Here is a 56303-nt window from a genome sequence, read left to right on the forward strand (position 1 = left end):
GCCGGAGACCGGGCGGTAGAGCAGCAGTTCGCCCAGGGCCCGCATGATGAAGAAGATGATCACGCCGGCGAGGGCGTACATCAGGATGAGGCTGGGGCCGGCCTTGGCGATGTTCGCGCCGGCTCCGAGGAAGAGCCCGACGCCGATCGCGCCGCCGATCGCGATCATCTGGACCTGACGGCTGCCGAGCCCGCGCTCGTACCCCTCCTCAGGGGTGGTGGTGACCTTCTCAGAGGTCATGTGTGGTGCGCCTTTCTCCATGCCGACCCGGGCCTTTCGTCGGCCTCGGATCGGGTCTCGATCCCCCCGGATGATGGAGTTGTCTGCCTGGCCGACGGTCGTCGGCTCGGTGGCGCACCCGGCCGAACGTGGGTGGTGTCGGCCGGGCGGTCGTGAAGATTTATCACGGCCGCAATATTGATCACAGGGGTGCGGTGTGGCGCATCACACAGGTAAAAGCGGACAAAGAGCGCCCGAATGCGGCAAAACCGGCCACAAAGGTGACGGGATCGTTATCCGGATTTGAGCGTCCTCTGAGCGAACGCCCCCCCGGGGGGCGAAACCGTACGAACTACGGCATCAGGGTCGTCACCAGGGTCTCCTGGAGCCCGCCGAGCCACAGGTACGCCATGACCATCGGCTTGCGCGGATCCTCGTCCGGGAGCCGGTAGAGCAGGTCGGTGTCGTCCTCGTCGCTGATCTCCAGCCGGGAACCGATCGCCAGCCGCAGGTCGTTGAGGGCGCCGAGCCACTGCCGGGACGCGTCGGGGGACAGTTTGAGCACCGCCCCGCCCTCGTCCACCGGGGCGAGCGCGTCGAGGCTGCGGATCACCCCGAGGGCGTTCTCCCGCTTGCCGGCGCGCAGGTCGTTCTCCGTGAACCGGCGGAACTCCGCGGAGTGCGCCCGCCGCTCCTCGGCCTCGGCCGACGAGGCCGGGACCTCCTCCGGGTCGCTGTAGGCGTCCGGGAAGAGCCGGCGCAGCACCGGGTCGGCGGGCGGCTCGCTCGGCCCCTGCGCGAACAGCTCGGCGAGCGGGTCGTCCGGGGCGTCGGCGCCGGGTCCGGGACCGATGAGCTCCAGGAGCTGGACGGCCAGCGACCGGATGATGGAGATCTCGACGTCGTCGAGGGCGACGGCCGCGCCGCCGCCGGGGAGCGGTTCGAAGTGTCCGGGCATCTGGGTGCGTTTACTTCCGGTCCTGCTGGAGGGTGGCCCACAGACCGTAGCCGTGCATCGCCTGCACGTCGCGCTCCATCTCCTCGCGGGTCCCGCTGGAGACGACCGCCCGGCCCTTGTGGTGGACGTCGAGCATGAGCTTGGTGGCCTTGTCCTTGCTGTAGCCGAAGTACGTCTGGAAGACGTACGTCACATAGCTCATGAGGTTGACCGGGTCGTTGTGCACGATGGTGACCCAGGGGACGTCGGGCTCGGGTACGGCGAAGACCTCCTCCGCCGACTCGGTGCGTTCGATCTCTACGGGCGCGGGTGACGTCACACAGCCCATGCTGCCACGGCCCGCATAAATCGTCACACCGACGAAAAGGGAGTACGATTCCTCGTCATGAACACAGCGGACCTTGGGCTGCCGGTGGACGTTCCCTCGACGGCGCTCTTCACGGACCAGTACGAGCTGACGATGCTGCGCGCCGCACTGAAGGCCGGTACGGCCGAACGGCGGAGCGTGTTCGAGGTCTTCACCCGCCGGTTGCCGGACGGGCGCCGCTACGGCGTGGTGGCCGGCACCGGCCGTGTCCTGGACGCGGTGGAGAACTTCCGCTTCGACTCCGGGGTCCTCGGCTTCCTGCGCGAACGGGACATCGTCGACGAGGAGACCCTGCGGTGGCTCGCCGACTACCGCTTCAGCGGGGACATCTGGGGCTACCCCGAGGGCGAGGTGTACTTCCCCGGCTCGCCCGTCATGCGCGTCGAGGGCAGCTTCGCCGAGTGCGTCCTGCTGGAGACCGTGATCCTGTCCATCCTCAACCACGACTCCGCCATCGCCGCCGCCGCCTCCCGGATGGCCTCCGCCGCCGGTGGCCGCCCGCTGATCGAGATGGGCGCCCGCCGCACCCACGAGCTGGCCGCGGTGGCCGCCGCCCGCGCCGCCTACGTCGGCGGCTTCGCGACCACCTCCGACCTGGCCGCCGGCTTCCGCTACGGCATCCCGACCGTCGGCACCTCCGCCCACGCCTTCACCCTGCTGCACGACCGTGAGCGCGACGCCTTCCAGGCCCAGGTCGACACCCTCGGCCGGGGCACGACCCTCCTGGTGGACACCTACGACGTCGCCGAGGCCGTCCGTACGGCGGTGGAGGTGGCCGGGCCCGAGCTGGGCGCGGTCCGCATCGACTCCGGCGACCTGCTGCTGGTGGCCCACCGGGTGCGCCAGCAGCTGGACGAGCTGGGCGCGACCGGCACGAAGATCGTCGTGACGTCCGACCTGGACGAGTACGCCATCGCCTCGCTGGCCGCCGCGCCGGTGGACGCGTACGGCGTCGGCACCCAGCTCGTGACCGGCTCCGGGCACCCGACCTCCTCCATGGTCTACAAGCTGGTCGCCCGCGCGGGGTCCGCCGACCCGAAGGCGCCGCTGCTGCCGGTCGCGAAGAAGTCCAGCGGCGGCAAGACGTCCATCGGGGGCCGCAAGTGGGCGGCGCGGCGGCTGGACGCGGAAGGGGTCGCGGAGGCCGAGGTCATCGGCACCGGGGCGGTCCCGGCCGAGCTGGCCGACCGGCAGCTGCTGGTGGAGCTGGTCAAGGGCGGCGAGGTGGTCGCCCGGGAGCCGCTGGACGTGGCCCGGGACCGCCACATCGCGGCCCGCGCGAATCTGCCGCTCTCCGCGATCCAGCTGTCCAGGGGGGAACCCGTCATTCCGACGGAGTACGTCCAAGGGCGCTCGGGTAGCTAGAGCGGGACCCCGTCCGCCCCTCGACGCCCCCTCCCGCGGAGGCCCGGAATTCTCTAGGCTCAGTTACTTCACTCTCAGTCGAAGGACACCCACCATGCGCCGCGCCTTGATCGTCGTAGACGTGCAGAACGACTTCTGCGAGGGGGGCAGCCTCGCGGTGGCCGGCGGTGCCGACGTGGCCGCCGCCATCACCGAGCTGATCGGCCAGGCGGCGGGCACCGGGTACCGGCATGTCGTGGCCACCCGCGACCACCACATCGCGCCCGGCGGCCACTTCGCGGACAACCCGGACTACGTCCGCTCCTGGCCCGCGCACTGCGTCGCGGGCACGGAGGGGGTGGGCTTCCACCCGAACTTCGCCCCGGCCGTCGCCTCCGGCGCGGTGGACGCCGTGTTCGACAAGGGTGCCTACGCGGCCGCGTACAGCGGCTTCGAGGGCAGGGACGAGAACGGCGTCCCCCTGGCCACCTGGCTGCGCGACCGGGAGATCACGGAGGTGGACGTGGTGGGCATCGCCACGGACCACTGCGTACGCGCCACCGCCCTGGACGCCGCGCGGGAGGGCTTCCGCACGCAGGTCCTCCTGGACCTGACGGCCGGAGTGGCGGGCGAGACCACCGAGCGGGCCCTGGAGCAGCTGCGGGAAGCGGGCGTGGAACTCACCGGCAAGCCCGTGGTGAGCGGCTAGGGCCCCTCGTCCGGATCATGCCGGGCTCGCCGGTCCCGGCACCGCCCGCCTCACCGCACCAGCGCCGGCCCGCGCAGCAGCGCCCGGATCGGGTGCCACAGCTCCGTGACCATGACACCGTTGTCGGCCGGTGCCGTGCGCCATATCAGGCCGTCGGGGTGGTGCAGGACCGCCGTGATCTCGTCCGGCGTCGGAGGCTCGGCGTTCCCCCGGAGGTAGATCGCCCGCAGGCCCAGGTTCCGGAGCCTGGTCAGGGCCCGGGCACGGTTCTGTGCGTGCACGAGAACCCGCACCCCGGCGGAGCCGTACGGCAGGTTCAGCGCCACCACCACCGTGCCGTTCGGCAGTTTGCAGAAGCCTCCAGCGGCCATGCGGTCACATCCCCGTTCCGGTCGGTGTCAATAAGCGGTCCACAGGACGCACCTAAACACGACCGGCGGCAACCCGCCAAGGGGTTGCCGCCGATACGTCTGTGACCTGCGGTGATGCGGACTACTTCACCGCGGGGCCGACCTTGAGCTGGATCGTGGAGCCGTCCTTGGCCTCCTTGACGATCGTGATCTTGGTGTTGGTGTCAGTGACCTTCACCCCGCCCGTCGGGTTCGACGGGTCGTAGTAGGTGCTGGCGTGGTCGTTGAAGGCCCGGACACCCTTCGAACCCTTGATCTTCAGCGCGACGTCGGCCTTGTGCAGCGTGATGCCGTCCGTGGCGTAGAGGCTGAACGGCGAGTCGTAGGCCTGGATGCGGTTGCGCAGCAGCGTGCCGTCGGTCCACTTCAGCGCCTTCGGGTGCGAGTCGATCGGCAGGATCAGACCGGAGCCCGGGTGGCCGTTCGCGGCGTTCGTGTTGTTGTCCGCCTGGGAGGTGTCCCACTTCCAGATCAGCAGGCCGTTCTGGTACGGGTAGTGCTCGACCCAGTCCGGGCGCGACGCGAAGCCGAAGTTGTACGGGCCCGTCTTCAGCGTCTTGTCGTACGACACGTACTGCCGGTTCTCGGCGATGTAGTACTGCTTGTAGTCCTTGGTGAAGGACGCGCCGATGCGGGAGAAGCCGTCCGCGGTCCAGCCGGCGTCCGCGGTCTCGGCGTCGTCCGAGAACAGCGGGGTGCCGTCGGCGGTCACGGCGATCTCGTCGGCGGTGAAGCCGTTCTCCGCGACACCGCCGTCGGTGGCGTAGCGGAAGCGCAGGTCGATCTTCTTGCCCGCGTAGGCGTCGAGGGGGAACACCAGCTTCTTGTGCGTCTGCGAGAAGCCGCTGAGCGCCGGCTTGCCGCTGGCGTCGACCGGCAGGGCCTGGCCGTCGGCCGTGCCGTCCAGGGCGGTCCAGTTGGCACCGCCGTCGGTCGAGACCTCGGTGTAGACGTAGTCGTAGCCGGCCTCGGTGGCCCACCAGCCGTCCAGGGTGAGGCTCGCCGAGGACTTGCCGGTCAGGTCCACGGAACGGGTCAGCGTGTTCTTCAGGTTGTTGCCGCTGCCGCTCCACCACTGGGTGGCGCCCTGCGCCGGCTCGGTGATGGTGGTGCTGACCGCCTTGTCCGGCAGGGTCACCACGAGGGCCTGCTTGTCCCAGGTGTTGTACTCGGCGACGCCCAGCTTGTGCGTGGACTGCTTGCCGGCCTTGGCGGTGTCGTAGTTCAGCCAGCCCAGCTGGAGCTTGTCCCAGGCGTTCATGTCGCCCGGCAGGTCGCCGATGGAGTCCTTGCCGGTGCCGAGCCAGGAACCGGACGACATCAGCGTCCAGAAACCGGTGGAGTTGTCGCCGCCGGCGGTGTCGTACTCGTCCGGCAGACCGAGGTCGTGGCCGTACTCGTGGGCGTAGACGCCGAGTCCGCCGTTCTCCGGCTGGATGGTGTAGTCGCCGACCCAGATGCCGGTGTCGCCGACCTGTGTGCCGCCGAGCTTGTTGTTCTGGGGGCCGGTGGCGCCGGCGTCGGTGCCGAAGGCGTACCAGCGGTGGGCCCAGATCGCGTCCGTGCCCTGGGCGCCGCCGCCCGCGGACTCGTCCTCACCGGCGTGCACGATCTGGAAGTGGTCGACGTACCCGTCCGGCTCGTTGAAGTTGCCGTCGCCGTCGTAGTCGTACCGGTCCCACTGGTCGTACTGGGCGAGGTCCTTCTTGATGTCGGCGTCGGTGCGGCCGGCCTTCTTCTGCTGGGCGACCCAGGCGTTCAGGCCGTCGCTGACGACGTTCCACACGCTCGGGCAGTTGGTGGAACCGCAGGCGTTGTTGCCGTAACGGGCCTCGTTGTAGGGGACCTTGACCCAGTCGGAGACCTCGCCGGAGACCGAGTAGCGGCCCGAGGACTGCTTCTCGTAGTACTTCTTCAGCGACTCGGTCTTCTTGCCGGTGCCGAAGTACAGGTCCTGGAAGTGCTTCTGGTTGTAGTCCTTCTGCCAGGCCGTCGAGTTGTCCTTCTTGCGGTCCGGCGCGGCGATCGTGTTGTGCAGCGGGCCCGCGGTGCCGCCGAACTTGGGGTCGGTCTTGTCGCCGAACTCCACCAGGATCGTGAAGATCTTGTCGGTCTTCTCGCGGCTCAGCTCGACGTACTTGCTCTTGCCCTTGCGGCTCTTGAGCTCGACGACCTTGGAGCCGTTGCGCTCCTTCGCGGTGGCCTTGCCCGATATGAGCTGGTTCAGGGCTTCCTTGCGCTGCGCCTCCTGGGTCTTGCTCAGGGGGCCGTCCAAGTCGTGCGTGCGCTGCTTCACCGGAGCCGGGTCGTGCCGGTTGGCGGCGGCGCTCTGGGCCTGGGTGCCCGCCTCCGCCACGGCGAAGGTGGCGAACGTGGCGGAGGCCGCCGCGAGCGTCACACCGATGGCGGCCGCTCTGAACGTCCAGGATCTGCTGGTCACTTGAGTTCCTCCCCCGCGCCGCGCGCACGGACAGAGGGTTCCGGGTTATGGAGGAATCCGTGCGCGCACGATCAACGCGTGTAGTCAAGTGACGACATTTGACTAGAGGTTTAGCTGAAAAAACAGACCTTGACTTGAGCAGGACAAGTGCACTATGCGGAGGTGGCGTTCGCTTTGCGAACGCGTGCCGTCCCCGCCAACGGGCGCAGGGGAACGCCCGTTTGGCCGGGACGGTGACTCCATGCGCCCCCTGTGCACCGGTACCGTGGGTTAGGTCACGCTTACCGGGCGTCCCGCTCGGGCATGCAGGCCAACAGAGTGGCACCCCCGACTTCCGAAGACTGCCGAGGACACGATTGCCATGCCTCGTCCGACCGCCGCACAGCTCGCCTACGGTTCCTGCACCGTGATCTTCTCGACGCTCGCCATGCTGCTGCTGTCCCAGACGAGTTCGGGTGTCGGGGTCGCCGTCATCGCCCTCGCGGCACTCGCGCTGGGCCTGCTGGTCGCCCTGACGGTCCCCGTCCCCGGAGTGCGCGCGGAGCGGGCGTCCGCCGAGCCCGTGGCGGAGGAGGAACGCGTACCCACGAGGCTGTGACCGCTCCCGGCAGGCGGCTCAACCGGTGCTGACCACCACCGTCTTGGCCGCCTTGTCGTGCAGGCCCTGTTTGTACGGCTTGTCGAAGAAGCTCCAGCCGCCCGAGATGGCCGTCCAGACGCAGGCGCAGCAGAAGGCGAACGGCACCCACAGCACCAGGGAGCGGATCAGCATGGTCTGCACCGAGGGCGTGGCGCCGTTCTCCAGGTTGGCCACCCGCAGGCCGAGCCACTTCTTGCCGAGGGTCTGCCCCGACCTGGTCATCATGAAGGTGTCGTACGCGATGTAGAGCACGGCCGCGATGACGGACTGGGCGAGGGACCTGCCGACCTCCGCGCGCTCGCTGTCGATGGTGTACGCGCTCACCCCGAACGCCCAGGTGAGCAGCAGCACGACGATGCCGACCAGGATCATGTCGATGATGCGCGCGAGGGTCCGCCTGCCGCTGTCGGCCAGCGGGGGCATGCCGGCGAGCGGGTCGGCGGGGTAGCCGCCGGGACCGTAGGGGCCGCCGCCCGGACCACCGCCGTAGGGGCCGCCGCCGTAAGGACCGCCCGCACCGCCGCCGGGCGGAGGGGGCTGGGCGCCGCCGTACGGGGCGCCGTACGGCGAGCCCGAGCCCTGGTCCGAGGGGGGCCGCTTCCTGAAGGGGTCGTCCTCGGGGGGCTGCTCTCCGGAGGGGGGCGGTTCGCTGCTCATGGCCCGAGTGGAACCCGAAGATCGCGGCTGCGCATCCGGCAGACGGCCGGACGGAGTACGCGCGCTCAGCCCGCCACGAAGGTGTGGGCCGCCTTGTCGTGCCAGCACTGGTGCCAGGGCCGGTCGAACAGGCACCACAGCACGCCCACGATCCCTACGGCCAGCAGGCCCGGCACGCTGAGGACCAGCCAGCGGCGCAGTGCCGCGCCGAACGCCGGGGGCTCGTGCGCCTCGATGTCCCGGACCTCGAGACCGCACAGCTTCTTGCCGAGGGTGCGGCCCCACCTGGCCGTGGGGAGCACCTCGTACAGGACACCGGTCAGGAGCAGGACGGCGAGGACGATGCCGAGGCTGGTACCGGTCGTGCCGTCGACCAGCCAGACCGTGACCTCGTGCCCGGAGAGCCGGGCCGCGTCGATCTTCCGCTGGACGTGGTCCACGGCCCGGACGCCGAGCGGGACCGCCGCGGCGGCCGTCACGGCGCCGATGACGACCAGGTCGATCAGCCGCGCGGCGAGCCGCTTGCCGAGTCCGGCGGGGCGGGCGGCGGCCTGCCGGCGCGCGGCGGCCTGGAAGAGGTCCTCCACCGGCGGCTTCCACGGCGCCACGGGCTGGTCGTCCCCGCCCCCGGCCAGCTGGTACACCTGCTGCGCCCAGGAGGTCTGCCCGCCACCGGGTCCGCTGGTCAGCGGGGTGGCGGGGGCACCGGCCTGACCGGGACCCGCCTGATGCGGCACCGACGGCGGCACGGGGGCGGGCGCGGGGACGGCCGGGGAAGGCCGGGGCGCGGGGGCCGGCTGCGGAACGGACGGCGCCTGCGGCACCTGGGCGCCCGGCGTCGGCTGCGGGACCGACGGCGCCTGCGGTCCCTGGGCCGCCGGGGGCGTCTGTGCGGCGGCGGCGCGGGCCGCGGCGGCCTTTCCGGCGCCGAAGCCGGAGTTCGCGGGCGCGCCGGGCGGGCCCTGCGCGCCGAAGCCGGCCGGGTCGCTGTCGGCGCCGGACGGGGCGGGCGGGACCGGGCGGAAGGTCATCGTGCCGTCGTCGGTGCGGTCGGCCGCCGCCGGGCCGGGGATCGGGCGGCGGAAGATGAAGGTGCCGGGGTCGTGCGGGTCGTCCTGCGCCGGCGGGATCGTCGCGGTGCCGTCGGTCCGGGCGGTGGCACGGCCGTCGGCGGCTTCGGCCGGCACCCGGGGGTCGGCACCCCAGGGTTCACCGGGGCGGCCCCACCGCGCGTCCGGCGCACCCTGCGCGGGCTGCCCGCCCTGCCGGTCCGGCCGGCCCGCGCCGCCCGGCTCCTCCCCGTCCGGCGGGTCCTCGTCGAAGAAGTGAGGGCCCGTCTCCTCCACGGAAGGGGCCGCCGGGCGGGCGCCGGGGGGCGGGACGAGCGGCTCACCGTTCTCCGGCGCCGGGCGGCTCGTGCCGGGCACCCAGGAGGAGCCGTTCCAGTACCGGACGTAGCCGGGGATGGACGGGTCCGGGTAGTAGCCCTCGCGGGGCCGGTCGTCACCTGGGGCCGGGGTTGGGGCGCTCATGTCCGTCGTCCCGTATCTGCTCGGGGGTGGGATGGGGGCCTCCACATCTATCAGACCCGGGCATCCCCCACCGCCAGTCCCGCCGGACCCACCCCTTTCCGGGCAACGCCGTACGAGGCTCCCCGGGGCCGGCGGAAAGAATTTCCCCCGACCCGCGTAATGGTCCAGCCCCTGCCCCCTCTCCCCCGGTACGGGCCCGTCCTGGCGGCCCCGACACGAAAGGAGACGCCGGTCATGCAGCACACCGTGGTGGAGCGCGAACTGGAGCTGAGGCTCGTCCTGTCGCCGGAGCGGAGCGTGCCGGTGCCGGCCCGGCTCGGCTACCGCTCCGACGACCCCTACGCCGTCCGCATCACCTTCCACATCGACTCGGCGTACCCCGTCGAGTGGACGTTCGCCCGTGACCTGCTGGTGGAGGGGGTGTTCCGGCCGTGCGGGCACGGGGACGTACGGGTGTGGCCGACGAAGGCGGACGGGCGCGGTGTCGTGCTGCTGGCGCTGAGTTCACCGGACGGCGACGCGCTGCTTCAGGCGCCGGCCCCGCAGGTGTCGGCCTGGCTGGAGCGGACGCTGCTGGCGGTGCCGCCGGGCGCGGAGGGCGGGCGGCTGGGCATCGACGACGCGCTCGACGACCTGCTCGCCCGGTGAGCGGCCCCCGGGGCGGGTCAGAAGAGCTTGCCCGGGTTGAGGATGCCCAGCGGGTCGAAGACCTGCTTCACCGCCCGCTGCATCTCCACCCCGACCGGGCCGATCTCCCGGGCCAGCCACTCCTTCTTCAGCACGCCGACGCCGTGTTCGCCGGTGATGGTGCCGCCCAGCTCCAGGCCGAGGGCCATGATCTCGTCGAACGACTCGCGGGCCCGGCGCGACTCCTCGGGGTCGCGGGCGTCGAAGCAGACGGTGGGGTGCGTGTTGCCGTCGCCGGCGTGCGCGCAGAGCCCGATCGTGAGGCCGTACGCGGCGGCGATCCGCTCCACGCCCTCCAGCATGGCGCCGAGCCGCGAGCGGGGCACGCACACGTCGTCGATCATCGTCGTGCCCTTCACCGCCTCCAGCGCGGTCAGCGAGAGCCGCCGGGCCTGCAACAGCATCTCGGACTCGGCGGCGTCCTCGGCCGGGACGACCTGTGTGGCGCCGGCGGCCTCGCACAGGGCGCCGACGGCGGCCAGGTCGGCGGCCGGGTCCGGGGTGTCGAACGCGGCCAGCAGCAGCGCCTCGGTGGTCTCGGGCAGCCCCATGTGGGCGAGGTCGTTGACCGCCTTGACGGTCGTACGGTCCATCAGTTCGAGGAGGGACGGCACGTGACCGCCCTCCATGATCCGGCAGACGGCGTCGCAGGCGTCCGCCGCGGAGGCGAACTCGGCGGCGAGCACGAGCTGCCGGGGCGGCTTGGGCCTCAGCGCGAGGACCGCCCGGACGACGATGCCGAGGGAGCCCTCGGAGCCGACGAAGAGCCGGGTCAGGTCGTAGCCCGCGACACCCTTCGCGGTGCGCCGGCCGGTGGACATCAGGCGGCCGTCGGCGAGGACGACGTCCAGGCCGAGGACGTACTCGGCGGTCACGCCGTACTTGACGCAGCACAGGCCGCCGGAGGCCGTGCCGATGTTGCCGCCGATGGTGCACATCTCCCAGCTGGAGGGGTCCGGCGGGTAGTACAGGCCGTGCTCCTCGACCGCGCGGGACAGGACCGCGTTGACCACGCCCGGTTCGACCACGGCGATCCGGTCGACGGGGCTGATCTCCAGGATGCGGTCCATCTTGGTGAGGGACAGCACGACACAGCCCTCGGTGGCGTTGGCGCCGCCGGACAGGCCGGTGCGGGCGCCTTGCGGGACGACGGGGACGCGCAGTTCGGTGGCCGTGCGCAGGACGTGCTGGACCTGCTCGACGGTGCGCGGCAGGACGACGACGGCGGGGCTGCCCGCCGGGCAGAAGCTCGCCATGTCGTGGGCGTAGGAGGCCGTGACGTCGGGGTCGGTGAGGACGGCCTCGGGCGGCAGGCCGGCCAGGAGCCGGTCGGTGAGGTTACCGGTGTGCTCGTCGCGGGGTGCTTCGATACGGCTCATGATCACAGCGTGTCACTCGCGGCCATCGGTGTGAACCCCGCCCGTGCCGCTCCGGGGCCACGCGGATGTGCTCGTCGTATTGACGCACAGTGAGCGCCATGGACAACCGACAGTGCGTGGGTACGTCCCCGGTCCCGGAGCCGCCGGCGCCGCGCCGGCGGGCGCTGCGGCGGGCGCTGGTGGCCTCGCTGGCGGGCGGTGTCGTGGCGGGCACGGTGCTGATGCTGCTGCCGCACGAACGGCGGCACGGGCCGGCCGCGCCGCCCGCCGCCGGTCCGCAGGCCCGGTCACGGGCGCAGGTGCCGGCGCTGACGACGGTGACCTACGGGGTGCCGGCCGCGCTGTCCGGGCTGACGGCGCTCATCGGCCGGCAGGAGCGGCTGGTGCGGGCGCAGCCGCAGGACGCCCGGGCGTGGGCGGTGCTGGGGTCGGCGTACGTGGAGCGGGGGCGGCGGGCGGGGGACGCGGCGGACTATCCGAAGGCCGAGCGGGCGCTGCGGTCCTCGCTGGAGGTGCGGGGCGGCCGGAACACCGAGGCGCTGGACGGCCTGGCCGCGCTGGCGCTGGCGCGCCGGGACTTCCCGGCGGCGAAGGACTACGGCGAGCAGGCGCTGAAGGCGGCGCCGAAGCGGTGGCAGGCGTATCCGCCGCTGATCGACGCGTACACCGGGCTCGGCGACTACGAGAAGGCCCGCTCCAGCCTGGACAAGCTGCTGGCGCTGCGCACCGACGCGGCGGCGCGGCCGGCCGTGATGGCGCGGGCCTCGGCGGTGTACCGGGACCGGGGGTGGCGCGAGGACGCGGTGGCCCAGCTGACGGACGCGGCGGCGGCCGCCCGCACCCCGGCGGAGCAGGCCGCGTGGCTGACCGGGCTGGGGCAGCTGGCGTGGGAGCGCGGGGACCTCGCGGACGCGCTGCGGCACTTCGAGGCCGCGCTGCGGCTCGATCCCGACCAGCGGGCGGCAGCGGTCGGGCGGGCGCGGACGCTGGCCGCGCTGGGGCGCACGCCGCAGGCGCTGGCCGCGTACCGGGCCGCCGTCGCCAGGCGGCCGGACCCGGCGGATCTGCTGGAACTGGGCGAGCTGTACGAGTCGCTGGGGCAGCCCGGGGTCGCCGAGGAGCAGTACACGCGGATGAAGGCGGCGGTGCGGCAGGCCGTGTCCGGCGGGGTGGACGAGGAACTGCTGATCGGGCGGTTCGAGGCCGACCACGGGGACCCGTGGGACGGCGTGGAGCGGTTGCGGGAGGAGTGGCGGCGGCAGCCGGGGATCGAGGTGGCCGACGCGCTGGGCTGGGCGCTGCACCGGGCCGGTGAGGACGAGGAGGCGCTGACCTACGCGACCACCGCGACGGACAAGGCGAAGGGGGGCGGGGTGCGCAGCGCGCTGTACGCGTTCCACCGGGGGGTGATCGAGGCGGAGCTGGAGCGGTACGGTCCCGCGCGGCGGCACCTGGAGGAGGCGCTGCGCATCAACCCGTACTTCTCGCCGCTGAAGGCGCCGATGGCGCGGGAGGCGCTGCGGGAGCTGGGCGACGTACCCGACGAGCCGCCGCCCAGCGAGTAGGGCCCGCCGTTACAGGTTGCCCCGCTTCTCCTGCTCGCGTTCGATCGCCTCGAACAGCGCCTTGAAGTTGCCCTTGCCGAAGCCCATGGAGCCGTGCCGCTCGATGAGCTCGAAGAACACGGTCGGACGGTCCTGGACCGGCTTGGTGAAGATCTGCAGCAGGTAGCCGTCCTCGTCGCGGTCGGCCAGGATCTTCAGCTCGCGCAGGGTCTCGACCGGCACCCGGGTGTCGCCGACCCACTCGCCGAGGGTGTCGTAGTAGGAGTCGGGGGTGTCGAGGAACTCGACACCGGCCGCCCGCATGGTGCGGACCGTCTGCACGATGTCGTTGGTGTTGAGCGCGATGTGCTGGACGCCGGCGCCGCCGTAGAACTCCAGGTACTCGTCGATCTGGGACTTCTTCTTGGCGATGGCGGGCTCGTTGATCGGGAACTTGACCTTGAGGGTGCCGTCGGCGACCACCTTCGACATCAGCGCGCTGTACTCGGTGGCGATGTCGTCGCCCACGAACTCCTTCATGTTCGTGAAGCCCATGACCTTGTTGTAGAAGGCCACCCACTCGTTCATCCGGCCGAGTTCGACGTTGCCGACGCAGTGGTCGACGGCCTGGAAGACGCGCTGGGCGGGCGGCTCGACGATCGGCCGGGCGGCGGTGTAGCCGGGCAGGTAGGGGCCGTCGTAGCCGGTGCGCTCGACCAGGGTGTGCCGGGTCTCGCCGTAGGTGGCGATGGCGGCGAGGACGACCGTGCCGTGCTCGTCCTTCAGCTCGTACGGCTCGGCGACGCTCCTCGCGCCCTGCTCGACGGCGTACGCGTACGCGGCGCGCGCGTCCGGAACCTCGATGGCCAGGTCGACGACGCCGTCGCCGTGCGCGGCCACGTGCTCGGCGAGGAAGTGGCCCCAGGCGCTGCTCGGCTTGATCACGGAGGTGAGGACGAAGCGGGCGGAGCCGCTCTCCAGCACGTAACTGGCGGTCTCGCGGCTGCCGTTCTCCGGTCCGGAGTAGGCGACCAGCCGCATGCCGAAGGCGGTGGAGTAGTAGTGCGCCGCCTGTTTGGCGTTGCCCACCGCGAAGACGACCGCGTCCATTCCCTTGACCGGGAAGGGATCGTCCTGCCGGGCGGCCGTACCGGGAGTGAGGTCTGTGGTCTGCGTCATAGCCGAAGGGTGGCTCCGCTCTGCAAGGTGCGCAATAGTTCGCGCTATCGCTGGGCAGTCTGCCCAGCGATACGGCCGTCTCGGCGGTCTTTCTGTACAGGATGACCATCTCTGGGGGTCCCGTGGCGATCGATCATCTGGACGGACGCATCATCGTGCTGCTGGCCCGGGAGCCGCGCATCGGGGTGCTGGAGATGTCCCGGCGGCTGGGCGTGGCGCGCGGGACCGTGCAGGCGCGGCTGGACCGCCTCCAGTCGAACGGGGTCATCCGGGGTTTCGGTCCCCAGGTGGATCCGGCGGCCCTCGGTTACCCGGTCACCGCGTTCGCCACCCTGCAGATCCGGCAGGGCCAGGGCGCCGACGTACGGGCGTACCTGGCGACCGTGCCGGAGGTGCTGGAGCTGCTGACCACCACCGGCAGCGGGGACATGCTGTGCCGGCTGGTGGCCCGCTCGAACGCCGATCTCCAGCGGGTGATCGACCGGGTCGTCGGGTTCGACGGCATCGTCCGGGCCTCCACGGCGATCGTCATGGAGAACCCCGTTCCGCTGCGGATCATCCCGCTGGTGGAGCAGGCGGCGGACATCGAACCGGCGTAGGCGGTCCCGAACCCGTGGATCAGCAGCTGGGAACTCGGCCCTTGCCCTTCTCCAGCGCCACCAGGGAGTCCACCGCGCCCTTGAGCGTGGTCACCGGGACCAGCCGCAGCCCCTTCGGCAGCTCCGACCTGGCGTCGGCGCACTCCGCCTTCGGCACCAGGAAGACGGTGGCGCCGTCGCGGCGCGCGGCCTGGGTCTTCAGGGCCACCCCGCCGACCGCGCCGACCCTGCCGGCCGCGTCGATCGTGCCCGTACCGGCGATGACGCGGCCCCCCGTGAGGTCGCCGCCGCTGCCGTCGCCGTCCAGCTTGTCGACGATCCCCAGCGAGAACAGCAGCCCCGCGCTGGGGCCGCCCACGTCGGCGAGCTTCAGCGTCACCTTCACCTGGCCGGCGCGGAGACCGAGGTACTTCAGCGCCGCCTGGGTCGCGGCGTCCTGGGACTGCCGCATCTGGGCCTCGTTGTGCCGCTCGATCTCCTTGACGGTGTCGCCGCTCGGGTAGACCGAGTCGCGCGGCAGCACCGCGCGGTCGGTGCGGAACCAGCTGTCGGCCACGTCGCCTAGCCCGACCCGGGCGTCCGGGCCGGTCGCCTCGATCGTGGTCATCCGCAGCTGCCCGCTGGTCCTGCGGGTCTCCGCCCCGGACACCGTGATCACCGGGGTGCCCTGGTTCCGCCCGAGCACGTTCGCCGTCATGCCGGGCTGCGCCACAGAGAACGGCAGCGGCGCGAACGCGGCCGTGGCGAGCAGGGCCACGACGGGCAGCGCGCAGACGGCGAGGGCCTGGGGGCGTGTGAGACGTGAGAGCACGAGCTCAATCTAACGCGACGACCAGGTACGCCTTCCGCCGCGTACGGCGTCCCGCCGGGCCTTGTGCGGGTTCCTCCGGGCGGGGTACGGGTTCCGCCGGGCCGTGGGCGGGTACCACCGGGCCGGGGGGAGTCGGTCCCGTCTGCGTGAGGGGCCCGCGCGTAGAGGTGCCCACCTGCGCACGCGTCCCGCCGCGACGCGTACGCGCCCCGCCGTGCCGCGCATGGGCTCCGCCGGGCCGGGTGCGGGTTCCGCCCGCCCGTGGGCGGGCACCGCCGGACCGGGTGGGACTTCCGTCTGCGTGAGGAGCCCGCGCGTGGAGGTGCCCACCTGCGTACGGGCCCGGTCACGACACGTACCGGTGCTGCCGTGCCACGCACGGGCCCCTTCGTGCCGGTGCCCCGCCGTGCCGCGGGCGGGTCCCGCATTGCCGCATCCGAGCCCCGCCGTGCCAAGCACGGGTCTCCACATGCCGGTACCGGTCCCGGCATGCCGGATACAGGCCCCGGGCATGCCACGTGCCGGTCCCCCATGCCGCGGACGGGCCCCGCCCTGCACGTGCCGGTCCCGCCGCGGCGCCCGCAGGGCCCCGTGCCGCACGCGGAGCCGCCGCGCGCCGGTGCGCTCAGGCGGTGTAGAGGTCCCGTCGCGCCCGTGTGAAGCGGCGCAGGGCGTCCGGGAGGGGTGTGACGCCTATGCCGGGGCCGTCCGGGACGGGCAGGTGGCCGTCGGCGCCGAGGACGAACGGTTCCGTGATGTCCTCCGCGAAGTAGCGGCTGGACGCCGAGGTGTCCCCGGGCAGGGTGAAGCCGGGCAGCGCGGCCAGGGCGAGGTTGGGCGCGCGGCCGATGCCGGTCTCCAGCATGCCGCCGCACCACGCCGGGACCCCGTGCGCGTGGGCCACGTCGTGGACCCGGCGGGCTTCCAGGTAGCCGCCGACCCGGGCGGGCTTGACGTTGACCACCCGGCAGGCGTCCAGGGCGATCGCGGACGCGGTGTCCCGGGCGTGGTGCAGGGACTCGTCCAGGCAGACCGGGGTGCGCAGCCGCTGCTGGAGCCGCGCGTGCGCGTACAGGTTGTCCTCCTCCAGCGGCTCCTCGATGAGCAGCAGCCCGAACGCGTCCAGCCGCCGCAGGTGCTCGGCGTCGGCGAGGGTGTAGGCGGTGTTGGCGTCGACCTGGAGCGGCAGGCCGTCGCCGAAGCGCTCGCGGACCGCGCGCACCGGCTCGACGTCCCAGCCGGGCTCGATCTTCAGCTTGATGCGGACGTACCCCTCGGCGAGGTAGCGCTCGACGTCGTCCAGCAGCTCGGGCACCGAGTCCTTGATGCCGACGGAGACCCCCGCGGGCACCCGGTCCCGCACCGCGCCCAGGTAGGTGGCGAGCGGCATGCCGTGACCGCGCAGCTCGGCGTCGAGCACGGCCGTCTCCAGGGCCGCCTTCGCCAGCTCGTGGCCCTTGGTCTTCGCCAGGGCGGGGGCCAGCGCGGCCGTGGTGAGCCGCGGGAGCGCGGCGGCGCGGGGCAGCAGGAAGTCGCGCAGCACGATCTCGGCGCCGGCGACGAACTCCGAGCAGTACAGCGGCTCGGGGTCGGCGGCGAACTCCGACCAGCCCTCGCCCGAGTCGGTGACCACGCGCAGCAGGAAGGTGTCCTTCGCCGTCATGGTCCCGAAGGAGGTACGGAACGGGGTGACCAGCGGGATCGCCACGTGGACGATCTCCACACGCTCCAGCTTCACGCGGCCTCCCGGGTCCCGGTCAGCGTGTACCAGCCGTCGCGGGACATCCCGGTGGCCCGGAACCCCTCCACGAAGGCCTCCAGGAGCACCTCGCGCACGGCGTGCCGCCAGCGCAGCGCCAGGGCGGGGTCGGCGGCACGCAGCGTGACGACGTCCTCGGGCACCCGGCACCAGACGTGCCGTCCGGCGCGCCGGACGAGCGGCCCGCCGTCGGGGGCGCTGCGCAGGACGGGCCCGTGCGGCTCGGTGTCGTACGGTGTTTCCCGCGCCGTCAGGTCCCAGGTGACCGTCAGCCGGTCGCTCTCGTCGCCGTCGTTCACGCCGTCGGACATGGGGCCGTAGAAGTCGACCAGGTACTCGGTGCCGACGGCACCGAGCTTCACCAGGTTGAAGCGGGCGTTGCGGCCGACCAGCGGGTCGAAGGTCCAGCGCATGGTGCGGGCGCCGAGGGCGAGCGCCCAGTCCCGCTGGGCCAGCTTCAGACGGTGCCCGAGACCGCGCTCGGCGGCGGCCACCAGCGAGTAGGTGCTCCGGTCCGGGCCGGGCACGGCGACGGACGCCCCGGCGAGCCGCTGCCCTTCGTGGGCGGCGTGCACGGCACCGCCGGCGTGCACCAGGCTGTGCAGGACCTCGGCCGGGTAGGGCGGGGCGGTGCGGGGCGTCCGCCAGACGTCGCTGAAGTGGTCGGCGACGGCCGCGAGCCCGGCGACGTCGTGGACGGTGCGGATGGTGGCTCCTCCTGTCATGGGTCGAGTCTCGAAGGCACCGGCGGCGCACGGGTTGTGCGGACGGCCAAGGCGTGCATACGTTCGTTGCACCATCCGCCAACCGGCAAGCTGAGGACGCCATGGACGCCTGCACCCTCGGCGACCTCCTGGACGTCGTCGGCACCCCCGCGCTGCGCCTGCACACCGCCCCCGCGGGTCTGACCGCACCGGTCACCGAGGCGGTGCTGTACGACGGCCGCACCCCGCTCCCCCGGCTGCCCGGCGCGCTGCTGCTGGCGGTCGGGGTGCCGGCGGCGGACGCGGGACCGCTGCTGCGGGCGGCGGCGGAGGCCGGGCTGACCGGTGTGGTGGTGCGCGGCGCGGACGGACCGGTGGCCGCGGCGCGGGAGCAGGGCGTGGCCCTGCTGTCGGTCGCCGAGGACGCGGCCTGGCACCGGGTCCACCTGCTGCTGGCGTCGGCCGTCGCCGCGCGGCCCGCCCTCCTCGCCGCCGACGCCGGGGCGGGCGACAGCGGGCTCGGCGATCTGTTCGCGCTGGCCGACGCCATCGCGACGGCGACGGGCGGGGCCACCGCCATCGAGGACCCGCGCCAGCGGATCCTCGCCTACTCCACGGTCCCCGGCCAGCCCGTGGACGAGGACCGCCGGCAGGGCATCCTCGGCCGGCAGGTGCCGGCCAGCGCCGAGAACACCGAGCAGTACCGGCGGCTGTTCGCCGCCGACCGGCCGGTGCGGCTGCCCGCGCTGACCGGTGCCGGCCTGCCCCGGCTGGCGATGCCGGTACGGGCCGGCGGGGAGACCCTCGGCTCGGTGTGGGTGGTCGACGGCGGCTCGCTCGCCCCGGACGCCGGGGACACCCTCGCCCAGGGCGCCTCCACCGCCGCACTGCTCCTGCTGCGCGCCCGGGCGGCCCGGGAGCTGGCCCGGCACCGGGGCGGCGACCTGCTGCGCCGGCTCCTGGACGGCACGGCGGACGACCCGGCGACGGCCGCCGCCCGCCTCGGCGTCGACGGCCCGGCCCGGGTGGCGGCCTTCGTCCTGGACTCCGCCGCGAGCGTCCCGGACGCCGAACGCACCGCGCTGCGCCTGCTGGACGTCGTGCGCCTGCAGTGCGAGGCCCGCTACGGCCGGCATGCGTGCGTGCTGCTGGACGGGGTGGTGTACGCGGTGCTGCCCGGGCCGGGCCAGCGGCACCGGGGGCTCGCCGAGGACATCGTGACGCGGGCCGGTCAGGCGCTGCGGGTGCCGGTGCGGGCGGCGCTCGGCGAGCTGGTGCCGGGCGCGGACGGGCTGCCGGACTCGCGGGCGGACGCCGACCTGGTGCTGCGGGTGCTGGACGCGGACCTGCCGGTGGCCGTGGTGGACGAGGTGCGGGCCCGGGTGACGCTGCTGCGGCTGACCGAGGTGATGGAGGGGCGCCGCGAGTTGAGCGCGGGCGCGTGGCGGCGGGTGCTGGCGTACGACGCCGGGCACGGCACCGAGTACGCGCGCACGCTGGTCTGCTGGTTCGACGCGGGCTGCGACATGGCCGGCGCGGCCAGGCTGCTGGCCGTGCACCCCAACACCTGCCGGTACCGCCTCAAGCAGCTCCGGCAGCACGCCGGCGTCGACCTGGACGATCCCGACGAACGGCTGGTGCTGTGGCTTCAGTTGCGGACGCTGGCCGGGCTCAGCGCAGCCACGCCCTGAGCCGGGCCTCGCAGCGCTCCAGGTGCGCCACGGGGACGTACTCCCCCGCCGTGTGCGCGAGCGAGGGGTCGCCGGGGCCGTAGTTGAGCGCGGGCACCCCGAGCGCGGCGAACCGGGCGACGTCGGTCCAGCCCAGCTTGGCCCGGGGCGCGGCCCCGAGGGCGGCGGCCGTCGGGCCCACCCGGTCCAGGTGCGGCAGCGCCCCGCCGACGGCCTCGGTGACCCGCACCTCGTACTCCGGGAAGAGCCCCCGCACGTACGCTTCCGCCTCCTCGGGTGAACGGCTGGGCGCGAAGCGGCAGTTGACGGTCACGACGCACTCGTCCGGCACGACGTTCCCGGCGACCCCGGCGCGTACGGCGACCGCGGCGAGCCCCTCCCGGTACTCCAGCCCGTCGATGCAGATCCGCTCCGGGACGTGGGCGTCGAGCCGCTGGAGCACCTGCCCGGCCTTGTGTGCGGCGTTGGTGCCCTGCCAGGCGCGTGCGGTGTGCGCGCGGACGCCCTCGACCACGATGTCGGCGGTCAGGATGCCCTGGCAGCCGGCCTCGACACCGGCGTCGGAGGGCTCCATGAGGATCGCGAGGCCGGCCTCCTCCAGCAGCCCCGGCCGGGCGGCGGCGATCCGGCCGAGCCCGTTGCGCTCCCCTTCGACCTCCTCGCACTCGTAGAAGACGTAGGTGAGGTCGCGGGCGGGCTCCGGCACGGTGGCCGCGAGCCGCAGCGCCACGGCCACCCCGCCCTTCATGTCACAGGCGCCGAGCCCGTGGACCCGCCCGTCGGCGAGCCGGGAGGGCAGGTTCCCGGCGGCCGGCACGGTGTCCAGGTGCCCCGCGATCAGCGCGCGTTCACCGCGTCCGAGGCCGGTGCGGGCGACGACGGAGTTGCCGACCCGGTCCACGGTCAGGTGCGGCAGGCCGCGCAGGGCCTGTTCGACGGCGTCCGCGATCCGCTTCTCCTCCCCGCTCTCGGAGGGCAAGTCGACGAGGGCGCGGGTGAGGGTGACGACGTCGGCGGAGAGGTCGAGCGCGGTCATGCGGGGCGTTCCCCGGTGCGGGCGAGCCCGGAGTGCCGGGTGCCGTGGACGACGCGCCCGGTCGCCGTACGTCCTGTGCGCCGACCTGGTGCGGCGACCGTCCCCACTGTGTCCACCGTGCCGTTTCCCTCCGCCTCGGGGTTGCCTGACCCTGATGATGCGGAGGGGCGGGCGCCGGGGGGTGTGCGGATCGGCCAAAGGCCTGGGAGCGGGCTTGGAGGGGCGGCCAAGGGGCGGCCCCCACGCCCGGACTCGGTCGGGCTCAGCGCAACGCTTCCGCGACCTCCCGCGCGGCTTCCATCACGCGTGCGCCCACCCGTTCCGGCACGGCGTCCGCGAGCATCACCACGCCCACACTGCCCTCGACGCCCGTCACCCCGACCAGGGGCGCCGCGGCCCCGCTCGCCCCCGCCTCCAGCTCCCCGTGCGTGAGTGTGTACCCGGGATCGGAGGACGGCGACTGCCGCGCGGAGAGGATCGCCTTGCCGGCCGCACCCCGGTCGAGCGGATGCCGGAACCCGGCCCGGTAGGCCACGTGGTAGTCCGTCCACGTGGGCTCCACCACGGCGACGGCCAGCGCCTCGGACCCGTCCACGAGCGTGAGGTGCGCCGTCGCCCCGATGTCCTCCGCGAGCGACCGCAGCGCGGGCAGGGCGGCCTCCCTCACGAGCGGATGCACCTGCCGTCCGAGCCGCAGCACCCCGAGTCCGACCCGGGCTCGCCCGCCCAGATCACGCCGTACGAGGGCGTGCTGCTCCAGCGTCGCGAGCAACCGGTACACCACGGTCCGGTTCACGCCCAGTTTGGTGGACAACTCGGTGACGGTCAGCCCGTGGTCCGTGTCGGCCAGCAGCTTGAGGACGCGCAGTCCCCGGTCGAGCGTCTGAGAGGTCTCCGCGGTCACGACGCCCACTCCTTCGGCGGTGAGGTCGGCGGCCCCGGTTCGGCGGATGCGTCACCGAGTCCCGTCGGCGACGCGCTTCAGAGGCCGCCGATCGGCAGGACGGCCCGGCGGCTCCCGGACCTAGTCGCTTCACGGCTGCGCTCCGCGGCGGCGCTGCCACGGGGCGTGTGCGTAGCGGGACAGTAGCGAAGCCGGTTCGCTGAGCGGAAGTCTTCGTCCAGAATCCGGGCAAGCCCAGATCCGGCCTGCCTGCATTCGTCCGGATACGCACACACGAAGATCCGCGCGGCACCCTCTCGGCGGAGCGAGCCCCCACCCACCCGGGACCCGGGGCCGACCCCGTCTCGGCGAACCGGGCCGGGGCGCAGCCCCTGGGCGGTGCCCTCCGGGGCACGGACCGAGCCCCCCACCCTCCCGGGGCCCGGAGCACCCCCGCGCGGCACCCCCTCACCCACCCGAGCCACCCAGCCCCGGGGTCCGGGGCGGAGCCCCTGGGCGGTGCCTTCTCGGCGGACCGAGTCGGGTGGGCGGGTGGGCGAAAACCCACCCAAGCCCAGCGCAGCGTCACCGCATGCGCGTAGCCCACTCCCGCACCTTCTCGATCCGCTGCCGCAGCTGCCCCGCCGTGGCCTCCGCGCTCGGCGGCCCCCCGCACACCCGCCGCAGCTCGGTGTGGATCACCCCGTGCGGCTTCCCGCTCTGGTGGACGTACGCGCCGACCAGCGTGTTGAGCTGCTTGCGCAGCTCCATCAGCTCCTTGTGCGTGACCACGGGCCGCCGCTCGGCCGGCAGTTCCAGCAGGTCGGCCTCGGTGTCCGGCCTCTTGCGGCTGTGCGCGATCTGCCGGGCCTGCCGCTTCTGCAGCAGCAACTGCACCTGCTCGGGCTCCAGCAGCCCCGGAATCCCCAGGTAGTCCTGCTCCTCCTCGCTCCCGGGGTGCGCCTGCATGCCGAACTCGGCGCCGTCGTACAGCACCCGGTCGAACACCGCGTCGGACTCCAGCGCCTCGAACGGCAGCATGTCCTGTTCGCCGGTGTCCTCGTCCTGCTGCTTGTTCGCCTCCTCCATCTCCTTCTCGGATTCGGCGTACGGGTCCTCCTCGCCCTCCTTCTTCGGCTTGTCGAGGGCGTGGTCCCGCTCCTTCTCCATCTCGTTGGCGAAGGTCAGCAGGTCGGGCACGGTCGGCAGGAACACGGACGCGGTCTCGCCGCGCCGCCGGGACCGTACGAAGCGCCCGACGGCCTGCGCGAAGAACAACGGCGTCGAGATGGTCGTCGCGTACACACCCACCGCGAGCCGCGGGACGTCGACGCCCTCGGACACCATCCGCACGGCGACCATCCACCGTTCGTCGCTCGCGCTGAACTCGTCGATCCGCTTCGAGGCGCCGGCGTCGTCCGAGAGGACGAGCGTCGCCTTCGTCCCGGTGATCTCCCGGATGAGCTTGGCGTACGCGCGCGCGGAGTCCTGGTCGGAGGCGATGACGAGCGCGCCCGCGTCCGGGATGGCCTTGCGGACCTCGGTCAGCCGCTGGTCGGCGGCGCGCAGCACGCTCGGCATCCAGTCGCCGCGCGGGTCGAGGGCCGTACGCCAGGCCTGGCTGATCGCGTCCTTGGTCATCGGCTCGCCGAGCCGCGCGGCGACCTCGTCGCCGGCCTTGGTCCGCCAGCGCATGTTCCCGCTGTAGGAGAGGAAGATCACCGGCCGGACGACCCCGTCCGACAGCGCCGACCCGTAGCCGTACGTGTAGTCGGCGGCGGACCGCCGGATCCCGTCCGCCCCCTCCTCGTAGGTCACGAAGGGGATGGGGTTGGTGTCGGACCGGAACGGCGTACCGGTCAGCGCCAGGCGCCGCGTCGCCGGTTCGAACGCCTCCAGACAGGCCTCGCCCCAGGACTTGGAGTCGCCGGCGTGGTGGATCTCGTCCAGGATCACCAGGGTCTTGCGCTGCTCGACCCGGTTGCGGTGCAGCATCGGGCGCACGCCGACACCGGCGTACGTCACGGCCACGCCGTCGTACTCCCTGCCGAGGGGGCCGGCACTGTACTCGGGGTCGAGCTTGATCCCTATCCGGCCCGCGGCCTCGGCCCACTGCTTCTTCAGGTGCTCGGTCGGCGCGACCACGGTCACCTGCTGTACGACGTGGTGGTGCAGCAGCCAGGAGGCCAGCGTCAGGGCGAAGGTCGTCTTGCCGGCGCCGGGCGTGGCGACGGCGAGGAAGTCACGCGGCTGCTCCTGGATGTACTTCTCCATCGCCCCCTGCTGCCAGGCGCGCAGCTTGCTGGCGGTACCCCAGGGGGCCCGGCCCGGGAAGGCGGGCGAGAGGTGGTGGGAGGAGGCGGACGAGGCGGCGGTGGTAGTCACGGTCTCCGAGCGGGGTAGGGCGGCTACGTATGACAACCGGGCCACCCTACCGGCGCCGCCCTCCGCTCAACGCGCGGACGGCCCCGCCTCGCCCGCGGGTGGGAGCGACGTCACAACGGCCCCGCCGGCCCCACGCCCGCGCCCCGCCGCGGTCACCGCACCCCGCCGCACTCACCCTCCGGCACTCACCCGTCGGCGCTCCGCCCGCCGTGCTCACCGCCCACCGCTGTCACCAGCCCGCCACCGCCCCCCACCACCGTCTCCCACCTTCGTCACCGCGCCGGCGCCGGCCGCTCCCGCAGCCGTGTGGTCACCCAGGCTCCCGCCACCGCCACCGCCGCCATCGGCAGAAAGACGGCGGCGAAGGCTGCGGGATGCCCGCCACCGGACCCCGTGGTGGCCGCGGTGCTCCCGCCGCCCAGCGCCGCGAAGGCCGCACCGGTGGCCGCCAGGAGGACGACGTTGGACAGGGCGTCGGAGATCTGGAGCGCGGCGGAGTTGGCACCGGCCTCCTCCGGGGCGGACAGCTGCAGCAGCAGCACACTGGTGGAGGAGATCACCAGGCCCATTCCGAAGCAGCCGATCCCCCAGGCGACGGCCACGGTCCACACGGGCACGGAGTGCAGGAGCACGCTCGGCGCGGTGACGATCGCGACGGCGACCAGCACCATGCCCACGGTCATCAGCCGCTCCCGGTACCGCGCCAGGCGCGGCCGGGACTGCACGAACGAGCCCAGCGCCCACGTCCCGCCGCCGGCCGCCAGCGAGAACCCGGCGAGCGTCGGGGACAGCCCGCGCTGGGTGACCAGCATCAGCGGCACGAAGGACTCGGCGGCGATGAAGGACCCCGCGGCCAGCCCGCGCAGCAGCACGACGCAGGGCAGGCCGCGGGCGGCCCGGTAGGTGCCGTGGGGCAGCAGTCCGAGCACGGCGGGCACCAGCAGGGCCGCTCCGGCCAGTCCCGGGAGCAGGGCGAGGGGCCGCAGGTCCTGGGCGGCGTACTGGAGCAGCCCGGCGCCCAGGGAGATCCCGAGCGCGAGCCGGATCCGCCGCCGGTCGAAGGAGCCGGCGCCGGCCTCCGCGTCCACCGGGCCGGCCGCCCGCCGCCGTATCTGAGGCAGGGCGAGGGCGAGCGGGAACACGACGAGGACCGGGATGCCGAGGAAGACCCAGCGCCAGCCGAGGTGCTCGGTGACGGCGCCGGAGGCGAGGGGGCCGACGATCGAGGGGACGACCCAGCCGGCGGCGAAGGAGGCCATGATCGCCGGTCGCAGCCGCTCCGGATAGGCGCGTCCCACGACGACGTACAACGCGACGATGACCAGCCCGCCGCCGAGCCCCTGCACGGCCCGGCCCAGGATGAACATCCACATGACCTGCGCGGTCCCGGCGACGACGAGCCCCGCCGCGAAGGCCGCGATGCCGGTCGTCAGCGCCCCGAGCGGGCCCCGCCGGTCCGACCACTGCCCGGCGAGCACCATCCCGAACAGACTGGTGGTGAAGTACCCGGAGAAGGCGAACGCGTACAGCGCCAGTCCGTCCAGCTCCCGCGCGGCGACCGGCATGGCGGTCCCCACGGCCGTCGCCTCGAACGCGATGAGCACCACGACGGACACGATCCCGACACTCAGCGCCCGGTACGCCCTGCTCAGCACACCGCCGTCCTGCTCGGCGGGCGGATCGAGGACATCGGGCTCACGGGATCCAAGGGCACTCATGTGCGACAGAGTAAGGCCCACAACCGAGTTTGGCCCCTGTCAGGAGTCCGACCCCCGCTAGGCCGTTGGTCGTACGTCCCGCCCCGCTTCATGAACGGCGTATGGCAGTCCCGTTGCAGCGCCCCCACTCCCCTTGAGCCCCTCACGGCCCGCCCCGTACGTTCTTCTCACGAACACGGCCGTGTGCCCGAGTGGTTTAGGGACTCGCCTGCAAAGCGAGTTACGTGGGTTCGATTCCCGCCACGGCCTCTGATGCCTTGACCAGACAGAACGACGGGGCGGCCCCCTCGCGGGGGCCGCCCCGTCGTTTCGTTCGTCTCAGTACCCTTCGTTCAAGCGATGCGAGAGCGCGCCGCACGGTTCCGCGTGAGGCCCCGTATGCCGTAAAGCGAGTGACGTGGCTGCCGTCGGCTCAGGCCCGGCAGGTGGCTGGGCCGTTCTTGGTGAAGGATTCCTTGGTGCAGTACGTGATCTCCGGGTAGTACGCCCCCATCACAGGTGCCGGGTTCTCGCCCTTCCTGGTGTCCTGCACCGCGTTGTGGAAGTCCCGCGCCGGGAGCATGTTGCGCAGCAGCAGCACGCTGGTGACGTCGGTGGGGCCCCAGTCGATCCAGGTGACGCCGTTCGTCGTCTTCGCGTTGGCGGGGCGGTCCTGCGCGGTGGAGACCACGTAGGTGTAGCGCCCGTCCTTGCCCACGGCCGTCTGGAAGTCCCCGGCGCAGGCGCTGACCGGGTAGGGGATCCGGATCTGGTTCTGGCAGAGCGACCAGTACCGGAGCTGGGCCGTCGTCAGTACCGACTGGCCGTTGACGGTGTCGGGGAAGGTGGGCGCCTTGCCGCGGATGACGGCGATGCGGCCCGGCTTGTACTCCAGCGGCGTGCACAGGTACTTGTTGTACGGGTTGGGGAAAAGCCCGGCGGTCTTGTTCGGGACCGCGAAGGACGGGGCGCTCGCCGTGGACTTCCCGCAGCTCACCAGGTCACCGGGCGGCGCGTACTTCTTCACCAGCTCCCGCAGTTCGGTGGCCGCCGGGCCCGTCGGGCCCTCGGTGTCGCCGGCCCGCGGGCAGGTCGGGACGGACTGGGGACTGCCGCCCTGCCGCTGCCTCGTCAGCGACGGCAGCGGTACTCCGCCCGTCGGGTCGGACTGCTTGTCCGGCACGTAGATCCTCAGCACCAGCCACCCCGCTCCCGACCCGGCGCTCTTCGCGGTGGCGGCCAGCGTGTTGCCGGCGGAACCGGCCGCGATGCCCGGTTCGAGCGTGACCCGGTAGCGGTGCCGCGCCGGGTCCGTCCCCGCGTCCGGGACGGCGAACGGGTTCTTGCTGCCGGCGCGCGGGGCGATCTGGTGGTCGGCGAGGGAGTCGACGGGTGAGCCCTTGGCGTCGTAGGACGTCAGCGAGGTGAACCGGGCCGAGGGATAGGTGCCGTCCACCACGATGCGGTCTCCCTGGCCCAGCCGGTAGGGCATGATCCAGTACGTGGCGTTGGTCTCGGGGAAGGCGAGATTGAGCCTGCCGGGCCGGACGACGGCGGGCCAGGCGCAGGAGACGTCGGACACTGCCGCACTCGCCCGGGCCTGAGCGGAGGTGCCGGTGGCGGCCGAGGGCGCCACCAGTACGGTGACCAGCCCCAGCCATGCCAGCGTGGATGCCTTCAGGGTCCGCCAGAGGGCAGGCTTCATGGGAGCCCCTCCGTCCATGGGGAACGGGAACGGCGGACAGGGAGCGCCCCCGCGGTGGACGACACGCGCGGTGGGGCATCAGCAGCCCGCGCGGGCCGCTCACCGGCCCCATGTGTCGCAGGACGCAACCGCCGCCACAAGTGTCACGCCGTACCCACACCGCCGCAATCCGGACAGACCCTCCGGACGGACCGCCGGGGGGCCGGCTCAGAACACCCCGCCCGCCTCGTCCTGGAAGAGGTTCGTCCAGTAGTGCCAGGTCGTTTCCGGTGCGGTGCCCGTCGGGTCGATCGAGTGGAGGGTGTGGATCATCAGGGCGACCAGGTGGTCGTAGGCGTGGGTGGACAGTTCGTGGCCCAGGTGGGCGTCGATCGTGCGCTCGTGGTGGATGAGCCACAGGGTGCAGGCCAGGGTGGAGACGTCGCTGTTGAGGGGGTGGAGGGCCGCCTCGGGCTCGCTGAAGGTGAGGACCGCGCCCGTTCGGCCGTCCACCACCAGGCTGGTGTCCTCCAGGAGGTGGCCGAGACGGATCAGGTGGTCGCAGTGGGCCGGGAGCTCGGCGAGGGGGTACTCGGGGCGTTCCTGGGTGAAGTACTCGCGGAGCGTGGGGAGCGGGACGTCCGTGTCGGCGTGGAAGAGGACCGCCTTCTCCGGCAGACCCGTCTCACGCAGGAAACGGCGGGTCGGCTCGTGGGTGAGCGTCTTCGGGAAGTCGACCTCCTCGAAGCGGACCACCCTGCCGTGCCCGAACTGCTGGTCCAGGACGCGCGCGGGGACGTCCAGGGTGAGGCCCGACGCCGTGCCGGGGCCGGCGATGAGGGAGAGCGGGCGGATCAGGGCCGCCGCCTTCCAGTACGGCGGGACCTCGCCGCCCGTGCCCTCCTCGAAGAGGGTGAGCAGGCGGCGGGAGGCCTCGGTGACGGTCCCGGGGCCGTACTGGCCCGCCAGGGAGGCGAACCGGCCGCGCAGCCCCGCCAGTTCCTCGGTGACCGCGGCGAAGCGCAGCAGCGTGTTCAGGGAGGGCGCGAAGGGACTCGGGTGGGACGGGTCGAAGAGGTACGCCGTCGTCAGCTCGCCGGTGGCGCCGTCGAGCAGGATCGACCGGCGCTCCAGGCCGGCCGGGGTGAGCAGTTCGCCGATGACCAGCCGGCCGCGCAGCTCCTCCGCCAGGTGGAAGGGGCTGTCGGCCGCGTCGGCGAGGGTGCGCAGGCCGTGCGTGCGCAGCGGGGAGAAGGTCAGCAGGGTGGTCTGCGCGGGCAGTCCGGCGCCCGTGAGGAGGCCGCGCGTCGGCGGGTGCGTGACATAGCGGTCCAGCTCCGCCTCGGTCAGCGTGATCGCCGGAACTTCGGCGTCCGTCGTGCTCATCGCTCCCCCGCGATCTCCCTGTGCGTGGCAGGCGCGCGTACCCCGTCGTACGCGGCCTCCGGGCAGGTGCCCCCATCGCTCAGCACACTACGCCGCCCCACTGACAACGACCCTCGTGAGGAAGGACGTCAGGCGACCCGCGCCCGTTGCGCGTCCGCGAGAATCGCCTCCACCGTCTCCTGCGGCGTCCAGCCGGACGTGTCCAGCCAGAGGCCGATGCGCGGGGTGCGCAGGCGCAGTTCCTCGTCCAGGGCGGTCACGGTCCACCCGCCGCCGTATCCGGTCTTCGCCCGGCCCGCCTCGCGGGCCGCGACCTGCGCCGCACCGGGCGCGAGGACCACCACGTGCAGGGGGCGGGTGCGGACCAGGCCGACGTACGCCCGCAGGTGCTCGCCCAGGACGACGTCCTGCACCACCGCGGTGAAGCCCGCCGCCGCGTACCCGTCCGCCGTCGCCGCCGACAGCCGGTACCGCAGCCGCAGTTGGGCCACGGCCTCCGCGCCCGCCCCGGCCGCTTGCTCCCCGTGGTTCCCCGGACCGTACTCCGCCCGCCCCGACACGATCATCCGGCGGAACGCGTCGCCCCGGACGTGCGCGGCGCGCGGCAGCGCCTCCGCCAGGCGCTGGGCGACCGTCGACTTGCCCGCCGCCATCACCCCGGTGACCAGCACCACACCGTCCATCAGGCCGCGTCCGTCGGGCAGGTCCCTCAGGTGAAGTAGATCCCGCCCAGGACCACGGCCAGTGCCGCGACCACGAACAGCAGGATCCACAGGAACAACTTGCCCACGCCGGGCGCGGGTTCGTAGCGCGGCTCTCCGGGCGGCGGTGTGCTCACCGGTCCGTCACCACCGCCGCCTGCGGGCGGATCGGGAGGCGGTTGACCGGGCGGCCGGTGGCGGCGCGGACGGCGGAGGCGATGGCCGCCGGGGCCGTCACCACCGGCACCGCGCTGACGGACTTGGCGCCGAAGGGTGCCACCACGTCCCGCTCCTCCACCAGTTTCACGATCCGGATGTCGGGGGCGTCCAGGGCGGTCGGCAGGGCGTAGCCGGTCAGGTCGGGATGGCGGACGAGGCCGCGGGGCGTGCGGAGGTTCTCGGTGAGGGCGATGCCCACGCCCTGGGTGACGCCCGCCTCGATGCGCGCGGCCAGCTGTGCCGGGTTGAGCACCCGGCCCACGTCCTGGGCGACCGCCAGCTCCACGACCCGGACCGAACCCAGCTCGACGTCGACGTCCACCACCGCGCGGATCGCGCAGAAGGCGAGGCCCACGAAGGCGTCGCCCTGGCCGGAGGCGTCCAGGGGCTCGGTCGGATGCGGGCGGCACTGGGCGGTGGCCCACAGCTCCTTGCCCTCCATCGCCTCCGCGACGGTGGTCGACAGCACGCCGTCGTACGAGGTGATCTTGCCGTCCGTGATCTGGAGCAGTTCGGTGGACATGCCGAACTTGTGCGCCAGGGGCTGGAGGAGCTGCGTGCGGACCATCTTGGCCGCCCGCTCCACCGCGCCGCCGGACACCCAGGTGTGCCGGCCCCGGCAGCCCGCGCCGGCCGGCGGCTGGTCGGTGTCGACGGGGGCAACGTGGACCTCCTCCACGCCGAGGGTCTCCTGGACGATCTGCCGGGCCAGGGTGGTGAAGCCCTGGCCGGTCTCCACGGCCGCGCACAGCACGGTCGCGATGCCGTCGTGGACCTTGACCGTCGCGGTCGACACCTCGTCGGCGCCCTCCGCGCCGAGCATGTGCACCATGCCCAGGCCGTAGCCGACGCCCCGGCGGACCGCGCCGGGCTCGCCCGCGCCCTCGGGACCGCCGGGCAGCAGCCACTCCTCCTCGGGGGTGTCCTTGGGCAGCGCCGGGAGCGGGAAGTCCCGGACCGCCTGGAGGAGTTCGGCGACCGGGGCCGGGCAGGTCACGGTCTGGCCGATCGGGAGGACGTCACCGGTGGCGAGGGCGTTGCGCAGGCGCAGTTCGGCCGGGTCGAGGCCCAGCTTCTTCGCCAGCTTGTCCATCTGCGCCTCGTAGGCGGCGCACACCTGCATGGCGCCCTCGCCGCGCACGTGGCCGGAGGGCGGGTTGTTGGTGCGGACGGCCCAGCCCTCGATGAAGGCGTTGGGGACGACGTACGGGCCGCACGCGAAGGACACGGCGGCGGCCAGGGCGTCGGAGGACGTGTCGGCGTACGCGCCCGCGTCCAGCAGGATCTGCGCCTCGACCTTCACCAGCCTGCCCTCGGCGTCGGCGTGGTGGCGGTAGCGCAGCAGCGTCGGGTGCCGGTGGGCGTGGCCGAGGAAGGACTCCTCGCGGGTCGCCGTCAGCTTCACCGGGCAGCCGGTCTTCAGGGCGAGCAGGCCGAGCGGGAGCTGGAAGCCCTGGTCCTCGCGGTCGGCCGTGGCGCCGGGCACCCCGGTGACGACGATCTTCACCCGGTCGGGGGACAGGCCGTAGCAGGCGGCGGCGGTGTTGCGGTCGGTGTGCGGGTCGGTGGAGGCCAGGTACAGCTCCACCCCGCCGTCCGGACGCGGTACGGCGAGACCGGCCTCGGCGCCGATCGGGGCCGGGTCCTGGCGGCCGATGCGGTACAGGCCCTCGACCACCACCTCGCCGGCCGCCTCCGGGTCGCCGTGGTGCAGCGGGATGTGCCGGATCAGGTTGCCGTCGGGGTGCAACGGCTCGGCCTCGAAGGCCTGTTCCGGGTCGGTGACCGGGTCCAGCACCTCGTACTCGACGATGACGGCGGCGGCGGCCATCCGCGCGGTGTCCGGGTGGTCGGCGGCCACGGCCGCGATGGGCTCGCCGTGGTGGCGCACGACCTCGGAGGCGAACACCGGCCGGTCGGGCGTGCCCCGGCCGTGGCGCGGGGTGCCGGGCACGTCCTCGTGGGTGACGACCGCGCGGACGCCGGGCATCTCGCGCGCGTGGGTGGTGTCGATGGAGACGATGCGCGCGTGCGCGTGCGGGGAGCGCAGCACGGCCGCCCACAGCAGGCCCTCGGCCCACAGGTCGGCCGCGTACGGGAAGGTGCCCTCGGTCTTGGCGCGGGCGTCGGCGTGCGGCAGGGAGGCGCCGAGGCCGTGCGGCGGCTCCTCGGCCAGGGGGGCGGGTTCCGCGGCGGTGGTCGCGGTGCCGGCTTCGTTGCTCACGCCTGGCCTCCGTCCTGGCCGTAGTGCTGCTCGTGCTGTCCCGGCGGCGTGCCGTACGGGTCGGGTGTGCCGTACGGGTCCGGTCCGCCGTACGCGTCGGGCGTGTCGTACGCCTCGGGCGTTGCGTGCGTGTCCTGTCGCCGCGGGGGGTCGAACGCGCCGGGAGCCTCGAACGCCGACGGGTGGACGCCGCCGGAGCCGGGGCCCGCCTGGTGCGGGATGCGGGCCTCGTCCGTGTCCGTCCCGGGGCCGGCGTGGGCCGCCTCCCGCTCGGCGACGACCTCCTTGACGGCCTCCAGGACGCCCCGGTAGCCCGAGCACCGGCACAGGTTGCCGCACAGGGCCTGCCGGGTCTCCAGCTCGGTCGGCGCGGGGTTGCCCTCCAGCAGGTCGTGCACGGTCATCGCCATGCCGGGCACGCAGAAACCGCACTGCACGGCTCCGCAGCGGGCGAGCGCGCGCTGTACGTCGGAGGGCCGGCCGTCCTCGGCCAGTCCCTCGACCGTGCGCACCTCGCTGCCGGCCGCGGTGACCGCCGGGACCAGGCAGGAGGCCACCAGACGGCCGTCGACCTGCACGTTGCAGGCGCCGCACTCGCCCTGCGAGCAGCCGTCCTTGGCGCCCGCCAGGCCGAGCCGCTCGCGCAGCACGTACAGCAGGGACTCGCCGATCCAGGCGTCGGTGACCGGGCGGTCGGTGCCGTTGACGCGCAGGACGTAGGAGGCGAGCGGGTGGTCGTCGTGCGGCGGAAGCGGTACGGCGGCCCCCTCGGCGTCCTCCGCGGCCGCGGTGCCTTCGGCGGGGGTGTCCGGCGCGGGCGCGTCGACGGCACCCTCGGCTCCGGCTTCCGGCGGGGAGTCGGGAGTGCCGGGGTCCGCGGGGCCGGCCGCGTCCGCCGGTGCCTCGGGGTCGTCCGTGTCCGGCGCCGTGGCGGGCTCCGGCGCGGCCGGCGGGCCCGCGGGGCCCTCAGGGTCCGCCGGGGCGTCAGCGGGGCGTTCAGGGGCCTCGGCGGCGCCCTGGGGGCCACCTTCCGGCGCCGTGGCGGGCTCGGCCGGCTCGTGCGCCGGCCGATCCGCTTCGGCGGGCGCGGGGGGAGCGGCCGTGGCACCGGGCGTGCCGGCACCGGGGGCGCCGGCGTGACCGGCGTCCTGGCCGCCGGCTCCGTCGTGGCCGCCCTCGTCGTGACCGGCGTGCACGTGACCGGGGTCCGGGTGACCGGCTCCGTCGTGGCCGTGCTCGTGACGACCGGCTCCGGCGTGGCCGCCTGGCGCCTGACCGCCGGGACCGTGTTCGTACCCGTCCTGCGGAACGTACGCCTCCGCGGCGCCGTACCCGTTCTGCGAGCCGTACGCCCCCTCGGTGCCGTACGCCTGCTCCGTCCCGTGCCCGTCGTCCACGCCGTACGCGTCCGGGGCGCCGGGCGCCGGGGCGTCCACCGGCTCGGCCCCGGGGGGGTACGCGTGGCCCGTGCCGTCCGTCGCCCAGGGGGCCGGCGCGCCGCCGGGCAGCGTGGGCGGTGCGGCGCCCCACTGCTCGACCAGCGAGGACGTGGTGAACTCGCCCGACTCGTCGGGGAGGTCGCCCCCGGCGACGGGGATGGACCACTGCCCGGTGACGTCGTGCCCCGGGGCGGCCGGTGCCGCCGGCTCCTCGAAGGTCCAGTGCTGGGTGGCGGCGGGCTGGTAGGTGAACCGGTCGTCCGCGGCGTGCGGCGGGGCCGGGGTGGCGTTCGGGTCGGGCCACGGGCCGCCGCCGTCGGGCGCGGGCCAGCCGCCCGGGGTGCCGTCGGTGTGCGTGGCCGTGATCCGCGGCGGCACGTAGCCGTGTCCGGGCGCGGCCAGCGGGCTGTCGCCGGACAGCAGGGCGTCGATGCCGCCCTCGGGGAGTTCGACGAAGGCGGTGGCGCCGTCGTCGTAGTCGCCCTGGGGCAGCGGGTTCCAGCGTCCGCCGCCCTGGGGCGTGCCCTGTCCGTGCTGGTCGTCGGTCACGACAGCGCCCTCCCCAGTGCTCGTCGGGCCAGCGCGGCGACGGTGCGCCGCAGGTGCAGTACGGCGGGCGGAAGCGGGGCCACCGAGCCGTCGGGCTCGGGGGCCGGGTCCGGGATGCAGGCCGCGGCGACGTACTCGCCGAAGGCGTGCAGGGCCTCCGGGACGAGCGCGCGGTCGTTGTCCCAGTCGATCAGCTGGGCGACCCACTGCTCGGCCTCCAGCGGCCGCAGCGGCATCGGCGCTATGGCTCCGACGGCGCAGCGCACACCGCGCCGGGCCGGGTCGAGGACGAGCGCCACGGAGGCGAGCGCGCGGCCCGGGCCGGTGCGTCCGGTCGCCTTCAGGAAGACCTGCGGGGCGTGCAGCAGCGGTACGCGCACGTAGCCGATGAGTTCGCCGCCGCGCAGCATCTCCACGCCGGCCAGCAGGTGCGACACCGGGATCTCCCGGCGGGCTCCGCCCGGGCCCGCGATGATCAGGGTCGCTTCCAGGGCGGCCAGCACCGGCAGCGCGTCCCCGGTGGGGGCGGCGGAGGCGATGTTGCCGCCCAGGGTGCCCGCGTTGCGGATGTGCGGCGGGCCCGCGGCGCGCGCGGCGGCGGCGAGCGCCGGGATCAGGGCCGCGAAGTCGGGGCGGCCCATGCGCGCGTGCGTGAGGCCCGCGCCGAGCAGCGCGTGGCCGTCCTGGTACTGCCAGCCGCGGATTTCGCTGATCCGGCCGAGGCCCACCAGCGCGGCCGGCCTGAGCTGGCCGGAGTTGACGGCGGCCATCAGGTCGGTGCCGCCCGCGACGGGGACGGCGGTGGGCATGGCGGCCAGGGCCGCCACGGCCTCGTCCAGTGTCGTGGGCAAGGTGACGGCCTGCGCCGCCTGCGGTGCGTGCGTGGTCAAACCGGCTGCCCCTTCCCGCTGCCCCACCTGGTCCCGCCTGTGCTGCCGTACGGTACGTGCTGACAGGGCGGACGACGCAACTCTGGCACATCTTCGCGACGCCCGGACGCAGGGGTCCGTCAGGAGGCATTCGCCCACCCCACCAGGGAGGTGGCCGTTTTCGCACGGCATCGCCGGTGTGCACGGATTGCCACTCTTCGGTGGTGCTGCCGGGGTTTTTCCTTGCCCGTCCGGGCCGGCCCCGCACTGTCACCTGTTCGGGGGCGGCCCCTCGATCGGGCGGCCGGGCACGCCGGGGCGCTTCTGCCACGGGCGGGGTCCGGCCGGCGGCCGGTAGGCGACGCCGAGGGCGTCAAGTCGCCGGTAGTGGGCGGCCATCCGGCGTTCGAAGCCGGCGTAGTCCCGGTCCGCGGGGGCCGGCAGCGGGCTCCAGGCGACCTCGGCGAAGGCGGCGAGCCGGGGGAAGGCCTGGTAGTCCACGCGCGCCGTGTCCTCCAGCACCTCGGTCCACACGTTGGCCTGGGTGCCCAGCACGTGCCGGGCCTCCTCGCCGGTGAGCCCGTCCGGCACGGGCTCAAAGCGGTAGACGTCCTCCAGGGTGCGCACGAAGCCGATCGGCACGGGCTCGTCCTCGCCCGGGGCCTGACGGTGGTCCAGGTACACGTACTGCTCGGGGCACATCACCACGTCGTGGCCGGCCCGCGCGGCGGCGACGCCGCCGCCGTAGCCGCGCCAGGAGGAGACGGCGGCGCCGGGCGCGAGGCCGCCCTCCAGGATCTCGTCCCAGCCGATGAGGCGGCGCCCGCGCGCGGCGAGCCAGGCGTCGAAGTGCCCGATGAACCAGGACTGCAACTCGTTCTCGTCGGCGAGGCCGAGGTCCGTGATCCGCGTCTTGGCGGTGACGGACTCGGTCCACTGCTCCTTGCGGCACTCGTCGCCGCCGACGTGGACGAACTCCGAGAACGCGGCGGCGTCCGCGGGGAACAGCTCCAGGACCTCCTCGAACACCCCCTCGTAGAACCGCAGGGTGGCGTCGGTCGGGGCCAGGATGTTGGACGAGATGCCCCAGTTGTCCCAGACGGCAAGGGCGGTGGTGTCGATGACGTCGGTGTTGCCGAGTTCGGGGTACGCGGCGATGGCGGCCTGCGAGTGGCCGGGCACGTCGATCTCGGGGACGACGCCGATGTGCCGCTCGGCGGCGTAGGCGACGATCTCGCGGATGTCGTCCTGGGTGTAGTAGCCGCCGTGGGGCTTCTCCTCCCACAGCGGTGAGGCCCGGTGGCCGAACTTCGTCCGCGTGCGCCAGGAGGCGATCTCGGTCAGCCGCGGATAGCGCTTGATCTCGATGCGCCAGCCCTGGTCGTCCGTCAGGTGCAGGTGCAGGACGTTGAGTTTGTGCGCGGCCATCAGGTCCAGGTAGCGCAGCACGCCCTCCTTGGGCATGAAGTGCCGGGCGACGTCGAGGAGCAGCCCGCGCCAGCGGAACCGGGGGGCGTCCTCGATGACCTGGTACGGGACGGCGGGGGCGGTGTCCGGGCGCACCGGGGCGCGCCGGAAGGCGTCGGGGCCGAGCAGCTGGCGCAGGGTCTGCGCGCCCCAGAACACGCCGGCGGGCCCGCCGCCGCGGATCTCCACGCCCCCGTCGCCGGCGGTGAGCCGGTACGCCTCCGGTTCCAGCGCGTCGTCCAGCAGCAGCCGTACGCCGTCGCGGGCGTCCCGGGGCCCGGGACGCAGCGGCAGGCCCAGGGCCGCGCCGAGGGTGGCGCGCAGCCAGCGTTCGGTGCGCTCGGTGCCCTCACCGGCCCACAGCGTGGTGCCGGGCCCGAAGGGTACGGCGGACCCCTGCCGGTCCTGGATCGCGCGCGGCGCCGGAATCAGTTCCACGACATCAGCCCCTCCCGGCGTCGCGCCTCACGCAACGCTCCTGCCGCCCCGCTCCACCCGTACTTCCGTCGCCCCGAAGGCTAGGCACTGCGCGAGGAGCCCACAAGAGGTCTGGACCAGTCGACGTCCCGGGAACACGAAGATCCCCGGGACGCGCCGCATGCGCGTCCCGGGGACCTCATCGTCCGCCGGCGGAAGGGGCGCGGCCTACTTGTCGCCGCCCTTGCCCTCGTCGCCGCCGCTGCCCATGGACTCGTAGATCTCCTTGCACATGGGACAGACGGGGTACTTCTTCGGGTCGCGGCCCGGCACCCAGACCTTGCCGCACAGCGCCACGACGGGGGTGCCGTCGAGGGCGCTCGCCATGATCTTGTCCTTCTGGACGTAGTGGGCGAAGCGCTCGTGGTCGCCGTCGCCGTGGGACACCTGTGGCGTCGGCTCTACGAGGGTCCCCGTACCAGTCCCGCGCTCGGGCTCAAGAGTGCTCATATCAGCAAGGGTACTGAAGCTCGCAGGCATCAGTTGAGCGAAGGGTCGTCCGGGTACGTGGCCACCATCGCCAGCTCGTTGCGCTGGCGGCGCAGCACTTCGCGCCAGAGTCTCTCGGGGGCCGGGGAGGACACGTCGCCCGGCTCGGACTCCACGACGTACCAGGCGCCCTCCACCAGCTCGTCCTCCAGCTGGCCCGGGCCCCAGCCGGCGTACCCGGCGAAGATCCGCAGGGAGCCGACGGCGGAGGCGAGCAGCTCCGGCGGTGCCTCGAGGTCGACCAGTCCGATCGCGCCGTGCACCCGCCGCCAGCCGAGTGGCGCGCCGTCCCCGTCGGCGCCGCCGGGGATCACGGCGACGCCGAGCGCCGAGTCCAGCGAGACGGGGCCGCCCTGGAAGACGACGCCGGGCTCACCGGCGAGGTCGGCCCAGTCCTCCAGGATGTCGCCGACGCCCACCGGCGTGGGCCGGTTGAGGACGACACCGAGGGAACCCTCCTCGTCGTGGTCGAGAAGGAGCACCACCGCACGGTCGAAGTTCGGGTCCGCCAGGGCGGGGGTGGCCACGAGCAACCGCCCTGTGAGCGAGGACACCTCGGTCATGCCAGACATGATCCCGCATCTTCCCCCGGTGTGGGGAGCCAATCGGGGGCACGGGAGTGAAGGCAGCTCAGGGCGTACGGGAGCGACCCCGGCGCACGTCCCGCGCCGGTGACCCCATGTGCCCGGCAGGGAACGGTTCGTGTTGTGACACAGCTATGACGCGACTGGGCGGTCCCTGGACTTACGGACGGGGGGTGATCGGCGATTACCCTGTCTTCCCGGCCCGTGCGCACAGTGATCGGCCGGCCCCTGACCAACTCATCGGAACGCGAGATTCATGACCGTCAACGACGATGTCCTGCTTGTCCACGGCGGAACCCCGCTGGAGGGCGAGATCCGTGTCCGCGGTGCGAAGAACCTCGTGCCGAAGGCCATGGTCGCCGCCCTGCTGGGCAGCGAACCGAGCAGACTGCGCAATGTTCCGGACATCCGTGACGTGCGGGTCGTCCGCGGCCTGCTCCAGCTGCACGGGGTGACGGTCCGCCCGGGCGAGGAGCCCGGCGAGCTGGTGCTCGACCCGACGCGGGTCGAGAGCGCCAACGTGGCTGACATCGATGCCCACGCGGGTTCCAGCCGCATCCCGATCCTCTTCTGCGGTCCGCTGCTGCACCGCCTCGGCCACGCCTTCATCCCGGGCCTCGGCGGCTGTGACATCGGCGGCCGGCCCATCGACTTCCACTTCGACGTGCTGCGGCAGTTCGGCGCGACCATCGAGAAGCGGGCCGACGGGCAGTACCTGGAGGCCCCGCAGCGGCTGCGCGGCACCAAGATCCGGCTGCCGTACCCGTCCGTGGGCGCGACCGAGCAGGTGCTGCTGACGGCCGTACTGGCCGAAGGCGTCACGGAGTTGTCCAACGCGGCCGTCGAGCCGGAGATCGAGGACCTCATCTGCGTGCTGCAGAAGATGGGCGCGATCATCGCGATGGACACCGACCGCACGATCCGCATCACGGGTGTGGACAAGCTCGGCGGGTACACCCACCGCGCCCTCCCGGACCGCCTCGAGGCCGCCTCCTGGGCCTCCGCGGCGCTCGCCACCAACGGCAACATCTACGTCCGCGGCGCCCAGCAGCGCTCGATGATGACGTTCCTGAACACCTACCGGAAGGTGGGCGGTGCCTTCGAGATCGACGACGAGGGCATCCGGTTCTGGCACCCGGGCGGCCAGTTGAAGTCGATCGCGCTGGAGACGGACGTGCACCCCGGTTTCCAGACCGACTGGCAGCAGCCGCTGGTGGTGGCCCTGACCCAGGCGACGGGCCTGTCCATCATCCACGAGACGGTCTACGAGTCCCGCCTCGGCTTCACCTCGGCGCTGAACCAGATGGGCGCCCACATCCAGCTCTACCGCGAGTGCCTGGGCGGCTCCGCCTGCCGCTTCGGCGCGCGCAACTTCCTGCACTCCGCGGTCGTCTCGGGCCCCACCAAGCTCCAGGGCGCCGACCTGGTCATCCCCGACCTGCGCGGCGGCTTCTCGTACCTCATCGCGGCCCTGGCGGCCGAGGGCACGTCCCGCGTCCACGGCATCGAGCTGATCAACCGCGGCTACGAGAACTTCATGGAGAAGCTCATGGAACTCGGCGCGAAGGTCGAGCTGCCGGGCAAGGCGCTCGGCTAGGGGCTTTCGTCCGGATCAGGCCTGATCCGGACGAGAGGCCCCAGGCGTCACCCACGACGAAAGGGCGGCCCCCCGGTGAAGGGGGGCCGCCCTTTGACGTCTCCTGCGGCGTCGCGCCCCCGAGGGGGCGCGGGAAACTGCGCGGCCAGGCACAGCGGGCCCGCAGTCACCCACGGCGCTCCGTGCCACGGCGCTCCAGTGGACCGGCGCCGAAGCGGGGCGCCTACTTGCCCTTGGCGGCTTCCTTGAGCTTGGAGCCCGCGGTGACCTTCACGCTGAAGCCGGCCGGGATGTTGATGGGCTCGCCGGTCTGCGGGTTGCGCGCGGTGCGAGCGGCACGGTGGGTGCGCTCGAAGGTCAGGAAGCCGGGGATGGTGACCTTCTCGTCGCCCTTGGCGACGATCTCGCCGACGGTCTCGGCGAACGCGGCCAGCACGGCGTCGGCGTCCTTGCGGGTCACCTCGGCGCGGTCGGCCAGCGCGGCCACCAGCTCACTGCGGTTCATGTTGTTACTCCCGTATTTTTCTTGCCGTTGGGGTGTGCCACGCGGCGAAGCCGCCCGAGGCACTGCGATGCCGATGCGCTCGCGCCCTTGGGGGTGCCCCCTGGGACGAAGTCCCTGAGGGAGCATCCTGCCCCTACCTGCGGCGGGAAAGCCAATCCGGCACCCGTAGGAGTCGTGAGAACACCCTGGGGAGTCGCACGAAAAGCGCCTGCTCGGCCGTCACCCTAGAGCGCGCCCGGCATCGCGGGGTTCCACGACGCGCCGGTGCGGGGGGCCGCCGTGGTGATGCTCACAACCCCCTGCACATTACGGCACGCCCTGATCAGACGGTCGCCCCGGCCGCCCTGGCGGCCTCGCGGACCGCCCCGGCCACGGCGCCCGCGACCTTGTCGTTGAAGACGCTCGGGATGATGTAGTTCGGGTTCAGCTCGTCCTCGGTCACCACGTCGGCGAGGGCCTTCGCGGCGGCGAGCATCATCTCGGTGTTGACCGTGCGGGACTGGGCGTCCAGCAGGCCGCGGAAGACGCCCGGGAAGACGAGCACGTTGTTGATCTGGTTCGGGAAGTCGGAGCGGCCGGTGGCCACGACGGCCGCGGTCTGCCGGGCGACCGCCGGTTCGACCTCGGGGTCCGGGTTCGCGAGCGCGAACACGATGGCACCCTCGGCCATCGCGGCCACGTCGGCGCCGTCCAGGACGTTCGGGGCGGAGACGCCGATGAAGACGTCGGCGTCGCGCACGGCCTCCTTCAGGGTGCCGGCGAGGCCCTCGGGGTTGGTGTTGTCGGCGATCCAGCGCAGCGGCGAGTCGGCCGGGGCGTTCACCAGGTCCTCGCGTCCGGCGTGCACGACCCCGTGGATGTCGGCGACGACGGCGTTCTTCACACCGGCGGCGATCAGCAGCTTGAGGATGGCCGTGCCGGCCGCGCCGGCGCCGGACATGACGACCCGGATGTTCTCGATCGCCTTGCCGGTGACGCGCAGGGCGTTGGTCAGCGCGGCGAGCACGACGATGGCGGTGCCGTGCTGGTCGTCGTGGAAGACGGGGATGTCGAGGGCCTCGCGCAGCCGGGCCTCGATCTCGAAGCAGCGCGGCGCGGAGATGTCCTCCAGGTTGATGCCGGCGAAGCCGGGGGCGATCGCCTTGACGATCTCCACGATGGCGTCGGTGTCCTGGGTGTCCAGGCAGATCGGCCAGGCGTCGATGCCGGCGAAGCGCTTGAAGAGGGCCGCCTTGCCCTCCATGACCGGCAGCGCGGCCTTGGGGCCGATGTTGCCGAGGCCGAGCACGGCGGAGCCGTCCGTCACGACCGCAACGGAGTTGCGCTTGATGGTGAGGCGGCGGGCGTCCTCGGGGTTCTCGGCGATGGCCATGCAGACCCGGGCCACGCCGGGCGTGTAGACCATGGAGAGGTCGTCACGGTTGCGGATGGGGTGCTTCGACGCCATCTCGATCTTGCCGCCGAGGTGCATGAGGAACGTACGGTCCGAGACCTTGCCCAGCGTGACGCCCTCGATGCCGCGCAGCTTCTCGACGATCTCCTCGGCGTGGGCCGTCGAGGTGGCCGCGATGGTGACGTCGATGCGGAGCTTCTCGTGGCCGGACGCGGTGACGTCGAGGCCGGTCACCGAGCCTCCGGAGGACTCCACGGCGGTGGTGAGCTGCGAGACGGCGGTTCCGCTCGCGGGCACCTCCAGCCGGATCGTCATCGAGTAGGAGACGCTGGGCGCCGTTGCCATGGCCGACTTCCTCTGCTTTCACCGTGTCGCGAGTTGTGCCGTCCGATCGTCGCACCTACCGCCGAGTACGTGGTACTCGCCCCGGGTTACGGACGTTGTGTTCACGCGGGGTTCCCCGGCAGGTGTCGCTTGCGGAAAACGACTTCCACCATACGAGAATCGATCAGAGGGGAAAAGAGGCGCGCGGGGCAAAGAAAGAGACCCACGTCACTGTCGTGACGTGGGTCTCTCTCACGCTATGACACCGACCCGCCATGCTCGCCTCGCGGCAAGTGGTCCCTCTGAGGGACGAAGGTTGGGCCCGGGGGCTTGGATCGGGCCGGTGCCACACCCAGGCTAACAAACGGATCCCGCAAGGCCATTCCCGACCGCGGGTTCATTCCCTGAGCAGGTCCGGGACACCCGCCGCGTCCGGCTCGTCCCGCTCCCCGGACACCACCGTGAGCTGCTGGGTCGCCCGGGTCAGCGCCACGTACAGCACGCGCAGGCCGGCCGGCGACTCGTCGGCGATCTCCGCGGGCGAGACGACGACCGTCGCGTCGTACTCCAGGCCCTTGGCCTCCAGGCTGCCGAGGGCCACCACCCGGTCGCCGAGCCCGGCCAGCCAGCGCCGGGCCTCCTCGCGCCGGTTCATCGCGACGACCACGCCGACCGTGCCGTCCACCAGTCCGAGCAGCCGCTCGGCCTCCGCGCGCGCGGTCTTCTCCAGCGAGTCGCGGACGACCGTGAAGCGCGGCTCGACGCCGGTGGACCGTACGGCCGACGGGGACTCGGAGCCGGGCATGGCGAGCGCCAGCACCCTGGCGGCCAGCTCGGCGATCTCGGCCGGGTTGCGGTAGTTCACGGTGAGCTGGAAGCGGCGCCGGGGCCGGGTGCCGAGGGCCTCGTCGCGGGCCTCGGCCGCCTCGTCCGGGTCGGACCAGGAGGACTGCGCCGGGTCGCCGACGACCGTCCAGGTGGCGTGCCGGCCGCGGCGGCCGACCATGCGCCACTGCATCGGCGTGAGGTCCTGCGCCTCGTCCACGATGACGTGCGCGTACTCGGTGCGCTCCTGCGCCAGCCGCTCGGCCCGCTCCCGCTGCGACTCCTCGCGCACCGGCATCAGCTCCTCCAGGCCGGTGAGCTGGTCCAGCGGGTCCAGCTCCCGCTTCCTGCGCGGCCGGGCCGGGGCGCCGAGGATCGCCTGGAGCTCGTCGAGCATGGCGATGTCGTGCACGGAGTACCCGTCCCGCCTGAGCGAGCGGGCGACCTTGCGGACCTCCCCGGGGTTGAGGATCCGCCGGGCCCAGCGGCCGAGCCGCCTCTCGTCGGCCATGGCGGCGAGCACGGCCTTCGGGGTCAGCTCGGGCCACCAGGCGTCGAGGAACGCGATGAAGGAGTCCTCGCTCGTGATGTCCTCGTCGAAGGAGGAGCGCAGCTCGGCGGCCAGTTCCGGGTCGGTGTGCCGGGCGGCGGCGCCGGAGCGGTCCCACAGGGCGTCCAGGAGCAGCTTGCGGGCGCGCGGGCGGAGCAGGTTGACGGGCGCGGTGCCGCCGAGGGCGGTACGGCGGACGCGTTCCAGCTCGTCGGCCTCCAGTTCGAGCCGGCGCCCGAAGGCGACGACCCGGAGCCGGGCGGGCGGGCCGGTGACGGTGTCCCCCTCCGCAGCGGCAGGCCCCAGCTCCAGGGCGCCCCGGGCGGCCTTGCGCAGCACCTTCAGCATCCGGTACGAGCCCTTGGCGCGGGCCACGGCCGGGGAGTCGTACAGCGTGGCCTGCGCGCCGTCGACCAGCGAGCCGATCGCGCGGATCGCGACCTGGCCCTCCTCGCCGAGCGAGGGCAGCACGCCCTCGGTGTAGGCGACGAGCAGCGGGGTCGGGGAGACGATGAGGATGCCGCCCGCGTAGCGTCTGCGGTCCTGGTAGAGCAGGTAGGCCGCGCGGTGCAGGGCGACGGCGGTCTTGCCGGTGCCCGGGCCGCCCTCCACGTAGGTGATGGAGGCCGCGGGGGCGCGGATGACCATGTCCTGCTCGGCCTGGATGGACGAGACGATGTCCCGCATGGTGTGGCCGCGGGCCTGGCCGAGCGCGGCCATCAGGGCGCCGTCGCCGATGACGGACAGTTCGTCGCCGTCGAGGAAGGCCGTCAGCTCGGGCCGCATCAGGTCGTCCTCCACGCCGAGGACCCGGCGGCCCTTGGAGCGGATGACCCGGCGCCGCACCACCCGTCCCGGCTCCACGGGGGTGGCCCGGTAGAAGGGGGCGGCGGCGGGGGCGCGCCAGTCGATGACCAGCGGCGAGTAGTCCTCGTCCAGGACGCCGATACGGCCGATGTGCAGCGTCTCGGCGATGTCGGCGGTGTTGTCCTGCCGCACGGCCCCCTCGGCCGGTTCGACCGCCGTGTAGGCGCCGTCGGGGCCCTTCTTGCCGTCCTTGCCGAGCAGCAGGTCGATCCGCCCGAAGAGGAAGTCCTCGAACTCGTTGTTGAGCCGGTTGAGGTGGATGCCGGCCCGGAAGACCTGGGCGTCCCGCTCGGCGAGCGCGCCCGGGGTGCCCACCTGGCCGCGCTTGGCCGCGTCGTGCATCAGGAACTCGGCCTCGTGGATCTTCTCCTCCAGGCGCCGGTACACCCGGTCCAGGTGTTCCTGCTCGACGCTGATCTCCCGGTCGCGGACGGAATCGGGTGCGTCCTGTACCGAGCCGACCGCGGACTGCTGAACCTGAGCGGCCACCGGGCCCCCTTCTGACGTGCTGGGCAGCCGTCAACCGTACGCGAAGGGGGCCCGTCGAAGCTACGTCGGCTACGCGTCCACCTGGACGAGCTTCTTGCCCTCGAACGTCACCACCTCGAAGTGGTCGATCTCGTTGGGCTGGAAGGCCGCGGCCCCGCCGATGTAGAGCGGTTGCTTCGACTGCTCGGTCTTGGCGCCCGGGACGCCGTACCCCCAGTCGGGCACGGACCACGACGACATGGTCACGCGCTGCCCGTTCTTGGCGACGAGCACCAGGGAGCACTTCAGCGGGCCCTTGACGTTCTTCAGCTCCAGGACCGCCTGGGTGCCCCAGTCCTTGCCCGCCATGGCGACGGTGGCGCTGACGTGGGTCGACGCGTCCGTGGCGGACTTCTTGTCGGACATGGTCCGGAAGGTCGCCTGGGCCGGCGTCGCGGTGACCTGCCCGCCGCCGTCCGAGCCGCCGTTCACCGCCACCGCGGCCAGCGGTCCGGCGATGATCAGCGCCGCCGCCGCGGCGATCATGTAGAAGCCGCGCCGGCGCTTCTGGGCGCGCTTCTCGGCGACCTCGTCGACCAGCTTCTCCACCAGCCGCGGGCTGGGCCTGGCGGACAGCGACTCGCCGATCGCGGGCGTGCTGCCGGAGCCCGGCAGGTCCGCGAGCGCGGCCAGCATCGGCTCCATCCCGGCCAGCTCGTCCAGCTGCTGGGCGCACCACTCGCAGCCGGCGAGATGCGCCTCGAAAGCGGTTGCCTCGGCGTCGTCGAGGATCCCGAGGGCATAGGCGCCGACGGTCTCGTGCTCGCTCGGCACCGAAGATCCCTGACTGGGGCTCATGGGCCCAGACATACCCGGACCACCCGGTCCGAATCCCTGCATCCCCCCGTACCCGCTGCTCATCACGCCGTCACCCCCCGCTCCTCCAGTGCCAGCTTCATCGACCGCAGGGCGTAGAACACCCGGGAACGGACCGTTCCGCTCGGTATGCCCAGGGTTTCCGCCGCCTCATTGACGGTACGCCCCTTGAAGTACGTCTCGACGAGCACCTCCCGGTGGGCCGGGGTCAGGTCGTCGAGCGCGTCCGACAGCGTCATCAGCCACAGCGCCTTGTCGATCTCGTCCTCCGCGGGGATGACCTCCAGCGGCGACGGATCGACCTCCTGCGGCCGGGCCTGCCGGCTGCGGTGGCCGTCGATGACGATGCGGCGCGCGACCGTCACCAGCCAGGGGCGTACCGAACCGGTCGCCCGATTGAGCTGACCGGCGTTCTTCCAGGCACGGATGAGCGTTTCCTGTACGACGTCCTCGGCGCGCTGCCGGTCACCGGCGACCAGCCGCAGGACGTACGCGAGCAGGGGTCCGGCGTGCTCCCGGTACAGCGCACGCATCAGCTCCTCATCCGGCTCCGAGGGCTGTGAGGACATGCGATGTCGGGCCCTCGCTCCACGTTCATTGGCCACGGCCGCATCCTTGCGCACGCCCACCTCCGGTGTCCGGGGGTTCCCCCAGTCGGTCGCTCGCCCACCCGTACGGACGGGGGCGGCCCGGTGTTCAAACCGGAGTGACAGATTTCTTGAGGCTGACGTGACGAGCGGGACATGCGCGCACATTCCCACCGCTCGATCTTCACATCTCCGACACGGGGGCGAGGCCGCCGGAAGATTCCCGTGTAGAGACCATCCAAACTCGGTGTTGCGGAAATCACTCCGGGCTCAGGCCCGCGCCAGCGCCGCCCGCCGCCGGTGCCGGGCGACCCGTTCCCGGTTCCCGCACACCTCGCTGGAACACCAGCGCCGGCGCCGGCCGCGGGAGGTGTCCAGGTACAGCAGGGGGCAGTCGTCCCCCTCGCACTCCCGGACGGCGGCCCGCGCGACGGGGTCGGTGAGCAGTTCGACGGCGTCCCGGGCGACCAGGGCGAGCAGCGCGGCGGGGCCGGGCGGCCCGGCCAACTCCCGCACCAGCCCGCCCCCTTCCGCGGGTACGGCGACGGGCGCGGGGGTCGCACCGAGGGCGAGCCCGTTCACGCGCCCGAGCGCCCGCCCGTACGACGCCGCGTCCACGGCACCCGGCCCGCGCACCAGCACCCGTACGCATGCGCGCAGTTCCCGGAACCCGGTCAGCCAGGAGGCGTCGGCGTGACCGAGCGCCGTACCGTCGGGCACGAGCCCGGCACCCCCGATCCACGCGCACAACGCGCCGACGCCGTCCAGCCGTTCGCACGGATGCGTGGTGGCGAGGAGATCCAGGCACACCCGCCCGGCGTCGAACCGCGGCGCGGACGCGGAGGGGACGCTACCGAATGCCATGGGCCAGTCACCGCCTGGGCAGAACCGTGCGGGGTCTCCCCCACAGTGCCCGCGCGGAGGAGACACCGGAACCCCCCGCGCCACGCTCGCGACGGGCCCTCGGGGAACCCCGGGCCGCAGGCGTGCCTCACCGGCTCCTCCCCGCCCGAGTGAGAGCAACGTTCCCTCGCGGTCACCCACAGCCACAGGCCGGAAACGCGTCCTGCCTACCTTCGGGCTGAGTCAGCGGTCGGCAGACCGAGCAGCCGGAGCACCGTGGAGGCGTGATGACAGGCCCAGCCCCAACCCGTCGCAGTGGCCGCTGGATCGAGCGCTGGGACCCGGAGGACGAGGCGTTCTGGCGGGCGACCGGGGAGCGGATCGCCCGCCGCAACCTGTGGTTCTCCGTCCTGTCCGAGCACATCGGCTTCTCCGTGTGGACCCTGTGGTCGGTCCTGGTCCTGTTCATGGGCCCGGAGTACGGCCTCACGCCCGCCGACAAGTTCCTGCTGACGTCGGTGGTCACGCTGGTCGGCGCGGTCGTCCGGGTGCCGTACACCTTCGCCGTGGCCGTCTTCGGCGGCCGCAACTGGACGATCATCTCGGCGAGCCTGCTGCTGATCCCGACCGTCGCCGCGTTCGTGGTGATGGAGCCGGGGACGTCGTACTCCACCTTCCTCCTGGTGGGCCTGCTGGCCGGCATCGGCGGCGGCAACTTCGCCTCCTCCATGACCAACATCAACGCCTTCTTCCCGCTCAGGAAGAAGGGCTGGGCGCTCGGCCTCAACGCGGGCGGCGGCAACATCGGCGTCCCCGTCATCCAGCTCGTCGCCCTCGCCATCATCGGCGCGAACGGCGGCCCGCGCGTGCTGCTCGGCATCTACATCCCGCTGATCGTCGTGGCCGCCGTGCTCGCCGCGCTGTTCATGGACAACCTGTCCTCGGTGAAGAACGACACCGGAGCGGCCAGGGACGCCGCCCGGGACCCCCACACCTGGATCATGTCCGTGCTCTACATCGGCACCTTCGGCTCCTTCATCGGCTACAGCTTCGCCTTCGGCCAGGTGCTGACGAACGGGTTCGGCCGGACGCCCCTCCAGGCCGCGTACCTCACCTTCGTCGGCCCGCTGCTCGGCTCCCTCGTCCGCCCCCTCGGCGGCCGGCTCGCCGACCGCTACGGCGGCGCCCGCATCACCCTGTGGAACTACGTCGGCATGGCCGCCGCCACCGCCGTCCTCATCGTGGCCGACATGCAGAAGTCGCTGCCGCTGTTCGTGTCCGTCTTCGTCGTCCTGTTCGTGCTCAGCGGACTCGGCAACGGCTCGACGTTCAAGATGATCCCCGGCATCTTCCAGGCCAAGGCGCTGGCCCAGGGCCTGGAGGGGGAGGCGGCGGTCGCCCACGGCCGGCGGCTGTCCGGCGCCTCCATGGGCCTGATCGGCGCGGTCGGCGCGCTCGGCGGTGTCGGCATCAACCTGGCCTTCCGCCAGTCCTTCCTCTCCTACGGCTCCGGCACCGGCGCGTTCGTCGCCTTCCTCGCCTACTACGGTGTCTGCTTCGTGGTCACCTGGGCCGTATACCTTCGCGGTACGGCGGCGCGGGTCCCGGCCGCGACCACCGCATCGGAGGCGAAGGCCCAGCTCAGTTATGCCGAGGTGTGACGTAACACCGGTGACATCGAGCCGAACCGAGCCTGTCACGCATCGTTGACAGGCTCGATCGGCGTGCCGGTCAGCTAGGAGAGCCCATGTACGACGAAGAGCAGCACCCCGAGCACGGCCCCCTCGCCGGGTTCACCGTGGGCGTGACCGCCGCGCGCCGGGCCGAGGAACTGGGCGCCCTGCTCCAGCGGCGCGGCGCCACCGTCGTGCACGCCCCCGCCCTGCGGATCGTGCCGCTCGCGGACGACGGCGAACTGCTCGCCGCCACGAAGGAGATCATCGACCAGGTGCCGGACGTCGTGGTCGCCACCACGGCGATCGGCTTCCGGGGCTGGGTCGAGGCCGCGGACGGCTGGGGCCTCGGCGAACAGCTGCTGGGCCGGCTGCGCGGGGTCCGCCTGCTGGCCCGCGGCCCCAAGGTGAAGGGCGCGATCCGCGCGGCGGGCCTCACCGAGGAATGGTCGCCGTCCTCGGAGTCCCTGGCCGAGGTGCTGGACCGCCTCCTGGAGGACGGCGTCGACGGCGACCGTGTCGCCGTCCAGCTCCACGGCGAGCCCCTCCCCGGCTTCGTGGAGTCGCTGCGGGCGGCCGGGGCGGACGTGGTGCCCGTCCCGGTGTACCGCTGGATGCCGCCCGAGGACCTCAGCCCGCTCGACCGCCTCCTGGACGCGGCCGTCACCCGTGGCGTGGACGCCCTCACCTTCACCAGCGCCCCCGCCGCGGCCTCCCTCCTGTCCCGCGCGGAGGACCGCGGCCTGCTGGACGACCTGCTGTCCGCGCTGGCCCACGACGTCCTCCCGGCCTGTGTCGGCCCGGTCACCGCGATCCCCCTCCAGGCCCGCGGGGTGGACACGGTCCAGCCGGAACGCTTCCGCCTCGGCCCGCTGGTCCAGCTCCTGTGCCAGGAACTCCCGGCCCGCGCCCGGTCCCTGCCCGTCGCCGGGCACCGGGTGGAGATCCGCGGCCACGCGGTCCTGGTCGACGGCGACCTCAAGCCGGTCCCCCCGGCCGGCATGTCCCTGCTGCGCGCCCTGGCCCGCCGCCCCGGCTGGGTCGTCCCCCGCGCCGACCTCCTGCGCGCCCTCCCCGGCGCGGGCCGCGACGAACACGCCGTCGAGACGGCGATGGCCCGCCTCCGCACGGCCCTCGGCGCGCCGAAGCTGATCCAGACGGTGGTGAAGCGGGGCTACCGCCTGGCCCTGGACCCGGCGGCGGACGCGAAGTACGCGGACGCGTGAGGGGCGGCGCCGCTCAGCCGGCACCAGCCGCTCCCCGACCGCCCACCTCGAACCACAGCAGCTTCCCGGCGCCCCGGTCCAGCGGGCTGTCCGCCAGGGACAGGCCGCCCCAGGAGTCGGCGTACTCCTGCACGAGGTGCAGCCCGCGCCCCGCTTCGGCGTCCACCGGGGCGGCCGCGACACGGTCCCAGGGCGGATCCCCGAAGGGCGCCGGGACGCGCGGGTGACTGTCCCAGACGCCGACCCGCAGCCGGCCGTCCGCGAGGGCGGTGAGCCGGAGGGAGGCGGGGCCGGTGGTGTGCCGGTAGGCGTTGCCGACCAGCTCGGACGTCAGCAGTTCGACCGCGTCGAGGACTTCGTGTCTGCCGTGCCCGTTCAGCACGGCCCGTACGGTCATACGTGCGACGCGTGCCGCGCGGGGATCATGCGGCAGCCGAAGGGCGTACACCCAGGTGTCGGGCAGGGATACGGTGCCCATGAAAACCTCCGGTGAGAGAAGGGAACGGGCTCGCTCAACTGGCCGCGCCGGGCGGTGGCTCTGCCTTGGTCGGGTGCGCTTCCGGCTTATGGGCGCGGGGAGTTGAGCGACGCGCTGTACGCTAGCGCGGCGCTGAGATACTTCTCAGTGAATCGAGAGAAGTACATCAACAATTACCTCGTCCGAGGTACTCACGTGCCGAGTCGGCGGTTGGAAGGAGGCTCCTTGCCACCCAGCAACACACCCACCTTGCGCCAGCGACGCCTTGGGGTTGAACTGCGAAAGCTTCGCGAGCGGGCAGGCCTTACGGCTACCGGCGCCGCCGCCCGGCTGGGGGTCAACCAAGGCCGCGTCAGCATGATCGAGACTGGGCGCAGCCCCCTCAGCGCCGACCGCGTCCGTTCCCTCGCCCGCGCCTACGACTGCGGGGACGCAGCCCTGGTGGACGCGCTGGCCGCGATGACTCAGCGCCAGGCACACGGTTGGTGGGACAGTTACCGCGACCACCTGCCGGTCGGCCTCATCGACCTTGCCGAGTTGGAGTACCACGCGGCAGCGCTGCGGGTTGCCCTGGTCATCCACATCCCGGCCCTGCTCCAGACGACCGATCACGCTCGCGCGCTCTTCAAGGAGGCGGTGCCGTCACTGCGGCCGCACGAGATCGAGCATCGCGTCAGCCACCGGGTCAAACGGCAGGAAATCCTCTACCGGGACAACCCGCCCCCGTACACGGCGGTGATCCACGAGTGCGCGCTGCACATGGGATACGGCGGCACCGCCACGGTTCGCGCTCAGCTCGACCACTTGTTGGAGATGAGCGAAATGGAACACGTCACCGTGAGGATCATCCCCTTCGGTAAGGGCTCCTTCCCAGGTACCGGACAGTCCGTCGACTACCTGGCGGGGCAGGTTCCTCAGCTCGACACTGTCCAACTGGACACGCACCACGGCTGCGAGTTTCTTGACGCGGAAGCCCAGTTGGAGAAATACCGCATCGTTCTCGACCGCATGGAGGCGAACGCCCTCAAGCCGGCAGAGTCCCGTGACCTGATCCACCACATCGCCCAGAGTGTCTGAGGTAACCGTGCCCGAGCTCCACTGGAAGAAGTCCACCTACAGCCCTGACGCCTCCAACTGCGTCGAGATAGCCACCACCCCCACCACCGTCCACATCCGCGACTCCAAGACCCCCACCGCCCGCCACCTCACCCTCGCCCCCTCGACCTGGGCGGACTTCCTTCCCCACCTCCGGGCGGGCCAAGGCTCTGGAACTGCTCAAGTGGTTTGATGACGGCGGCTCGCGGCGTTCACCCTGGTCGTATGAAGGGATTCGCGGGGTTCGGCAGGAAGCAGGATCTGGTGCTGGTGATCCGGGACTCGGACCTGGTCGGGGCGGCGCTGCGGGAGGCGTTGGACGGGGCTTCGGAGGAGGAGCGCGCGGGGCTGGAGCGGGCCGTCGCGCTCGTCGGGGCCACCGCGGACGCCAGCGAGGCACGACTCCGCGCCGACTGGGTCCGCACCCGGCTGGCCGACGTCGGCTTCAGCGGGGACATCGCCTCCGTCGCCGCCGTCAAGGCACTGCGTCAGGCCGAGCCGGGTCTGAGCCTGCTGGCGGCGGTGCAGTTGCAGAAGGACGCCGTGACCCATCAGGAGTAGGGAGCCGCGGCTTCAGCCGACCGGTGCCGCCTCCGGCACCGGCGGGCGCTCCGCCGGCGGCGCCGCCACCCCGCCCGTGCGGCGGAGTTTCTGCCAGCGCAGCCGGCCGCCGGTGAGGGCGGTGATCCAGGACTGGAGCAGGACGACGTACATCAGCTGGCGGTACAGCAGCTGCTGGAGCGGCAGGGAGAGGAGCGGGGTGAGGCGCTCGCGGTCGAGGTGGAAGGCGTATCCCGCGCAGAGCGCCTGGACGGCCAGGACCGCGCACCAGGCCAGGACCGTCTTGGCCGTCGGGCCGAAGACCAGGCCGTAGACCAGGAAGAGGTCGATCAGGGGGGCCAGGAGTGGGGCCACGACCATGAAGAGCGAGACCAGAGGCAGGCCCACGCGGCCGAAGCGGCCGGACGGGCCCCGGTCGAACAGCGCGCCGCGGTGCTTCCAGATGGCCTGCATGGTGCCGTACGACCACCGGTAGCGCTGCGACCACAGCTGCTGGACCGACTCGGGCGCCTCCGTCCAGGCGCGGGCCTTCTCAGCGTACACCACGCGCCAGCCGTCGCGGTGCAGGGCCATCGTGACGTCGGTGTCCTCGGCGAGCGTGTCGTCGCTCATGCCGCCGACCCGTTGCAGGGCCGAGCGGCGGAACGCCCCGACCGCACCCGGGATCGTCGGCATGCAGCGCAGGATGTCGTACATGCGGCGGTCGAGGTTGAAGCCCATCACGTACTCGATGTGCTGCCACGCGCCGATGAGCCGGTTCTTGTTCCCGACCTTGGCGTTGCCGGCGACGGCGCCGACGCGCGGGTCCGCGAAGGGCTGGACGAGTTCGCGGACGGTCGCCGGCTCGAAGACGGTGTCCCCGTCCATCATCACGACCAGCTCGTGACGGGCGTGCGCCAGGCCCCGGTTGAGCGCGGCCGGCTTGCCCGCGTTGGCCTGGCGGATCACCCGTACGTCCGGCAGGTCCAGCGCCTGGACGAGGTCGGCCGTGCCGTCCGCCGAGCCGTCGTCGATGACCAGCACCTCGATGGGGTGTTCGCTGCGCATGAGCGAACGCACCGTGTTCTCGATGCACTTGGCCTCGTTGTACGCCGGCACCAGCACCGACACCGGCTCGGTCACGGGCTCCTCGCCCCAGCGGAAACCGGGGCGCCGGGTGCGGCGGGCGTGCGCGCCGGACAGCAGCAGCATCATGCCGAACCGGGCGAAGACGAGGCAGCCGACGACGGCGAGACCGGCGACGAGGACCGTGGTGATGTCGTCGGACGCCTTCACCAGGAAGATCCAGGCCCTCCCCTTCCACAGGCCGAGCCCGGTGACCGGGGTGTCGGCGCTCGGGGCCCGCAGCGCCGCCGTGAGGGTCTGGAAGGTGTAGCCCTGGTGCTGGAGCCGGGGCAGGAGCCGGTCGAGCGCCTGGACGGTCTGGTGCCGGTCGCCGCCCGAGTCGTGCATGAGGACGACCGCCCCCCGGCCGCCGTGGGGCGTGGCGTTGCGGATGATCCGCTCGACGCCGGGCTTGCGCCAGTCCTCGCTGTCGGCGTCGTCCACGACCGTGAGGTAGCCGCGGCTGCCGATGTACCGCGTCACCGGCCAGGACCGGTTGTCGATCGCGTTCGCGGAGGAGGAGTACGGCGGCCGGAACAGCGAGCTGCGGATCCCGGCCGCACCGGCGAGCGCCAGCTGGTTCTGCGACAGCTCCCAGTCGATGCGCCTGGTGGAGTGGTACGACAGGTCGGGGTGGCCGAAGGTGTGCAGGCCGACCTCGTGTCCCTCGGCGACCATGCGCCGGACCAGCTCGGGGTGGCGGGAGGTCATGGTGCCGGTGACGAAGAAGACCGCGTGCGCGTGGTGCTTCTTCAGCACGTCGAGCACCTTCGGGGTCCAGGTCGGGTCGGGTCCGTCGTCGAAGGTGAGGACGATGCGGTGGTCGGGTATGCGCAGGCTGTCGGCGCGGCCGTCGCGCGTGTCGATGACCGGACCGCCGTCGAGGACGCGCTGCGGAACCCTGTCGTTCGCCGCGGCGGGCCGGACGCGGTGGTCGGCGAGGATCTCGTTGTGCACGTAGCCGCGCAGCATGAGCATCGCCAGGGTCGCCACCAGGACCAGGAGGGGGAGCAGGTAGCGCAGCGGCAGCCGGGTACGGCGGCGGGGGTGTGAGGCCATCGGTGGGTGTTCCGCCCGGTCGTCAGAGGGGGAGCTTGGGGTGCGGGCGCCTGGTGTGTCCGGGCGGGGTGTGGGTCCGTCCCGACGGGGTCGGCGTGGCCGCCGGAGCGGTGGCCGTCGCGGTGGCCGTGGCGGTGGCGGACGGTGCCGGGGACGCGTCGGTGGCCGGGGCCGACGGGGTCGGGGAACCGGTGGCCCCGGCGTCGTCGGCGGGCGCGGAGGCGGTGGAGCCGTCCGGCCCGGTGGACGCGGAGGCGTCGGCGCCGGCGGGCGCTCCGCCGGCCGGTACGGCGGTGCCGCCCGCCCCGGCGCCGACGACGGGTGCGGTCACCGTGCCGGCTCCCGGCGCGGTGGGGGTGGTGGAGACGCTGGGCAGCGGTGAGGTGTCCACCTTGCCGGCCGGCTTGTCCTCGTGCTGACCCGGTACCGGCAGCCAGGGCGCGGCGGAGTCGCCGGACAGCAGGGTGGCGACGATGACGGCGGCGTAACCGGCACAGGCGACGGCCACGGCCACGCCGAGCCGGCGGAAACGACGGCTACGACGGCCCGACTCGTCCACGAAGACGGGCCCGTCCGGGCCACGGGGGTCCCGCACAGCCGACTGCGCGCCCACAGCGCCGAGTCGCACGTCGCCCAGCTGGACGGTCTGGTCCAGCGGGGTGGAAGCGGGGGCGGGAGTGGGAGTAGGGGTGGGGCTGGGGGCAGGGCCAGATGCCGGGGCCTCGACGGTGCTGGTGGCGGCCCCGGGGGGCGCCTGCTCGCCGGGGTCGGCGGGGTCGACGCGCTCGCCGGCCTCGGCGGCCACCGCGGGCTCGCCGGCCTCGGCAGACTCGGCGGGCATGCTCGGCTCGCCGGGACCAGTGGACGCGGCGGCCATGCCGGGTCCGGCGGGCTCGGCGGGGTCGGCGGGCTCGCCGGGGTCGGCGGGGTCGGCAGACTCGACGCGCTCGCCGGCCTCGGCGGGCATGCTCGGCTCGCCGGGCTCGCCGGGCTCGCCGGGCTCGGCAGACTCGGCCCGCTTGCCGGGGTCGGCAGCCACCGGGGGCTCGCCGGTCTCAACGGCATCCGCGGGCCCGGCCGATGCGCCGGGCCGCTCCGACGCGGCGGACGCCCCGGACTCACCCTGCGCCTCAGCCCCGGCCGGCTGCGGGGAGTCGCCCGGCTCACCCGTACCGGCGGATCCGGCTGCGGTCCCCGCCACCCCTGATGCCTCACGCGTATCGGCTTCGGAGTCGCCCAAGGCCCCCGCACCGGCACCAGAGTTCGCGACCTGCGCCACCCGCGTGTCCGATTTCATCCGCTCATCGCCCCCGCCCACCGGCTCACCGCGTCCTTCGGACGCCATCTCTCGCCCCTCGGGTTGGGCGTCTTCAGGACACAATTTCACGCGCGTTCATCCCCCCACGGGACAGTCACGGGCGCGCTCACGATCCCGGGCACCCGTCGACCGGACCAGACCCCATCCCGGGCCGAGCGCCCCACTACCACCCTGGGCCCGGGCCAAGAATGTAACGCACCCGGAGGAGTGCCACGCGCCGGGCCGGGTAGGAGCGATGCCCGCCCCCACGGGTCAGCCCCCGTTCATGGCGTCCTCGTCCATGGCCGGAATCCATCCGCCGACGGGCCGCCGCAACCACCCCTCCGCCCGAGCGATCTCGGCCACCGCCTTCCGCAACGCGGTCAATCCGGGATGTACCAACCCCTTCCGCCAGACCAGGGAGACCGGCGACAGCGGGACGGGGTCGACGAGGGGCCGTCGCACCGTCCCGGGCAGGGGCGGGAAGTCCACGACGGCCAGCACCGGATTGCGGGTCTTCGCCATGATGCGGCCGAACTCCTCGTCACCGACGGCCAGTGGGAGCGGCGGGGCGAGCCGGATGGCGCGGTCCTGGAAGAGACGCAGGGCCAGGTCGGTCCACTCCCGGGTGCGCGGGTTGCCGGCGCCGGCGTACACCGTCTCGCCGGCCAGCGCGGACAGCGGCACCCGCGCCGACGCGGCCAGCGGGTGGTCGTCGGGCAGTACGACGGCCATCGGCTCGTACCGCACCGGCTGCTGCTCCAGGCCGGAGCGGAGCGCCGGGTCGAGTCCGGCGAACCGGCCGAAGGAGACGTCCAGGCGGCCGGCGAGCAACTCGGCGGCGGCTCCGGTGAGGCCGCTCTCGTAGCGGGCCATCAGCTCGCAGTCGGGGGCGAGTTCGCGGGCCCGGTGCAGGACACGGCGACCGGTGGCCAGGCCCGGTGAGTTGAGGTCGACCAGCAGCGGGCGGGCCTGGCCGGCGGCGAACGCGGCCAGCAGGTCGTCCTGGGCCGCGAGGACCCGGCGCGCGTGCGGCAGCAGGCGTTCGCCGTCCGGGGTCAGCGTGACCTGCCGGGTGGTCCGTACGAACAGCTCGGCGCCCAGCTCCCGTTCCAGCCGCCGTACGTCCCGGCTGAGCGCCTGCTGGGCGACGTACAGCCGGGCCGCCGCCCGCGTGAAGTGCAGTTCCTCGGCGACGGCGACGAAGGAACGCAGCAGGCGCGGGTCTATGTGGGCGGCGGGGGCGGACATGCGGCG

The 56303-nt window shown here is 73.1% G+C and carries 49 protein-coding genes and 1 tRNA gene (1 of these 50 cut by a window edge); 14 read left to right on the forward strand and 36 right to left on the reverse strand.

From position 1 onward, the window contains the following. The 3 genes from AB0946_RS03955 to clpS all read right to left on the reverse strand — a co-directional run. Positions 1–240 carry the 5' portion of an amino acid permease gene (locus AB0946_RS03955; RefSeq protein WP_366759026.1) on the reverse strand. The gene continues 1179 nt to the left of window position 1, outside the view, so only the first 240 of its 1419 coding nucleotides appear in the window; the start codon lies at positions 238–240; its stop codon lies beyond the left edge, outside the window. A gap of 331 nt (positions 241–571) precedes the next feature. Then, entirely contained in the window at positions 572–1177 is a 606-nt protein-coding gene (locus AB0946_RS03960; protein ID WP_366759027.1) for a DUF2017 domain-containing protein, read from the reverse strand. A 10-nt stretch (positions 1178–1187) separates the two neighbouring features. Further along, positions 1188–1505, reverse strand: coding sequence for an ATP-dependent Clp protease adapter ClpS (clpS, locus tag AB0946_RS03965; RefSeq protein ID WP_188290919.1), 318 nt, complete (start codon positions 1503–1505; stop codon positions 1188–1190). A gap of 57 nt (positions 1506–1562) precedes the next feature. Between clpS and AB0946_RS03970 the strand changes: the two genes are divergently transcribed. After that, on the forward strand, positions 1563–2909 hold the full coding sequence (locus tag AB0946_RS03970) for a nicotinate phosphoribosyltransferase (protein ID WP_366759028.1): 1347 nt from the start codon (positions 1563–1565) through the stop codon (positions 2907–2909). 94 nt (positions 2910–3003) lie between these two features. Beyond that, complete coding sequence (locus AB0946_RS03975) at positions 3004–3597, forward strand: isochorismatase family protein (protein WP_366759029.1); 594 nt, start codon at positions 3004–3006, stop codon at positions 3595–3597. 50 nt (positions 3598–3647) lie between these two features. Here AB0946_RS03975 and AB0946_RS03980 read toward each other — a convergent pair whose 3' ends face one another. Continuing rightward, the gene (locus tag AB0946_RS03980) at positions 3648–3968 is read right to left on the reverse strand and encodes a hypothetical protein (protein WP_366759030.1); all 321 of its coding nucleotides are present in this window, start codon (positions 3966–3968) and stop codon (positions 3648–3650) included. A gap of 121 nt (positions 3969–4089) precedes the next feature. Then, entirely contained in the window at positions 4090–6447 is a 2358-nt protein-coding gene (locus AB0946_RS03985) for an immune inhibitor A domain-containing protein (RefSeq protein WP_366759031.1), read from the reverse strand. A gap of 361 nt (positions 6448–6808) precedes the next feature. Here AB0946_RS03985 and AB0946_RS03990 point away from each other — a divergent pair, with 361 nt between their 5' ends. Next, complete coding sequence (locus AB0946_RS03990) at positions 6809–7045, forward strand: hypothetical protein (protein ID WP_366759032.1); 237 nt, start codon at positions 6809–6811, stop codon at positions 7043–7045. Positions 7046–7063: 18 nt separating this feature from the next. Here the strand turns inward: AB0946_RS03990 and AB0946_RS03995 are convergent, their stop codons facing one another. Then, a complete protein-coding gene (locus AB0946_RS03995; RefSeq protein WP_366759033.1) occupies positions 7064–7744 on the reverse strand; it encodes an RDD family protein in 681 nt (226 codons plus the stop codon). Positions 7745–7809: 65 nt separating this feature from the next. Beyond that, on the reverse strand, positions 7810–9276 hold the full coding sequence (locus AB0946_RS04000; RefSeq protein ID WP_366759034.1) for an RDD family protein: 1467 nt from the start codon (positions 9274–9276) through the stop codon (positions 7810–7812). 234 nt (positions 9277–9510) lie between these two features. Between AB0946_RS04000 and AB0946_RS04005 the strand changes: the two genes are divergently transcribed. Beyond that, complete coding sequence (locus AB0946_RS04005) at positions 9511–9924, forward strand: SsgA family sporulation/cell division regulator (RefSeq protein ID WP_366759035.1); 414 nt, start codon at positions 9511–9513, stop codon at positions 9922–9924. Positions 9925–9941: 17 nt separating this feature from the next. Here AB0946_RS04005 and AB0946_RS04010 read toward each other — a convergent pair whose 3' ends face one another. Next, positions 9942–11348, reverse strand: a complete 1407-nt coding sequence (locus AB0946_RS04010) for an FAD-linked oxidase C-terminal domain-containing protein (RefSeq protein ID WP_366759036.1) — start codon at positions 11346–11348, stop codon at positions 9942–9944. A gap of 92 nt (positions 11349–11440) precedes the next feature. Here AB0946_RS04010 and AB0946_RS04015 point away from each other — a divergent pair, with 92 nt between their 5' ends. After that, entirely contained in the window at positions 11441–12907 is a 1467-nt protein-coding gene (locus AB0946_RS04015) for a tetratricopeptide repeat protein (RefSeq protein WP_366759037.1), read from the forward strand. A 9-nt stretch (positions 12908–12916) separates the two neighbouring features. Here the strand turns inward: AB0946_RS04015 and hppD are convergent, their stop codons facing one another. Continuing rightward, positions 12917–14065 (reverse strand): 4-hydroxyphenylpyruvate dioxygenase, encoded by a 1149-nt coding sequence (gene hppD, locus AB0946_RS04020; protein ID WP_366759038.1) that lies wholly within the window; start codon positions 14063–14065, stop codon positions 12917–12919. Positions 14066–14187: 122 nt separating this feature from the next. Here hppD and AB0946_RS04025 point away from each other — a divergent pair, with 122 nt between their 5' ends. Then, positions 14188–14664, forward strand: coding sequence for an Lrp/AsnC family transcriptional regulator (locus AB0946_RS04025; RefSeq protein ID WP_366759039.1), 477 nt, complete (start codon positions 14188–14190; stop codon positions 14662–14664). Between the two features lie 19 nt (positions 14665–14683). Here AB0946_RS04025 and AB0946_RS04030 read toward each other — a convergent pair whose 3' ends face one another. The 3 genes from AB0946_RS04030 to AB0946_RS04040 form a co-directional block, all read right to left on the reverse strand. Continuing rightward, complete coding sequence (locus AB0946_RS04030) at positions 14684–15475, reverse strand: S16 family serine protease (protein WP_366759040.1); 792 nt, start codon at positions 15473–15475, stop codon at positions 14684–14686. A 625-nt stretch (positions 15476–16100) separates the two neighbouring features. Further along, positions 16101–17213 carry an o-succinylbenzoate synthase gene (gene menC, locus AB0946_RS04035; protein ID WP_366759041.1) on the reverse strand — a complete coding sequence of 371 codons (1113 nt, stop codon included), beginning with the start codon at positions 17211–17213 and terminating at the stop codon, positions 16101–16103. Next, on the reverse strand, positions 17210–17959 hold the full coding sequence (locus AB0946_RS04040; RefSeq protein ID WP_366759042.1) for a chorismate synthase: 750 nt from the start codon (positions 17957–17959) through the stop codon (positions 17210–17212). Before AB0946_RS04040 ends, menC begins: the two co-directional genes overlap by 4 nt. 101 nt (positions 17960–18060) lie before the next feature. Here AB0946_RS04040 and AB0946_RS04045 point away from each other — a divergent pair, with 101 nt between their 5' ends. After that, positions 18061–19629 carry a helix-turn-helix domain-containing protein gene (locus tag AB0946_RS04045; RefSeq protein ID WP_366759043.1) on the forward strand — a complete coding sequence of 523 codons (1569 nt, stop codon included), beginning with the start codon at positions 18061–18063 and terminating at the stop codon, positions 19627–19629. Here AB0946_RS04045 and dapE read toward each other — a convergent pair. The 4 genes from dapE to AB0946_RS04065 all read right to left on the reverse strand — a co-directional run bounded on the left by dapE (position 19610) and on the right by AB0946_RS04065 (position 25651). Beyond that, on the reverse strand, positions 19610–20665 hold the full coding sequence (gene dapE / locus AB0946_RS04050; RefSeq protein ID WP_366759044.1) for a succinyl-diaminopimelate desuccinylase: 1056 nt from the start codon (positions 20663–20665) through the stop codon (positions 19610–19612). The genes AB0946_RS04045 and dapE overlap by 20 nt on opposite strands. A gap of 262 nt (positions 20666–20927) precedes the next feature. After that, positions 20928–21569, reverse strand: a complete 642-nt coding sequence (locus AB0946_RS04055; RefSeq protein ID WP_171155776.1) for a helix-turn-helix domain-containing protein — start codon at positions 21567–21569, stop codon at positions 20928–20930. A gap of 564 nt (positions 21570–22133) precedes the next feature. Further along, positions 22134–23933, reverse strand: coding sequence for a DEAD/DEAH box helicase (locus AB0946_RS04060; protein ID WP_366759045.1), 1800 nt, complete (start codon positions 23931–23933; stop codon positions 22134–22136). A 272-nt stretch (positions 23934–24205) separates the two neighbouring features. Next, positions 24206–25651: an MFS transporter gene (locus AB0946_RS04065; protein ID WP_366759046.1), complete on the reverse strand. Its 1446-nt coding sequence runs from the start codon at positions 25649–25651 to the stop codon at positions 24206–24208. 177 nt (positions 25652–25828) lie between these two features. Here AB0946_RS04065 and AB0946_RS04070 point away from each other — a divergent pair. Next, a tRNA-Cys gene (locus tag AB0946_RS04070) sits at positions 25829–25900 on the forward strand. Positions 25901–26063: 163 nt separating this feature from the next. Here AB0946_RS04070 and AB0946_RS04075 read toward each other — a convergent pair. The 10 genes from AB0946_RS04075 to AB0946_RS04120 all read right to left on the reverse strand — a co-directional run bounded on the left by AB0946_RS04075 (position 26064) and on the right by AB0946_RS04120 (position 37697). Beyond that, positions 26064–27335, reverse strand: a complete 1272-nt coding sequence (locus AB0946_RS04075; protein ID WP_366759047.1) for a hypothetical protein — start codon at positions 27333–27335, stop codon at positions 26064–26066. Between the two features lie 207 nt (positions 27336–27542). Beyond that, the gene (locus AB0946_RS04080) at positions 27543–28700 is read right to left on the reverse strand and encodes an SUKH-4 family immunity protein (RefSeq protein ID WP_366759048.1); all 1158 of its coding nucleotides are present in this window, start codon (positions 28698–28700) and stop codon (positions 27543–27545) included. Between the two features lie 128 nt (positions 28701–28828). Further along, entirely contained in the window at positions 28829–29383 is a 555-nt protein-coding gene (locus tag AB0946_RS04085; RefSeq protein WP_366759049.1) for an AAA family ATPase, read from the reverse strand. A gap of 26 nt (positions 29384–29409) precedes the next feature. After that, complete coding sequence (locus AB0946_RS04090) at positions 29410–29538, reverse strand: hypothetical protein (protein ID WP_366759050.1); 129 nt, start codon at positions 29536–29538, stop codon at positions 29410–29412. Continuing rightward, entirely contained in the window at positions 29535–31844 is a 2310-nt protein-coding gene (locus tag AB0946_RS04095; protein WP_366759051.1) for a molybdopterin cofactor-binding domain-containing protein, read from the reverse strand. Before AB0946_RS04095 ends, AB0946_RS04090 begins: the two co-directional genes overlap by 4 nt. Further along, positions 31841–33832: a 2Fe-2S iron-sulfur cluster-binding protein gene (locus AB0946_RS04100; RefSeq protein ID WP_366759052.1), complete on the reverse strand. Its 1992-nt coding sequence runs from the start codon at positions 33830–33832 to the stop codon at positions 31841–31843. Before AB0946_RS04100 ends, AB0946_RS04095 begins: the two co-directional genes overlap by 4 nt. Continuing rightward, positions 33829–34722 carry an FAD binding domain-containing protein gene (locus AB0946_RS04105; protein WP_366759053.1) on the reverse strand — a complete coding sequence of 298 codons (894 nt, stop codon included), beginning with the start codon at positions 34720–34722 and terminating at the stop codon, positions 33829–33831. The genes AB0946_RS04100 and AB0946_RS04105 overlap by 4 nt, the downstream gene beginning before the upstream one ends. 249 nt (positions 34723–34971) lie before the next feature. Next, the gene (locus AB0946_RS04110) at positions 34972–36597 is read right to left on the reverse strand and encodes a beta-N-acetylhexosaminidase (protein WP_366759141.1); all 1626 of its coding nucleotides are present in this window, start codon (positions 36595–36597) and stop codon (positions 34972–34974) included. 216 nt (positions 36598–36813) lie between these two features. Beyond that, positions 36814–37095 carry a DUF3039 domain-containing protein gene (locus AB0946_RS04115; RefSeq protein WP_030651613.1) on the reverse strand — a complete coding sequence of 94 codons (282 nt, stop codon included), beginning with the start codon at positions 37093–37095 and terminating at the stop codon, positions 36814–36816. A 29-nt stretch (positions 37096–37124) separates the two neighbouring features. Then, a complete protein-coding gene (locus AB0946_RS04120) occupies positions 37125–37697 on the reverse strand; it encodes a YqgE/AlgH family protein (RefSeq protein WP_171155759.1) in 573 nt (190 codons plus the stop codon). Positions 37698–37974: 277 nt separating this feature from the next. Here AB0946_RS04120 and murA point away from each other — a divergent pair, with 277 nt between their 5' ends. Further along, a complete protein-coding gene (gene murA / locus AB0946_RS04125; RefSeq protein ID WP_366759054.1) occupies positions 37975–39315 on the forward strand; it encodes a UDP-N-acetylglucosamine 1-carboxyvinyltransferase in 1341 nt (446 codons plus the stop codon). Positions 39316–39538: 223 nt separating this feature from the next. Here the strand turns inward: murA and AB0946_RS04130 are convergent, their stop codons facing one another. From AB0946_RS04130 to AB0946_RS04155, 6 genes are all read right to left on the reverse strand, one after another. Continuing rightward, positions 39539–39820 carry an HU family DNA-binding protein gene (locus tag AB0946_RS04130; protein WP_014673024.1) on the reverse strand — a complete coding sequence of 94 codons (282 nt, stop codon included), beginning with the start codon at positions 39818–39820 and terminating at the stop codon, positions 39539–39541. 322 nt (positions 39821–40142) lie between these two features. Further along, positions 40143–41558: an NAD-dependent malic enzyme gene (locus tag AB0946_RS04135; RefSeq protein WP_366759055.1), complete on the reverse strand. Its 1416-nt coding sequence runs from the start codon at positions 41556–41558 to the stop codon at positions 40143–40145. A gap of 376 nt (positions 41559–41934) precedes the next feature. Then, positions 41935–44268 carry a UvrD-helicase domain-containing protein gene (locus AB0946_RS04140; protein ID WP_366759056.1) on the reverse strand — a complete coding sequence of 778 codons (2334 nt, stop codon included), beginning with the start codon at positions 44266–44268 and terminating at the stop codon, positions 41935–41937. A 69-nt stretch (positions 44269–44337) separates the two neighbouring features. Then, positions 44338–45105 carry a zf-HC2 domain-containing protein gene (locus AB0946_RS04145; RefSeq protein WP_366759057.1) on the reverse strand — a complete coding sequence of 256 codons (768 nt, stop codon included), beginning with the start codon at positions 45103–45105 and terminating at the stop codon, positions 44338–44340. Positions 45106–45167: 62 nt separating this feature from the next. After that, positions 45168–45752: a sigma-70 family RNA polymerase sigma factor gene (locus AB0946_RS04150; protein WP_009188888.1), complete on the reverse strand. Its 585-nt coding sequence runs from the start codon at positions 45750–45752 to the stop codon at positions 45168–45170. 228 nt (positions 45753–45980) lie between these two features. Further along, positions 45981–46574: an ABATE domain-containing protein gene (locus AB0946_RS04155; protein ID WP_366759058.1), complete on the reverse strand. Its 594-nt coding sequence runs from the start codon at positions 46572–46574 to the stop codon at positions 45981–45983. 266 nt (positions 46575–46840) lie between these two features. Between AB0946_RS04155 and AB0946_RS04160 the strand changes: the two genes are divergently transcribed. Both AB0946_RS04160 and AB0946_RS04165 read left to right on the forward strand, forming a co-directional pair. Beyond that, a complete protein-coding gene (locus AB0946_RS04160; protein WP_366759059.1) occupies positions 46841–48214 on the forward strand; it encodes a nitrate/nitrite transporter in 1374 nt (457 codons plus the stop codon). An 86-nt stretch (positions 48215–48300) separates the two neighbouring features. Further along, the gene (locus AB0946_RS04165) at positions 48301–49452 is read left to right on the forward strand and encodes a uroporphyrinogen-III synthase (protein ID WP_366759060.1); all 1152 of its coding nucleotides are present in this window, start codon (positions 48301–48303) and stop codon (positions 49450–49452) included. A gap of 13 nt (positions 49453–49465) precedes the next feature. Here the strand turns inward: AB0946_RS04165 and AB0946_RS04170 are convergent, their stop codons facing one another. Continuing rightward, positions 49466–49930 carry an ATP-binding protein gene (locus AB0946_RS04170; RefSeq protein ID WP_366759061.1) on the reverse strand — a complete coding sequence of 155 codons (465 nt, stop codon included), beginning with the start codon at positions 49928–49930 and terminating at the stop codon, positions 49466–49468. Positions 49931–50155: 225 nt separating this feature from the next. Between AB0946_RS04170 and AB0946_RS04175 the strand changes: the two genes are divergently transcribed. From AB0946_RS04175 to AB0946_RS04185, 3 genes are read left to right on the forward strand one after another with little or no spacing between them, the layout of a single operon-like run. Further along, on the forward strand, positions 50156–51007 hold the full coding sequence (locus AB0946_RS04175; RefSeq protein WP_366759062.1) for a helix-turn-helix transcriptional regulator: 852 nt from the start codon (positions 50156–50158) through the stop codon (positions 51005–51007). Between the two features lie 7 nt (positions 51008–51014). After that, a complete protein-coding gene (locus AB0946_RS04180) occupies positions 51015–51218 on the forward strand; it encodes a DUF397 domain-containing protein (RefSeq protein ID WP_366759063.1) in 204 nt (67 codons plus the stop codon). A gap of 32 nt (positions 51219–51250) precedes the next feature. Then, the gene (locus AB0946_RS04185) at positions 51251–51586 is read left to right on the forward strand and encodes a hypothetical protein (protein WP_366759064.1); all 336 of its coding nucleotides are present in this window, start codon (positions 51251–51253) and stop codon (positions 51584–51586) included. A 12-nt stretch (positions 51587–51598) separates the two neighbouring features. Here the strand turns inward: AB0946_RS04185 and AB0946_RS04190 are convergent, their stop codons facing one another. From AB0946_RS04190 to AB0946_RS04200, 3 genes are all read right to left on the reverse strand, one after another. Beyond that, positions 51599–53749 (reverse strand): bifunctional polysaccharide deacetylase/glycosyltransferase family 2 protein, encoded by a 2151-nt coding sequence (locus tag AB0946_RS04190; RefSeq protein WP_366759065.1) that lies wholly within the window; start codon positions 53747–53749, stop codon positions 51599–51601. A gap of 22 nt (positions 53750–53771) precedes the next feature. Further along, positions 53772–54788 (reverse strand): hypothetical protein, encoded by a 1017-nt coding sequence (locus AB0946_RS04195; protein ID WP_366759066.1) that lies wholly within the window; start codon positions 54786–54788, stop codon positions 53772–53774. Between the two features lie 531 nt (positions 54789–55319). Further along, complete coding sequence (locus AB0946_RS04200; RefSeq protein WP_366759067.1) at positions 55320–56297, reverse strand: LysR family transcriptional regulator; 978 nt, start codon at positions 56295–56297, stop codon at positions 55320–55322. Positions 56298–56303 lie beyond the last annotated feature (6 nt).

This window comes from Streptomyces sp. NPDC046870 (genome assembly GCF_040704595.1).
GTDB classification, from domain to species: domain Bacteria; phylum Actinomycetota; class Actinomycetes; order Streptomycetales; family Streptomycetaceae; genus Streptomyces; species Streptomyces argyrophylli.

Excerpts from the sequence above, each read along its gene's own strand:
- hppD (WP_366759038.1), bottom strand. The coding sequence starts at position 14,065 with ATGACGCAGACCACAGACCTCACTCCCGGTACGGCCGCCCGGCAGGAC.
- AB0946_RS04080 (WP_366759048.1), bottom strand. The coding sequence starts at position 28,700 with ATGAGCACGACGGACGCCGAAGTTCCGGCGATCACGCTGACCGAGGCG.
- AB0946_RS03960 (WP_366759027.1), bottom strand. The coding sequence starts at position 1,177 with ATGCCCGGACACTTCGAACCGCTCCCCGGCGGCGGCGCGGCCGTCGCC.
- AB0946_RS04165 (WP_366759060.1), top strand. The coding sequence starts at position 48,301 with ATGTACGACGAAGAGCAGCACCCCGAGCACGGCCCCCTCGCCGGGTTC.
- AB0946_RS04075 (WP_366759047.1), bottom strand. The coding sequence starts at position 27,335 with ATGAAGCCTGCCCTCTGGCGGACCCTGAAGGCATCCACGCTGGCATGG.
- murA (WP_366759054.1), top strand. The coding sequence starts at position 37,975 with ATGACCGTCAACGACGATGTCCTGCTTGTCCACGGCGGAACCCCGCTG.
- AB0946_RS04135 (WP_366759055.1), bottom strand. The coding sequence starts at position 41,558 with ATGGCAACGGCGCCCAGCGTCTCCTACTCGATGACGATCCGGCTGGAG.
- AB0946_RS04045 (WP_366759043.1), top strand. The coding sequence starts at position 18,061 with ATGGACGCCTGCACCCTCGGCGACCTCCTGGACGTCGTCGGCACCCCC.
- AB0946_RS04170 (WP_366759061.1), bottom strand. The coding sequence starts at position 49,930 with ATGGGCACCGTATCCCTGCCCGACACCTGGGTGTACGCCCTTCGGCTG.
- AB0946_RS04015 (WP_366759037.1), top strand. The coding sequence starts at position 11,441 with ATGGACAACCGACAGTGCGTGGGTACGTCCCCGGTCCCGGAGCCGCCG.
- AB0946_RS04130 (WP_014673024.1), bottom strand. The coding sequence starts at position 39,820 with ATGAACCGCAGTGAGCTGGTGGCCGCGCTGGCCGACCGCGCCGAGGTG.
- AB0946_RS03975 (WP_366759029.1), top strand. The coding sequence starts at position 3,004 with ATGCGCCGCGCCTTGATCGTCGTAGACGTGCAGAACGACTTCTGCGAG.
- AB0946_RS04160 (WP_366759059.1), top strand. The coding sequence starts at position 46,841 with ATGACAGGCCCAGCCCCAACCCGTCGCAGTGGCCGCTGGATCGAGCGC.
- AB0946_RS04115 (WP_030651613.1), bottom strand. The coding sequence starts at position 37,095 with ATGAGCACTCTTGAGCCCGAGCGCGGGACTGGTACGGGGACCCTCGTA.
- AB0946_RS04065 (WP_366759046.1), bottom strand. The coding sequence starts at position 25,651 with ATGAGTGCCCTTGGATCCCGTGAGCCCGATGTCCTCGATCCGCCCGCC.
- AB0946_RS04145 (WP_366759057.1), bottom strand. The coding sequence starts at position 45,105 with ATGAGCCCCAGTCAGGGATCTTCGGTGCCGAGCGAGCACGAGACCGTC.
- AB0946_RS04085 (WP_366759049.1), bottom strand. The coding sequence starts at position 29,383 with ATGGACGGTGTGGTGCTGGTCACCGGGGTGATGGCGGCGGGCAAGTCG.
- AB0946_RS04190 (WP_366759065.1), bottom strand. The coding sequence starts at position 53,749 with ATGGCCTCACACCCCCGCCGCCGTACCCGGCTGCCGCTGCGCTACCTG.
- AB0946_RS04155 (WP_366759058.1), bottom strand. The coding sequence starts at position 46,574 with ATGGCATTCGGTAGCGTCCCCTCCGCGTCCGCGCCGCGGTTCGACGCC.
- clpS (WP_188290919.1), bottom strand. The coding sequence starts at position 1,505 with ATGGGCTGTGTGACGTCACCCGCGCCCGTAGAGATCGAACGCACCGAG.
- AB0946_RS04040 (WP_366759042.1), bottom strand. The coding sequence starts at position 17,959 with ATGACAGGAGGAGCCACCATCCGCACCGTCCACGACGTCGCCGGGCTC.
- AB0946_RS03995 (WP_366759033.1), bottom strand. The coding sequence starts at position 7,744 with ATGAGCAGCGAACCGCCCCCCTCCGGAGAGCAGCCCCCCGAGGACGAC.
- AB0946_RS03980 (WP_366759030.1), bottom strand. The coding sequence starts at position 3,968 with ATGGCCGCTGGAGGCTTCTGCAAACTGCCGAACGGCACGGTGGTGGTG.
- AB0946_RS03990 (WP_366759032.1), top strand. The coding sequence starts at position 6,809 with ATGCCTCGTCCGACCGCCGCACAGCTCGCCTACGGTTCCTGCACCGTG.
- AB0946_RS04000 (WP_366759034.1), bottom strand. The coding sequence starts at position 9,276 with ATGAGCGCCCCAACCCCGGCCCCAGGTGACGACCGGCCCCGCGAGGGC.
- AB0946_RS04185 (WP_366759064.1), top strand. The coding sequence starts at position 51,251 with ATGAAGGGATTCGCGGGGTTCGGCAGGAAGCAGGATCTGGTGCTGGTG.
- AB0946_RS03970 (WP_366759028.1), top strand. The coding sequence starts at position 1,563 with ATGAACACAGCGGACCTTGGGCTGCCGGTGGACGTTCCCTCGACGGCG.
- AB0946_RS04120 (WP_171155759.1), bottom strand. The coding sequence starts at position 37,697 with ATGACCGAGGTGTCCTCGCTCACAGGGCGGTTGCTCGTGGCCACCCCC.
- dapE (WP_366759044.1), bottom strand. The coding sequence starts at position 20,665 with ATGACCGCGCTCGACCTCTCCGCCGACGTCGTCACCCTCACCCGCGCC.
- AB0946_RS04005 (WP_366759035.1), top strand. The coding sequence starts at position 9,511 with ATGCAGCACACCGTGGTGGAGCGCGAACTGGAGCTGAGGCTCGTCCTG.
- AB0946_RS04200 (WP_366759067.1), bottom strand. The coding sequence starts at position 56,297 with ATGTCCGCCCCCGCCGCCCACATAGACCCGCGCCTGCTGCGTTCCTTC.